We start from the raw sequence: 57,671 nt of genomic DNA, 5'->3' as shown, positions 1-57,671 counted from the left end.
CGTGGGTGACAAGGTCGAGCTGGACCAGTCCATCATCGCGGTAGAAGGCGACAAGGCCTCCATGGAAGTTCCGGCCCCGTCCGCCGGTATCGTTAAAGAGATCCTGATCAAGGTGGGCGACAAGGTTGCCACCGGTTCCCAGATCATGATCTTCGAAGCCGAAGGCGCTGCCGCCCCTGCTGAAGTGGCTGCACCGGTTGCTGCTGCTCCGGCCGCCGTACCTGCCGCTGCCGTGCGCAAAGATGTGCACGTACCGGACATCGGTGACGACGAAGTGGACGTGACTGAAATCATGGTTGCCGTGGGCGACATGGTAGAAGCTGACCAGTCCATCATTGCCGTGGAAGGTGACAAGGCCTCCATGGAAGTACCGGCACCGTTCGCAGGCCGCGTAGTCGAGATCAAGGTGGCCGCTGGTGCCAAGGTCTCTACCGGCTCTCTGGTGATGGTATTTGAAGTGGCTGGCGCTGCGCCTGCTGCCGTTGCTGCTCCGGCCCAAGCTGCCGCGCCCGTGGCTGCTGCCCCGGTTGCCGCTGCTGCCAAAGAGGTCAACGTACCGGATATCGGTGGCGACGAAGTGGAAGTCACCGAGATCATGGTTGCTGTGGGTGACAAGGTTGAAGCCGACCAGTCCCTGATCGCCGTTGAAGGTGACAAGGCCTCCATGGAAGTGCCTGCGCCGTTCGCCGGTGTGGTCAAAGAGATCAAGGTGAAGGCGGGTGACAAGGTCTCCACCGGTTCCCTGATCATGGTCTTCGAAGTGGCTGGCGCTGCTCCTGCCGCCGCGCCGGTTGCTCAAGCTGCCGCCCCGGTCGCTGCAGCCCCTGTTGCCGCTGCTCCGGCTCCGGTTGCCCAGGCTGCTGCCGCTGCGACCGATTTTGTTGCCAACGACGCCTACGTGCACGCCTCTCCGGCGGTACGCCGTCTGGCACGCGAGTTCGGTGTCAACCTGGCCAAGGTGAAAGCCTCCGGTCGCAAGGGCCGCATCGTCAAAGAAGACGTGCAAGCCTACGTGAAGGATGCCATCAAGCGTGCCGAGTCCGCTCCTGCCTCTGCCGGCGTAGCCGGTGGCAACGGTCTGGGCGTACTGCCGTGGCCGAAAGTAGACTTCAGCAAGTTTGGTGATGTGGAAGAGGTCGAGCTGACCCGCATCCAGAAGATCTCCGGTCCGAACCTGCACCGCAACTGGGTCATGATCCCTCATGTCACCCAGTTCGACGAAGCCGATACCACCGAGCTGGAAGCGTTCCGCAAAGAGCAGAATGCGATGCTCGAGAAGCAGAAGGCTGACGTGAAGATCACCCCGCTGGTGTTCATCCTGAAAGCCGCCGCCAAGGCGCTGGAAGCTCACCCGCGCTTCTGCAGCTCCCTGTCCGAAGATGGCAGCAAGCTGATCATGAAGAAGTACATCCACATCGGTGTGGCGGTAGATACCCCCAACGGTCTGGTTGTGCCCGTGGTGCGCGATGTTAACAAGAAGGGCATCATGGAGCTGTCTCGCGATCTGGCCGAGATCTCCAAGAAGGCCCGTGCCGGCAAGCTGACTGCTGCCGACATGCAGGGCGGTTGCTTCACCATCTCCAGCCTGGGTGGCATCGGCGGTACCAGCTTTACCCCGATCGTCAACGCGCCGGAAGTGGCCATCCTCGGTGTTTCCAAGTCCGAGATGAAGCCGAAGTGGAACGGCAAAGAGTTCGCGCCGCGCCTGATGCTGCCGCTGGCTCTGAGCTACGACCACCGCGTGATCGATGGTGCCGATGGGGCTCGCTTCATCACCACCATGAACGGCGTGCTGTCCGACATTCGTCGACTGGTCCTGTAAGTGAGAGGGTGGGCCCAGAGCCTGCCCTTTTTACTTCTCATTTCATTAACATGATCGTAAACTTGCCCCGTTTTTTTCACGGCTGCAGCCACCCGTTTCGGTATAAGACTGCGCTGTCCGGGGATATAAGAACGACAAAGAGGTCATGATGAGTAAAGAAATCAAAACCCAGGTCGTAGTACTGGGTGCTGGCCCTGCCGGTTATTCCGCTGCTTTCCGTGCAGCCGATCTGGGTCTGGATACTATTATCGTCGAGCGTTACTCCACCCTGGGTGGCGTCTGCCTGAACGTGGGCTGCATCCCCTCCAAGGCGCTGCTGCACGTTGCCAAAGTGATTGAAGAAGCCAAGGCGCTGGCCGAGCACGGCATCGTCTTCGGTGCCCCGCAGACCGACATCGACAAGATCCGTCTGTGGAAAGAGAAGGTTATCAACCAGCTGACCGGCGGTCTGGCTGGCATGGCCAAGATGCGTAAAGTTCAGGTTGTGAACGGCTTCGGCAAGTTCACCGGCCCGAATACCATCGAAGTTGAAGGCGCTGATGGCAAGACCACCGTGACCTTCGACAACGCCATCATCGCGGCCGGTTCCCGTCCGGTGAAACTGCCGTTTATCCCGCACGATGATCCCCGCGTATGGGACTCTACCGATGCGCTGGAGCTGAAAACCGTTCCCGGCAAACTGCTGGTTATCGGTGGCGGCATCATCGGTCTGGAGATGGGTACTGTTTACTCTTCTCTGGGTTCCGAGATCGACGTGGTGGAATTTGCCGACCAGCTGGTTCCGGCTGCCGACAAAGACATCGTCAAGATCTACACCAAGCGCGTCGCCAAGAAATTCAACATCATGCTGGAGACCAAGGTCACCGCAGTTGAAGCGCGCGAAGACGGCCTGTACGTCTCCTATGAAGGCAAGCACGCTCCGGCCGAGCCGGTTCGCTACGACAACGTGCTGGTTGCCGTAGGTCGTGTGCCGAACGGCAAGATGCTGGATGCCGAGAAAGCTGGCGTTGCCGTGACCGAGCGTGGTTTCATCGAGGTGGACAAGCAGCTGCGTACCAACGTGGCGCACATCCACGCCATCGGTGACATCGTGGGTCAGCCGATGCTGGCGCACAAAGGTGTTCACGAAGGTCACGTTGCCGCCGAAGTGATCGCAGGCAAGAAGCACTACTTCGACCCGAAAGTGATCCCGTCCATCGCCTACACCGAGCCAGAGATGGCATGGGTTGGTCTGACCGAGAAGGAAGCCAAGCAACAGGGCCTGAACTTCGAAGTCGCCACCTTCCCGTGGGCTGCTTCCGGCCGCGCCATTGCGTCCGACTGCTCCGACGGTATGACCAAGCTGATCTTCGACAAGGAGAGCGGCCGAGTCATCGGTGGTGCCATCGTCGGTACCAACGGTGGTGAACTGCTGGGTGAAATCGGTCTGGCCATCGAGATGGGTGCGGACGCCGAAGATATCGCGCTGACCATCCACGCTCACCCGACTCTGCACGAGTCCGTGGGTCTGGCTGCCGAAGTGTTCGAAGGCTCCATCACCGACCTGCCGAACGCCAAGGCCAAGAAGAAAAAGTAATTTTCTTCCCCGCTTGTCTAAAAAGCCGCTCGAATGAGCGGCTTTTTGTTTTCTCCGTGCAGTCCCGACTTCGACAAAGCCCAATATGCTAAAGATAGGTTTTGGCACTGACGAGAGAGGCACGATGCTAGAAGCACCCATTCCACCCGATGAGGTATTGCGGCTGGAGACCCTGCGGCGGCTCTCTTTGCTGGATTCCGAGGCTGAGGAGCGGTTTGATCGGCTGACCCGCATGGCCCGACGGGTGTTCAATGTCCCCATCGCGCTGGTGAGTCTGGTGGATGAAGATCGCCAGTGGTTCAAATCCTGCATCGGTCTGGAGGTCCGTGAGACTGCCCGGGACATTTCGTTCTGTGGCCACGCCATCATGGGTAATGAGACCTTCATCGTGCCAGATGCTTCGCAGGATCCCCGCTTTGCCGACAATCCGCTGGTGGTGGGTGGGCCCGGCATCCGCTTCTATGCCGGACAGCCACTGCGGATCGCCAACGGCTGCAAACTGGGGACGCTCTGCATCATCGATACGGTACCGCGGGAATTGAGCGACGAGGATGTGGGGTTGCTCAAGGATCTGGCGGCGATGGTGGTGCGGGAGCTCGAAGCAGTGCAGCTGGCCACCATTGATGAGTTGACCTTGATCTCCAATCGGCGCGGGTTCGTGATGCTGGCGGAGAAGAGCCTCTCGCTGGCCAGTCGCTTGCAGATGCCACTGGCACTGCTCTATCTGGATCTCAATGGCTTCAAGGGGATCAATGATCGGTGGGGGCATGCAGAAGGGGATCGGGCCCTGATCGCCTTTGCCACTCTGCTAAAGCAGGCTTTTCGTGGCGCAGACGTGTTTGCCCGCATGGGCGGCGATGAGTTTGCCGTCCTGTTGCCCAATGTGATGGAGGCGCAAGCGCAACTGGCCTATGAGCGTTTCAATGCCATGTTGGCCGAGCACAATCAGCACAGTGGTTGCGGTTATGCGCTGACCTGCAGCACCGGGATTGTCTGCTATGACGGGCACGGCTGTGTCTCCCTGGCCGAGCTGCTCACCCGCGCGGATGAGCTGATGTATCAGCGCAAACGGGATGGCAAGGGCTGACTGCTATGCCGGATTAGCCGCCACCAAAACAACAGAGAGCGCCACGGCGCTCTCTGTTGTTGATGGCTTAGGTCAAGGCCAAGGTCGGGGTCAGAGTCGGAAGTTGCCGACCAGCTTGTCCAGCTGACCGGAGAGCTGCTGCAGGCTGCGGCTCGATTCGGTCAGCTGGTGGGCGATGTCGGCGGTCTCCATGGTGAGCTGGTTGATGTCTTCCACGTTGCGGTTGATCTCGCCGACCACGCTGGACTGCTCCTCGGTGGCGGTGGCGACCTGGATGTTCATGTCGTTGATCTGGGTGATGTGGGCGGTGATCTGGCCGAGGGCGGCGTTGGCCTCATCGGCCTGGCTCACCACCTCCAGACTCTGGTTGCGCCCCTGTGCCATGGCGCTGACCGCGCGGGCACTCTGCTCCTGCAAGCGGTTGATCATCCCCTGGATCTCGGCAGTCGAGGCGGCGGAGCGGTTGGCCAGATTGCGCACTTCATCTGCCACCACGGCGAAACCGCGACCCTGTTCACCGGCACGAGCGGCCTCGATGGCGGCGTTAAGTGCCAGCAGGTTGGTCTGCTCCGAGATGCTGCGGATGGTTTCGAGGATGCTACCGATGGAGTCGGTCTGGCTGGCCAGCGACTCGATAACCCCTGCCACCTGCTCAATCTCGCCGGAGAGGTCGACGATGCCGTGGCGCGCCTGCACCACCACTACCGCACCCGCATCGGCCTGATCGTTGGCCTGTCTGGCTACTTCGGCTGCCAGAGAGGCGTTACCGGCGATCTCGCTCACCGTGGCCCCCATTTGGTGGATGGCGGTGGCCACCTGCACGGTGCGGTCACGCTGGGCAGTGCAGTTATGCTGGGTCAGCTGCGCCTTGTTGGCCACCTCGTTGGCGGTGGCCGCGAGCTGGCGGGAGTTCTCCGCTACCTGCTCGATGGATCCGTGAATCTTGGCGACGAAGTTGTTGAAACCGGTGGCGACCTGACTCAGTTCGTCACGTCCTTCCACCTTGAGGCGCTTGGTGAGATCCCCATCGCCGCTGCCCAGCTCCTTGAACAGGCGGGCCAACTCGTTGAGCGGGCGGCTGACCGAGCCTGCCAGCAGCATCCCCATCAGCCCCATGGCCAGCGCAATCACCAGCGAGATCATCAGGATCTCGTTGCGGGTCTGATCCAGCTCGGCATAGATCTCGGCTTCTGGCACCTGGGCCACCAGATACCAGTCGAGCAGCGGGATATAGCTGCTGGCCAGTACCATGGGCTCGCCATTGACTTCGGCGTTGATGACGGCAAAGGGACGTTTGGCCAGCAGGCTGCCGGTATCTCCGCTGGCAATGTTGCCAAGCGTGTCACGCTCGATGCGGTTGGCCTCGGGGTGCAGCTTCACCTTGCCGCTGCCATCGACCATAAAGACGATGCCGCTCTCTTCCAGCCGGAAGTTGGAGACCATGGTCACCATGGTGTCGAGGGATTTGGCAAAGCCGGCCAACCCGCGCCCGTTGAGCTGCTGGAAGTTGACGAACAGCTTCACCTCGCCGTTGCTCTCGCGGAAGATGCTGAGGGTCATCTCCTTCTGGCTCTTGGTGTAGTCATAGAACCAGGCATCTTGCGTGGGGGTCAGGTTGCGCAGAAAGCCATCCTGGTTGTAGTAGGCGGCACTCTGACGATCGGCGAAGGAGGCGGTCACCAGACCATACTGGTTGGCCACATCCTTGAGCTGGTTGATGAGGATTGGCTCCTGCTCTTTGGGCATGCCCCGATCCACCCAGTCGAGGATGAAGCGGTCGGTGGCCAGTTGGCGGGCGGCCTGGGCGATGCCGTGGAGATCCTGTTCAATCTCCTTGCTGATCCGCTGGGTCAGGTTGGGGAGCTCCTGCTCGAACATCCGGTTTTCGATCAGTTGCTGGGCCGAGCGTTGACTGAAGTAGCCTACCAGCAGGCAGGAGACGACCACGGCCAGGGTGACCGTGGCCAGTATTTTCTGTTTAAGAGTGAGGGTTGCCAGCATAAAGGTGCTCAAAAGGTTGAGATTGACGACGCTCATATTAGCGGCAGCGCGGCGCTACCCATGAGGCTTGCAGCCCTTTATTTGCGGATTACGTTTGCGCTCACAGGGGCGGCGGCGTGCCCCTTCGCCATGCAGCACAGGCGGGATGCGGATTGACGGTTGCGCTAACTGCCGGGCCCCTTATAGTAGAGGCCATCCTTGGTGACTGACCCTCTGAATAATATGGAAAATATGATGCGCAGCTTAGGTGCGGGATGGACCCGTCTGCTTTTGGTGATGCTGGCGGCCTGCCCGCTGCTGGCTGTGGCGGCACAGGGGGATCGCCCAAAAATTGCGGTGGTGCTCAGCGGCGGCGGCGCCAAGGGGTCGGCCCATATCGGCATCCTCAAGGTGCTGGAGCAGAAACGGATTCCGGTCGACATCATAGTCGGCACCAGCATGGGCTCTTATGTGGCGGGGATGTATGCCATGGGGCTCAGTGCCGAGGAGGTGGAGCGCACCACCTTGGCCATCGACTGGAACAAGGGCTATCAGGACAAGGTGGGCCGCGACGAGCTGTCGTTGCGCAAGAAGCAGCAGAACGAGCAGTACCAACTGCGCACCGACATAGGGGTGAATGGCGACACCACCCAGCTGCCGGACGGTTTCTTCCAGGGCCAATCCATGGCCAGCCTGCTGCGGGGGGCCACCTCCAACCTGCCGGTGCAGGAGAGCTTCGATGATCTCCCCATTCCCTACCGCGCCATGGCGACCGACATGGAGACGGTCACCCCCTTCGTGCTCGATCACGGCAGCCTGGCCAAGGCGATGCAGGCCTCCATGTCCATTCCCGGCGCCCTCAAGCCGATGGAGTGGGAGGGGCACATCCTGGCGGACGGCGGCAGCGTCAATAACATGCCGGTGGATGTCGCCAAGGCGATGGGGGCCGACGTGGTGATCGCGGTGGATATCAGTGCCAAGCTGCGTACCCGGGAGTCCCTCAAGTCAGGGTTGGCCATGATTGACCAGCTCACCACCTACATGACCCAGGTGGGCACCGACAAGCAGAAGGCGCTGATGGGACCGAAGGATATTCTGATCGCCCCCGAGTTTGGCGATATGGGGATCGCCGACTTTGCCCGCATGCCGGAGGGGATCAAGATCGGTGAGGCGGCGGCTGACAAGGTGTCGCTGCAACTCGATAAGCTGTCGCTCACCAAGGCGCAGTACAACGCCTATCGCAACCAGAAGCTGAGCCGTCGTGCCGAGCGTAGCGGTCAGCCCGCCTACTTCATCGACAAGGTGGAGATCATCAACAAGTCGCGCCTCTCGGATGAGACGGTGCGCGCCATGCTGAAAGTGCGGCCGGACAAGGTACAGACCAACGAGAGTCTGGAAGCGGGCATTCGCCGCCTCTATGCCCTTGAGTCGTTCGATCGCATCACCTATGAGGTGGAGGAGCGTGACGGGGAAAACGTGCTGCTGGTGGATGCCAGCGAGAAGAACTGGGGGCCGGGCTACCTCAACTTCCAGTTCGGTTTCACCGATGACTTCGAGAACACCTCCAACTACAACGTCGGCATGTCCTATACCCTCACCAACGTCAACGAGTGGGGAGCCGAGTGGCTGACCGAAGCGTCGCTGGGCACGGCCAAACATATCAAGACCGACTTCTATACCCCGCTCGAACCCTCCCAGACCTTCTATGGTGAGGCGAGTCTGGCCTATGACCAGACCCTGCGCCGCCTGTTTTTCCCCAATCCGGATCCCGAGGCGGTTTCGATAAGCTATCTCGACTCCGAATACTCCTTCTTCAGCGGTGATCTGGCGGTGGGCTGGAACCGCCAGCCCTGGAGCCGGTTGTCGATGGGGCTGGAGGGACAACTGGGCACGATTGATGTGAAAAACTTCAAGGGGCTGGAGATGGATGCCACGGCGTGGGGCCCCTATGTCCGCTTTGAACACGACAATCTGGATAGCCGCTATTTCCCCTATCAGGGGATGAAATGGGACATGAAACTGGGCCACTCACACGTCAGTGTGGATGGACTCGAGTCGGCAGATGGCCGCAGTGAAGGCTGGAATTATCAGCTCTCGATGATCAAGCCCTGGTCATGGGACAGGCATAGCCTCAACCTGATCCTCGAAGGGGGTGGCTCGGGCAGTGAAGAGGTGGTGCCGCTGCATATTCAGGATCTGGGCGGGTTGTTCCGCCTCTCCGGCTTCCAGCGCTACCAGCTGAGCGGTCGCTACAGCCTGTTTGGTGGCCTGCGTTACATCTATCGGGTGGCAGACAATGACTTCGGTGCCCTCAAGATGCCGCTCTATCTGGGTGGATCTCTGGAGCAGGGCGGGGTCTGGAACAAGGGTGAGGATATCAGTCTGGAGAGCTCGTTTACCGCCGGGTCGGTTTATGTCGGGGTGGAGAGCTTCCTTGGCCCTGTGTTCCTCGGCTACGGCATGGCGGAGGGGGGCAATGACGTCTTCTATCTGCAATTGGGCAGTACGTTCGAATAATGCCGGAATGATGCCAATTTGTTAACTCTGGTTGAGGGCGTTCAATTAATTTTCAAAAAATACCAGTCTGTTTAATTGGTTACGATTTTGTGGTGAATAAGTAAACAGGGTTTGGATTTTAATTAGTCGTTAAAACTTATATAGTGGGGAGCACCCTACGGGGTGTCCCGCAAGGACGATCGCCGCGAGCGTGGGCGAACCCCAAAAAAAGACCAAAGAGGAATTAGTCGTGCTTGAAACATACCGTAAACACGTCGCAGAACGTGCCGCCGAGGGCGTGGTTGCCAAACCTCTGGATGCAGAGCAGGTCGCCGCCCTGGTTGAGCTGCTCAAGAACCCGCCCGCTGGCGAAGAAGACTTTCTGAAAGAGCTGTTGTCCTCCCGTATTCCCCCCGGTGTTGATGAAGCGGCCTATGTCAAAGCCGGTTTCCTCACCGCCGTCGCCAAGGGCGAAGCCCACTCTCCCATCCTGACTGCCGCCGAAGCCGTTGAGCTGCTGGGCACCATGCAGGGTGGTTACAACATTCAGCCGCTGATCGACCTGTTGGAACACGCCACTCTGGCGCCGCTTGCCGCCAAGGGGCTCTCCCACACCCTGCTGATGTTTGACTCCTTCCACGACGTGGAAGAGAAGGCCAAGGCGGGCAATGTCCACGCCAAACAGGTGATGCAATCCTGGGCTGATGCCGAGTGGTTCCTCTCCCGCCCGGAGCTGGCCGAGAAGATCACTGTCACCGTGTTCAAGGTGACCGGCGAAACCAACACCGACGACCTCTCGCCGGCACCGGACGCCTGGTCCCGCCCGGACATTCCGCTGCACGCCCTGGCGATGCTGAAAAACGCCCGTCCCGGCATTACTCCGGACAAGGATGGCGCCGTCGGCCCCATCAAGACCATCGATGCCCTGAAAGAGAAAGGCTTCCCGCTGGCCTATGTGGGTGACGTGGTCGGTACCGGTTCTTCCCGTAAATCCGCCACCAACTCGGTGCTCTGGTTTATGGGCGACGACATTCCGTTCGTGCCGAACAAGCGCGCTGGCGGTGTCTGTCTGGGTGGCAAGATTGCCCCGATCTTCTTCAACACCATGGAAGATGCCGGCGCTCTGCCCATCGAAGTGGACGTCTCCAAGCTGGAGATGGGCGATGTGATCGACATCTACCCCTATGCTGGCAAGATCTGCAAACACGGCACCGAACAGGTGCTGGCGCAGTTTGAACTGAAAACCGACGTGCTGATCGACGAAGTGCGCGCCGGTGGCCGTATCCCGCTGATCATCGGCCGCGGCTTGACTGACAAGGCCCGCGAAGCGCTGGGTCTGCCGTTCTCCACCGTGTTCCGTCGCCCGCAGCCGGTGGCCGATACCGGTAAAGGCTTCACCCTGGCCCAGAAGATGGTGGGCAAGGCGTGCGGCGTGAAGGGCATTCGCCCCGGCACTTACTGCGAGCCCAAGATGACCACGGTCGGCTCCCAGGACACCACTGGCCCGATGACCCGCGACGAGCTCAAAGATCTGGCCTGCCTCGGCTTCTCCGCCGACCTGACCATGCAGTCCTTCTGCCACACCGCGGCCTATCCCAAGCCCATCGACGTACAGACCCACCACACCCTGCCGGACTTCATCATGAACCGCGGCGGCGTGAGCTTGCGTCCGGGTGACGGGGTCATCCACTCCTGGCTGAACCGCATGCTGCTGCCGGATACCGTGGGTACCGGTGGTGACTCCCACACCCGTTTCCCCATCGGTATCTCCTTCCCTGCGGGCTCCGGTCTGGTGGCTTTCGCCGCTGCTACCGGCGTGATGCCGCTGGATATGCCGGAGTCCGTACTGGTGCGCTTCAAGGGCGAGCTGCAACCGGGCATCACCCTGCGTGATCTGGTTCATGCCATCCCTTACGCAGCCATCCAGAAAGGGCTGCTGACCGTCGAGAAAGCGGGCAAGAAGAACATCTTCTCCGGCCGCATCCTCGAGATCGAAGGTCTGCCGACCCTGAAAGTGGAACAAGCATTCGAGCTGGCCGATGCCAGCGCCGAGCGCTCCGCTGCCGGTTGCACCATCAAGCTGGATAAAGAGCCGATCATCGAGTATCTGAAGTCCAACATCGTGATGCTGAAATGGATGCTCTCCGAAGGCTACGGCGACGTACGCACCATCACCCGCCGCATCAAGGGGATGGAAGAGTGGCTGGCCAACCCGACCCTGATGGAAGCGGACAAGGATGCCGAGTACGCCGAAATCATCGAGATCGATCTGGCCACCATCAAGGAGCCGATCCTGTGTGCGCCGAACGATCCGGACGATGCCCGTCTGCTGAGCGACGTGGCTGGCGACAAGATCGACGAGGTGTTCATCGGTTCCTGCATGACCAACATCGGCCACTTCCGTGCCGCCGGCAAACTGCTCGAGAAGTATCAGGGCGAGCTGCCGACCCGCATGTGGATCGCACCACCCACCAAGATGGACAAGGATCAGCTGACCGAAGAGGGCTACTACGGCATCTTTGGTCGCGTTGGTGCCCGCATCGAGATCCCGGGCTGCTCCCTCTGCATGGGCAACCAGGCGCGGGTAGCGGAAGGAGCCTCTGTGGTTTCCACCTCCACCCGTAACTTCCCGAACCGTCTGGGTAAAGGTGCCAACGTCTACCTGACCTCTGCGGAGCTGGCCGCCGTTGCCGCCATCCTCGGCAAGATCCCGACCGTGGCGGAATACCTGCAGTACGCCAAGGCGCTGGATGCCACTGCGGCAGATACTTACCGCTACCTCAACTTCAACGAGATCGCCTCCTACACCAAGAAGGCCGATGCGGTGATCCTGCAGCAAGCCGTTTAACTGAGTTCTTGCGCGATTTGCGCGATAAGAAGCCAATAATGCCGCGTATTTACGCGGCATTATTTATTTTTGTGTTATTCACCGTCTTTTTTGAAGATTGTTTGCACGATCCTTGCTAGAGAGATCCAACCACCTGTTTGGTGGTTCGTTTTATAAACGCTTTGGGTTATGTTGTTCGGTTATGTGCGGTAATGATGAGGCATCGTTATCGAGGGAAAGTGGATATCTGTTCACTGGGTGCTTGCGTTGGCAGGCCTGACGAATTGCGGCGTGGTTCTTTATGTTTCTGTTCAGGATCGATCTCTCCCGAACCGGGTTACGCTTCGGCGGTGCCTTGCTGGTCTTTACCCTGCCGCTGCTGGTGGGAGCTTGGCTCATCCACAGCAATTATGTGCAGGAGCTGAAAGCGGAATCCAGCGCCTCGGCCCACAAGGCCAGAACCCTGATGGAGTCGATGCTGGATCATGCGGAGCAGGCCAATCGCTCCGTGCTGCCCTTGGTGAATGCACCCTGTCGCGACAACCTGCTGGTGCTGCGCAAGAAGGTCGCCATCGAGCCCTTCCTGCGTTCGGTCAATCTGGTGCGAAACGGCATCATCAATTGCACTTCGCTGTTTGGTGAGGCCAATGATGCCGATGACGGCTCCATCTACACCGGCCGCAAGCTGTTGCTGATGAGTGGCAACCGGGTGCGGCAAAATCACCCGCTGCTGGTGGTGCGCACCGAGCAGGGCAAGGATGCCGCCTTGAGTGCCATCGACAGTACCCAGCTCAGCTTCATGCTCTCCATGAGCGGAAAATCCAGTGCGCTCTATCTGCAGGTGGGATCGGCCTGGCTCAATGAGTCTGGCCGCTATCTGAGCGAGGCGCCCACCCTCCATCGCGGGATCAGCCAGGCCCTCACCTCATCCCATTATCCTTTCACCATCCATGCCGGTTATGCCATGCCGGTCTACTGGAAGTCGCTGTGGGCCGCGCGGCATGTGGCGCTGTCGTGGCTGGCGGTTTCCTCGCTTTTGCTGGCCTGGCTGGTGTGGTGGGTGCTGGGGCGTCCCGGCTCGCCAACAGATGAATTGCGACGCGCCCTGCGGGCCAGGGAGTTTGTTCCCTATCTGCAGCCGCTGATTGCCAGCCACGATGGCAAGATGATGGGCGCCGAGGTGCTGATGCGCTGGGAGCATGTCAATGAAGGGGTGATCCGGCCCGATCTCTTTATTCCGCAAGCGGAGGAGTCGGGACTGATCGTCCCCATGACCACCCATATCATGAAGCAGGTGGCGACACGGTTGAACCGCTCTCAGGAGCAGTTGCCAGATGGGTTTCATATCAGCTTCAACATCAGCGCCGCCCATTGCCACGATTTTGCCCTGCTGGCCGAGTGCCGCGCCTTCCTCGGGCATTTCCTCCCCGGCAAGGTGGTACTGGTGCTGGAGCTGACCGAGCGGGAGCTGTTGATGTCAGATCCCCAGACCCTCTCCCTGTTCCGCCAGCTGGACGAGATGGGGGTCAAACTCGCCATCGACGACTTTGGTACCGGCCACTCCAGCCTGGCTTACCTGCAGCAGTTTCATGTGGATTACCTCAAGATCGACAAATCCTTTATCGCCCGCATCGGTACCGAGTCGCTCTCGGAACATATCGTGGACAACGTGATCGATCTGGCGACACGGCTCGGTCTGGCGCTGGTGGCGGAAGGGGTGGAGAGCGAGCGTCAGGCTGACTACCTCAGGGCCAAAGGGGTCGATTATCTGCAGGGATACCTGTTTGCCCGCCCCATGCCGCTGCGCCAGTTCTGCGAGGAGCTGCTGCCGGAAGAGGCACAAACCCGCCAGCCAGATGGGGTGCGAGGCATCCCGAATGCGACCTGATTTATCGGTGACAGACGGGCGGACAAGCTCCCGTCTGGCAGGGTAGGGGAGTGCTCTCTCCCTATCCCCCCTCGAGTGCAGGGGCTTGTTTTTCATGCCTTGCTGCTCGCTTTTCGGTAGAATCAGCGCTCATTTTGACGTCAGTAAAAGATGAGGCGCGGTATGACGGTTCAGTTCCAGGCATTTCACAGCATCAAGGCGATCGGTAATCGGGAGGTGCTGTTCAACTGGTCGAGAACCAATCCCCTCGGTGCGCTGGATCAGGTGTGGCGTCCGAAAACCCGCGACGAGTTGCAAATGCTGCTGCGGGAACACCCCGAGCGCAAGCTGCGCCTTATCGGCTCCGGCCTCTCCTTCGAACCCATCCACAGCGTCTATGCCGAGGGCAGTCAGGCGCTGCTGGTGGACTTGCACCACCTGCGCGGCCAGCTGGCCAAAACCGCCGATACCGTGACCTATCAGGCGGGTACGCCCCTCGATACCGTTTATGCCGAGCTGATCGCCATGGAGCGGATGCTGCCCGCATCCCCGGGCGTTATCGGCATCCAGACCCTGGGCGGCGCCCTCAGCACCGGTACCCACGGTCAGGGGCTGCACCAGTCTGCCCTGTGCGATGCGGTGGAGGCGATGACGGTGATGCTGGCCAATGGCGACATCATCCGGGTGGATCGCACCGATCCGCGCTTCGGCGCCTTCGTGATGGGGATGGGGATGCTCGGCATCATGCTCGACGTCACCCTGCGCACCGTGCCAAATCGCATTATGCGCTGCACCAAGTTCACCACCGACTATCCCTTCCTGCTGGAGCACAACGAGCGGCTCAACCGCGAGCACGGCTTTGTGAAGAGCTGGTGGTTTGCCTGGACCGGCGAGAGCCACATCTGGCTGGTGGATCCCGCCTCCGATGAGGAGGTTGCCCGCTACCGCGCAGGTGGCAGCGAGCCGCTGCTGCTGGATGGCGATATCGACGCCCGCATGAATGCCACCATTGATGCCACTTTGCAGAAGATGGCGAAAGACACCAAGGATGAGGCGCTGGCGGGGGAGCACTTCGAGACGGTGCGCCGCTTCAAGGATGCCTCCGATCTGGTGGGCAACGTCTACCAAATTCTCTGCAAGGGGATCCCGGCTCCCCAGATCAACTGCGAGGTGGCGGTGCCGCTTCATCGCATGAACGAGGCGCTGGAGACCCTGCAAGCGTGGCAGCAGGCCAACCCGGGCGTGCTGCACTACCCCTTTATTCTGCGTTGCACCGGCCCTTCCGAGGCCTGGCTAAGTGCCGCTTACGGCCAGCCGGTCTGCTGGATCGGTTTTCTGGTCTATCTGGCGGCGGACGGCACCTTCGTCAACGGCTCCATGGAGCAGATGCGCGAGCTGCAACAACTGCTGGTGCCGCTCGGCGGCATTCCCCATTTCGGCAAGCATCTGGCGATGGATCTGTATGACTTCCCGGCCCTGCTGCCGCGCTGGAACGACTTCGTGGCGTTGAAAGCCGAGCTCGACCCCCACGGCCGCTTTGAAAACCGCTGGCTCAGCGACCTGTTTGCCAACCGGTAAGGAGCTGACATGACCGATATGCAAGATACCCGTATCCCTGTGACCCTGCTGACCGGCTTTCTCGGCAGCGGCAAGACAACTCTGCTCAACCACTGGGTCAAGCAGCCGGAGCTCGGTGAGTGCGCCGTGCTGATCAACGAGTTCGGCTCGGTGGGGCTGGATCACCATCTGGTGCAACAGGTGGATGAGCAGGTGATGCTGCTCGACTCCGGCTGCATCTGCTGCTCGGTGCAGGGCTCTCTGGTGGAGGCGCTGCAGGGGCTCTTTATGAAGGCCATCCAGCGCAAGATCAAACCGTTCAAGCGGCTGATTATCGAGACCACCGGTCTGGCTGACCCAGCCCCCGTTCTGTTCACGTTGAGGGAAGAGGGCTTTATCGCCCAGCGCTACCGCTTCGATGGCACTGTCACCGTGGTGGATGCTGGCCATATCGAGCAGCAGTTGGCGGCTCAATATGAAGCGGTGAAGCAGGTAGCGCTGGCGGATCTGCTGGTGGTGAGCAAGGGGGATCTGGTGGATGGCGAGCAGTTGGCACGGGTCGAAGCCCAGTTGGCGGCACTCAACCCGGCGGCCCCCATCCAGCAGGTGACCAATGGCGAACTGTCGCCAGCGGTGCTGGAGAAGCTCGGCGCCTACAACGAAGCGGCAGGGCGCGATGTGCGCCAGCTGCTGGCCTGGCTGCGCACCGAATCCCCCAAGCAGGGGCTGGCGTCACCGATGCAGCCGAAGATGCAACCGTTCGCCGCCAAGGTGGGCACAGCTGCGCCCACCCACTTCGAGCACGGCAACATCGAGAGTTTCTCCCTGCGTATCGGTGAGCCGCTCAAGCCCTCTCGCCTGCTGGCCGCCATCGATGCGGTGCAGGCGCAGTATGGCGATGCCCTGCTGCGCCTCAAGGGGATCTTGCAGCTGGAAGGGGAGAGCCAGCCGGTGGTGATCCACGGCGTCCACGGCCAGCTCTATCCGCTGCAGGCGCTGGGCGACTGGCCGGAGGGCAAGGCCCAGTCCCGACTGGTGTTTATCGTGAAAAGTCAGGACAAGGCCGGTATCGAGCAGCTCTTTATGGCGACCCTCAAGGCCCCCGAGCCCACTCTGGAAGAGCGGCTCAAAGCCATGCTGGGTCAGCCCGACAACTGATCTTGCGCGTTGCAGCTCTCCTGCACCGGGTCAGGACGGCGACGGTTGAACAGCACAAACGCCACCGGCACAAAGTAGAACGAGAGCAGGGTCGCCAGCGCTGTGCCACCGGCGATGGCGATGGCAAAGGGGGGCCAGAAGCCGCCGCCCCCCAGCAATAGCGGGATGAAGCCGCCCACCGTGGTGATGGTGGTCGAGACGATGTGGCGGCTGCAACCGGCCACCAGATCGCGGATCTGCGGCAGATTGCCCTGTTGTGCCAGCGGGTCTGCCCTCAGCTCGGCCAGAATGACGATGGCGGCGTTGATGGCCAGCCCCATCAGTCCCAGCAGGGCGATGATCACCGTAAACCCGAAAGGGTAACCCAGCAACCAGACCCACAGCAGCCCGAGCCCCGCCGACTGGATCGCCACCAGGGTGACGATGCCTGCCAGCCGGAACGAGTTGAAGCTGAGCACCAGCACGGCCACCAGCAGCACGGCGACCAGGCTGACATGGGCCATCAGATTACCCACCGATTCATCCCGTTTGGCGGCTTCTCCGCCAAACTCCAGTCGATAGCCCGGCGGCAACGCCAGCGCCTTGGCGGCCAGCCTCTCTTTGACCTGCTCCAGCACAGTTTGCGGCAGTACGCCGACCGCCAGATAGGCCTCCAGCACATTGACCCGCTCACCATCCCGACGGCTGATCTCCCCCCAGCTTGGCAGCAGCTCGGGAGTGGCAAGTGCCCGCAAGGTGAGATTGGCAGCCCCTTGCTGGCCGGTGCCGGTGCCGGTGAGCGACAGCGGCACATTGAGCAGCGCATCCGGATCCTGACGCAAGGGCTCGGCCAGTCGCACCCGAACCGGGATTGACTCGGTGCCTTCCAGCACAGTGCCGCCCAACCTGCCATCCAGTGCGCCCGCCAGCCGGGAGGCAACATCGGTCAGGCTCATGCCTGCCAGTCGGGCGGCCTCCTCATCGACCTGCAACCAGAGTTTGGGGGCCCCGGCCTGCAAGGTGGCGCGGGTCTGCACCACTGCCGGGGTATTGGCGAGCAGACTGCGCAGCTCCTCTCCCAGACGGTGTAGTTGTTCAAGGTCGGGGCCAAACAGCCGCAGCTCGACGGGGGCATTGAAAGGCGGCCCCTGTTCCAGCTTGCGCACCAGGATCTGCGCTTCGGGAAATTTTGCATCGAGCCGCTGCTGCAGTTGTGGAATGAGCCACTCGGCAGCATCGGCATCCTGCAGAGTGATCATCCCCTGGGCGTAATCGGCCCGCCCCTGTTTTCTGGGCACCAGGTTGTAGTAGAAGCTGGGGGCGTTGTCGCCCACCACCCAATCCTGACGAACCAGCTCGGGGAGGCTGGCCAGCTCGGCGGAGATCCCCAGTGCCAACTCGCGGGTGCGCGCCAGGCTCGCCTGTGGGGAGAGGCTGGCCTCGATGTGGATCATGTCCCGGTCGGCAGGGGGAAAGAACTGTTCGGTGAGGCGGCCCGCCACCCAGAAACCGAGCAGGGGCAGCAGACTGACCAGCAGCAGGGTGCGCCAGGGGTGAGCCAGCGCCATGGCGATGCTCTGCTGGAAACGGGCGCTCACCCGGGGCAGGTGCAAGCCATCCTGATACCAGCGTCCCCCCTGGTCACTGCCAATCCAGCGGGCTGCGAGGCCTGCCACCAGGGTGTGGGCGATGAGGTAGGAGCCCAGCAGCGAACAGATCACCGCCCAGGCGATGCCGCCGACAAACTCGCCCGCCGGGCCCGGCATCAGAATGATCGGCATAAAGGCGAGCATGGTGGTGAGGGTGGAGCCCAGCAGTGGCAGCCAGAGGTGGCCGATGGCTTCCAGTGCGGCGGCACTCATGGCCATGCCGTGGCGGCGCTGATACTGCACCCGATCCGCCATGACGATGGCGTTGTCCACCATGATCCCGAGCGCCACCACCAGACCGGTGACCGACATCTGGTGAATGGGCAGATTGATCAGGTTCATGCAGGCGAATGAGAACGCCACGGTAAGCGGCAGCGACAGGGCCACGATAATGGCGGCCTTGACTCCCAAGGTCATCAGCAGCACTGCCACTATGATGAGGAAGCCCTGCACAATGTTGATGAGCAGGGTGTCGAGCCGCTGATCGGTATAACGCTGCTGATCGAAGCTGGTGACGAGGCCTATATTATCCGGCAAGTCCTGTTGCAGCTGGGCCAGCATGGTATCGACCCGTGCCGACCAGAGGTCGATGCGGTGATCCTGTGCCATGCGCAGGCCGACCACCACGGCCCGTTCACCATTGGCAAAGGCCAGCTGGCTCTCCGGCTGGTGCAGGGTACGCCGTACCTCGGCCAGATCGCCAAGGCGCAGGGTCTGGCCCTGCTCGCCGGTGCGCAGCGGGATCTGGCGGATCCGCTCCAGGGTATCGAGGGCACCGCGGATCTCCACCTGAAAGCGATTGTGGCTGCCCTGCAACTCCCCGGCGGCCACTTTGGCATCGGCACCGCTCAGCGCCTGGGCAAGCTGTTCGCCACTCATGCCGCTGGCACTGAGGGCGAGGGGATCGAACCGCACCTCGATCTCCTCTTGCGGTGCCCCGACCCGCTCGACGTATTCGGTGCCCGGCAGCTGGCGAGCCCGGCGTTCCAGCTCGGCACTGTAGCGGGCGAGGCGATCCAGCTGCGGCTGGCCCGGCCCGCGCCAGACCACATTGACCAGCCGGGTGAAGGGGTAGCCTTTCTCATCATCCAGCTTGGGGGCACTGGCGCCGGCTGGTAGCACGGCGGCCAGATCTGCCAGCCGATCACGGACTCTGGACCAGACCGGCTCGACATCGCTGACCTCATCCTTGAGCTCCAGATTGATGATGGAGAGACCGGGGCGAGAGCTCGACTCGATCAGCTTGATCTCGCTCTGGGCCCGCAGCCGGTTCTCGATGGGCTCGCTCACCAGCGCCTCCACCCGCTCGGCACTGGCCCCGGGGAAGTGGGTAACTACGCTGGCAAAACGGCTGGTGAGCTGGGGATCTTCGGTTCTGGGCAGAGTCTGCAATGCCGCAAGGGCGGCCGTCAGCAGCAGTGCGACCGTCAACAGCAGCAGTCGGCCATTCTCGATAAACGGGCGGATCATGACTGTGGCTCCGGATGGCCAGCCTGATGATCCACGCTGGTTGTCAGGGTGACCTGCTGGCCCGGCACCAGTTTATGCAGGCCATCGGTCACCAGCTGTTCCTGCCCATTCAGGGCGCCACTGATCCAGGCCCGCTCGCCATCTTGCTGCAGCAGGGTGACGTCCCGACTGACCACCCGGGGTGGCGTTTCGTCGTTGAGCAGATAGAGGGTCCAGCTGCCGCGCAATCCCTGGGTCAGCGCGGTGAGCGGTACCTCGTAGGCGCGGGTAGGCTCGCGGGTCTGATGCAACAGGGTGATCAGTTGCCCCTCTGCCAGTTGTTCGCCACCCCGGGTCAGCTGGAAGCGGGCGGTGCGGGTGTGGGTCTGCCCGTCCACTTGTACCCCCAGATTAAGCAGGCGCCCCTCCAGTGATTGCGCCCCGCTTTGCAGGGGGTAGTGTTGGCCGACGATCAGGGACTCGGCCTGTTTCACCGGCACGCCGATATCGGCCTCCCACTGGCCGCTGCGGGTCAGGGAGAAGAGAGGCTGGCCTGCAGCCACCACGGCCCCCAATGCCTGCTCGCGGCTGACTACGATCCCGTTGAAGGGGGCGCGCAGCTGTGATTTCTCCTGTTTGACCCGGTTGGCTTCGAGGGCGGCGGCCAGCTGGTTGGCGCTTGCCTCCAGCATGCGGACTTTGCCTTGCTGTTCATCCAGCGCCTGACGGGAGCTGAACTGCTGCTGGCGCAGGGCGGTGAGTCGTTCGAGCGTCTGTCGGGCAAGGGTCAGCTCGGCCTCGTTCTGGGCGGCCCGGGCGGCCAGCTCTTTGGCTTCCACTGCCAGCAGCCGGGTATCCAGTGTGGCGAGCAGTTCGCCAGCCGCGACCGGCTCTCCCCGTCCCTTGTGCAGGGTGGCGATCCGCCCTGCCAGCTCGAAGCCTATCTGGCTGTGCTCGGGGGCGATCACCCTGCCATTGAAGCGGTGTAGCACCGGGTAGTGATCGCTGGCTTGCTGTGGCTGGGCGATCACCCGGGTCAGGGCGGGTGTTTCTTCTGACTCTGTGACCGGGCTGCAGCCACTCAGTAACAGCGCCAGCAGGATTAAGCAAAGTGTCATGACATCATCCTCTGGTTGACATAACATCAAATCACACCGGTGAGTCTAGTTTTTCGAAACTAGACTGTCCAGTTTGATTGTGGAGGAAAAATGAACATTTCACCCCGTAGTCAGCAGAAGCGGGCTGCGATCCTCGATGCTGCCGGGCGGCTCTTCTGTCAGCACGGTCTGCATCTGGTCAGCATGGACATGGTGGCCAGTGAAGCGGGCGTCTCCAAGCAGACGGTCTACAGCCATTTTGCCAACAAGGAGTCGCTGTTTGCCGAAGCGGTGGGCAGCAAGTGCGTCAGCAGCGAGCTGATGCCGGAGGTATTGTTGCGTGGCAACAATGTGCGGGAGAGCCTGATTGCCTTTGGTCGCAGCTTTCGCAAGTTGATCCTGAGCGATGATGCCATCAATATCTTTCGCACCTGCATCAGCTGCAACGATGCCCAGCTGGCCACCCTTTTTTTCGAGGCGGGCCCGCTCTACGTGACCGAGATGCTGTCCAACTGGCTGGAGCAGCAGAAGCAGCAAGGCCTGCTGTGCCATCAAGACAGCGAACAGGCCGCCTTGCAGCTGTTGCTGATGTGGCAGGGCAAGGAGCGGATGCTCCGTGAGCTGGGTCTGCCGTTGACCCAAAGCGCTGCCGAGCAGGATGCCTGGACCCTGAGTTGTGTCGATCTCTTCCTGACCGCCGCCGCTCCCCCGCAAAAATAATGGAGGTGGCAATGAGCCACACAGTGACAGATGCCCAGCGCAAGTGGCTGCCCCTGCTGGCGGCGGTCGGTTTCTTTATGCAGGCGCTGGATGGCACCATTCTCAACACCGCCCTGCCCAGCATGGCCGAGACCTTGGGAGAGAGCCCGCTGCAGATGCAGTCGGTGATCATCGCCTACATGTTGACGGTGGCGTTGCTGATCCCGGCCTCCGGCTGGCTGGCTGACAGATTCGGCACCCGCCGCATCTATTTGGCTGCCATCTCGCTCTTTACCCTCGGCTCGCTCGCCTGCGCCGCCTCCAATTCGCTCTCCATGCTGGTTGCCGCCCGTGTGCTTCAGGGGATTGGCGGTGCGCTGCTGATGCCGGTAGGACGGTTGGCAGTGCTGCGGGTTTATGACAAGCACGAGCTGCTGCGGGTGATGTCGTTTGTCACCATCCCGGGGTTGCTTGGCCCGCTGATGGGGCCGGCGCTCGGTGGCTGGCTGGTGGAAGTGGCGAGCTGGCACTGGGTGTTTCTCATCAACCTGCCGGTGGGGCTGCTCGGCTTTATCGCCAGCTGGCACTTTATGCCGGAGCTGCGGCAGCAGACCGCCCGGTTCGACTGGCAGGGCTTTGTGATGTTCAGCGTCGGCATGGTGCTGGTGTCGGTCGGCTTGCAGGGACTGGGGGAGCACAGCATCTCCACCGGTTGGGCGCTGTTTGCACTGATCTTCGGCTTGGCGGCGATGGCGAGCTACTGGCTCTATGCCGCCAATGCACCGCAGCCGCTCTTTAGCCTGAACCTGTTCAAGACCGCCACCTTTGCCATCGGCATCTGGGGCAACCTGTTTGCCCGCCTCGGCAGCGGCGCCATGCCCTTCCTCACCCCGCTGTTTCTGCAGCTGGGGCTCGGCTTCTCCCCGAGCAAGGCGGGGATGACCATGATCCCCACCGTGATTGGCGCCATGCTGACCAAGACGCTGGTGAACAAGCTGATTCCGAAGGTGGGCTATCGCCGCATTCTGATCGGCAACACCCTGTTGCTGGGGGCGATGATCGCCAGCTTCTACTTTATCGACAACCAGCTCCCCTACGGGGTCTTGCTGGGCTGGCTGGCGATCTTCGGCGCCATCAACTCGCTGCAGTTCTCCGCCATGAACACTCTCACGCTGCAAGATCTCAGCCCGACCCTGGCCAGCAGTGGCAACGGTCTGCTCTCGGTGGTGATGCAGCTCTCCATGAGCTTGGGGGTGGCGATTGCCGCCAGCCTGCTCGGGCTCTTCTCGGCGGGTACCTCAGCGGCCAACGGCCAGTGGCTGGCCGGGTTCCACCTTACCTACCTCTGTGTCGGGCTGCTCTCCATGCTGGCGGCGCTGATCTTCGCCCAGCTGGCGCGCGATGGGGCTACGCCGTCGGCGCGGGCAGATAGCTGACCTCGCAGGGGAGCTGCGCCAGTACCTCGGCCAGATGCTCGGTCGCCAGCAGAAAGGTCTGCTCCGGGTGGCCCGGAGTCCAGGTGAAGGCGGTGTGGTTGAGCAGTTGCGGATCCACCAGTAGCGGAATATCGGCACGGGGCAGGAAGGGGCAGACAGCCCCCGGCAGGCAGCCAATCTCCGCCTGCATCTCTTCGGCGGTGCAGATGGAGGGCTTGGCACCGAGTGCGGCCTTGACCGCCTTGTTGTCGAGCCGTCCCTCCCTGTGGGTCAGCAGCAGGGCGAAGCGGCCATCCTTGAACTTGAGAAACAGGGTCTTGCTGAACTCCGCCTGCCAGCCGAGGCGGGCCTTGACCTTTTCATCGGTGGCGTAGTCGAGGATGGGCTCGTGCTCATAGCGCTGGTGGGGCAGTTCGGCCAGCAACTGGCAGTTGAAATGGTGAATGGTATCGAGTGGCATGGGGTTCTCCTGTAGTGGGCGCTATCCTGCCAGCCTCGCAGGGTCAGGCCCAATGACACTTTCTTATCCGTGATAAGCAACCCTGTCCGTGAAAACAACAAGGGCGCCGTGAGGCGCCCTTGCGGATCAGTGATGTTGCAATTCGCACGCTTCCCAGTGAAAGGGAATGGGGCACAGCTGCTGGGAGGCCTTGTCATAGGCTTGCCACAGCTCGCCCATGGTGCGGCCATCGACGGGGTGGCGCAGTTTGGGGGCCAGCTCGGCCAGCGGCCAGAGCACGAAGGCGTTGGTGAGCACTTCACCGCGCGGCAGCACCAGCGGGGTGTCGCAGACCATATCGCCATAGAGCAGCAGATCGAGATCCAGGGTGCGCGGGGCGAACTTCTTGGCATCCGGCTCGCGGCCGTGGGCGAACTCCATGGCCCGCAGTCGCTGGCAGACGGTGGTCAGCGGCAGATCGGTCTCGGCAGCCGCCACCAGGTTGTAGAAGGGGCGGCCGTTGAAGCCGACCGCTTCGCTCTCGAATACCCGGGAGACCCGCAGCTCGCCAAATTCGGCGTGCAGGGCATCGAGTCCGGCACGGATATGGCGATCCCGCTCGATGTTGGAGCCCAGGCTGATATAGATGGTGGTCATCAGTTGCTGCTCGCGGCCGGGGTGCGATGGCGCAGGATCTCGACGCCGACCCCGGCGGCATTGGGCACGGCGCCCGGCTTGGTGAGCGTCACCTTGACCCACTGTACCCGCTCGTCGGTGAGCACCAGCATGGCAACCTGCTCGGCCATGGTCTCGACCAGTTCGACGACTTTGCCGGTGACATGCTCGCAAATCTTGTTGGAGAGGTCGGCATAATCCAGTGCCAGATTGATGTCGTCGGTTGCTGCCGCGGGGCGGTTGTCGAACCCCATCTCGAGGTCAAAACGGAGCTTTTGGCGAATGCCCTTCTCCCACTCATATACACCGATGGTGGTCAAAACTTCGAGTCCGCGAATAAACACCTTGTCCATGACTGTACTTCTTCTTTACTCTTGATGGGCTGTGATGACAGCGCAGGGATGCTGGCCGGGCAACAGGCTTGCCGAGGCGCTCTGGGTGGGCATGGGCCCATGCCAGCGTATGTGGCCCGCATCATACCCCATTCATATCGTGGTAAAAACGACCAAGATGACGGCCCTGACGATTTTGATGATTATTCTGGCCTACCTGGGTGGTTCACTATCCAGTGCTGTGCTGGTCTCCCGCTGCACCGGTCTACCCGACCCGCGGGATCATGGCTCCCACAATCCGGGGGCAACCAATGTGCTGCGCCTCGGTGGCCGGATGGCGGCGCTGGTGGTGCTGCTGCTCGATGTGCTCAAGGGCACTGTGCCCGTCTATCTCGCCTGGTATCTGCAGATCAAACCCGTCTACCTCGGCTTTATCGGGGTCGCCGCCTGTCTCGGCCATATGTACCCCATCTTCTTTCATTTTCGTGGTGGCAAAGGGGTTGCCACGGCACTCGGCACCATGATGCCCATCGGTTTCACCATGGGGGGCGCCGTGATTGGCACCTGGCTGCTGGTGTTGCTGGTGAGCGGCTACTCCTCGCTGGCCTCCATCATTACCGTGCTGCTGACGCCGCTCTTTACCTACCTGCTCAAACCCGAATACACCCTCCCTGTCTCGCTGCTCTCCTGCCTTATCCTGATCCGCCATCACGAGAACATCTCCCGCCTGCTCAAGGGGGAGGAACCCAGAGTCTGGGAGCGAAAAGGCGCGGCCTGTGCCGAAGAAGTGGCAGAAATGGACGATGTTGCGCAAAAAAGAGACGAACGAGACAAAAAGTGAAATTTCCCGTTGACCATCTGCCTTAAAATCCGTTTAATAGCGCCCACGCCCAGATAGCTCAGTCGGTAGAGCAGGGGATTGAAAATCCCCGTGTCGGCGGTTCGATTCCGTCTCTGGGCACCAATTTTGGTGCCATGAAATAAAAAATTTGTTCATGCGCAATGGTTTAAAGTGTGCCGGCTTAGCTCAGTAGGTAGAGCAACTGACTTGTAATCAGTAGGTCACCAGTTCGATTCCGGTAGCCGGCACCATTTGCCCAGATAGCTCAGTCGGTAGAGCAGGGGATTGAAAATCCCCGTGTCGGCGGTTCGATTCCGTCTCTGGGCACCAATTACAATTCCTCCTTAGTTCAGTCGGTAGAACGGCGGACTGTTAATCCGTATGTCACTGGTTCAAGTCCAGTAGGAGGAGCCAATTCAAAAAGCCCTTGTCGCAAGACAAGGGCTTTTTTCTATTTGGCGCAGCCATTTTTTAACCATAAAAACAACCACACACGCACAGATGAACCGCAGGATAGATATGGAAAATCATGTAGTTATAGAGTCAAAGGGGCGACTTGCCGCCATTAGGAACTGGATGGAACCCGTGCTGGTACTGCTTATTCTTGGCAGCCTGTTCGGTTACCTCGGCAGCCAGATGGGCCTCTCTGCCATGGTCAACACCCTGTTCAATACCGCCCACCAGCTGCTGCTCAATACCGTGCTCTTTATCATGGGGATCACGGTGCTCTCCGGTGCCCTGAGCCAACTCTTGAGCGAGTTCGGGGTGATCCGCCTGCTGGAGGTGCTGCTGGCGCCGCTGATGAAGCCGGTGTTTCGTCTGCCCGGTCGCACCGCGCTGGCGGCCCTGATGACCTTCTTCTCCGACAACCCGGCGGTGATCAGCCTCGCCAAGGACAGCCGCTTTCGCAAAGGTTTCACCCCCTGGCAGCTGGTGTCGCTCACCAACTTCGGCACCGCCTTTGGCATGGGACTGATCGTGGTGACCTTTATGGCCACCTTGCAGCTGCCGAGCGGTGAATCCACTGCCAGCGCGGCGCTGATTGGGTTGCTGGGTGCTCTGGTGGGCTCGGTGGTCTCTACCCGACTGATGCAGCGGATGATCCGTCCCTTGGTGGGGGAAGTGCTGAACGAAGACGCTGTATCGTCCGACGGCCGCAAGGTAGGGGTGACCAAAGAGGCGGCTCCCGGCTGGCTGCGGATCCTCAACTCTCTGCTCGATGGCGGCAAATCTGGCGTGGAGCTGGGGATGGCGGTGATCCCCGGGGTGCTGATCATCAGTACCTTCGTGATGCTGCTCACCTTCGGCCCCGGCGACAAGGGGTATACCGGCGAAGCGTTTCAGGGGGTTGCCCTGCTGCCGGTGCTGGCTGCCAAGGTGAGCTGGCTGTTTGACCTGCTGTTCGGCTTCCAGCAGCCGGAGCTGGTTGCCTTCCCGGCTACCTCGCTTGGTGCGGTTGGTGCCGCCATGTCGCTGGTGCCCCCTTTTATCGCCAAGGGGTGGATCACTGGTAACGAGGTCGCGGTGTTTACCGCCATGGGGATGTGCTGGAGCGGCTTTTTGAGCACCCATACAGCCATGCTCGATGCCCTCGGCTATCGCCACCTCACCTCCCGCGCCATCGTTGCCCACACCATCGGCGGCCTGTGCGCCGGTGTGGCCGCTCACCAGCTCTATCTGCTGCTGGGTTGAGTCGGGTTCAGACACGGAAACAAAAAGAGGCTCTTCGGAGCCTCTTTTCATTTCTATTGGTCACGCCTTGTGGGCGGATCACCGCTCGATTAGTAAGCCCGCAGGTCGTTATTCGGTGCCTGATCGCTGCGGTGCTTTTGTCAGGTTTTACTCTGTTGGTGCCATCAGCAGCGCAAGTGGCTCAAAGAGTTGGCGATCAGGGTGTGAAAGGAAGGCGTCGCGGCTCGGGTGGGCGGCAAAACGCTTTGCCACCATATTGCCACTACCGCCCGTGGCGGCAGCTACTGTCCGCCGGACTTCCCTTTGCGCTCGGCTATCTCCTGCGTGCTGGTTGAATAAATAGATCAGCCATTCAAGGGATTAGCCGGTGCAGTGCGTTTTATCGCCGTGCTGGCCCCGCTTATGCACTCCTCCTGGCAACACCATCAAGGGTCGTTGTCGCGGAGAGTTATCATGATCAGCAGCCTGCTTCCCCTTGCCTCGCTCGCCCTCAAGCTGGGCAACCAGCTGCTTGGCAACAGTAGCAAACCCCAGCCCGTGCAGCCTGCCGTACAGGAGGAGCGCCTACCGCCGACCGTCCAGAGCTTGTTCAAGCGGTTAGGAATCAAGGAGGCCAATAGCGAGCAGAACCGCGCAGCCATGAACCACTTTATGGGGGAGCTGATGCAGACTCTGGGGCAGGAGAATGGCGGCCAATCCCTCCCGGCTGCCATCGATAGCGCCCGCAACCAGCTGGCGAGCGGCACCCAGAGCACCCGCCTCGACGCGCTGCAAAGCGAGCTCGATACCCTCAAGGATTCCCTCGGTGCCAGCCATCTCAACCTCGACCAGCTGCTCGATGCCTTTAAACAGACCCTGCCCAATGGCAAGGGGGAGGGGGTTGGCAAACTGCTCAATGCCAGTGCCTGAACCGCGGTGAGCAATAAAAAACGGCAACCTGAGGTTGCCGTTTTGCTTTCTAGTTCGAATGACAAGCAGGTTGGTTTAACCCGTCCGTTTTGCCAGCCAGGTTTCGGCTGCGGTCAGGGCTGCCTCAACCTGTTCGCGGGCAACGCCGCCTTTGGCAACCCGCTTGGCCAGGGTCGCTTCCAGCTCCAGATTGGGATAGACATCCTCGCCAATGACGGGGCTGAAGCGCTGGAACTCAGGCAAAGAGAGATCTTCCAGCGGCTTCTTCACCTCAAGCGCATAGACCACAACCTCGCCAACGATATGGTGCGCTTCACGGAACGGAATCCCCTTGGCTACCAGATAGTCCGCCAGCTCGGTGGCGTTGGCGTAGCCGCCTTGCGCCGCCGCCATGGTGCGCTCGCCATTCACTTTCAGATCGATCAGCACCAGCGCGGCCATATCGAGGCAGTCGTGCCAGGTGTCGAGGGCATCGAACAGCCCCTCCTTGTCTTCCTGCATATCCTTGTTGTAGGCCAGCGGCAGCGCCTTGAGGCTCATCAGCATGCCCATCTGGGCGCCGACTACCCGGCCGGTCTTGCCGCGAATAAGCTCCAGCGCATCGGGGTTCTTCTTCTGCGGCATCAGCGACGATCCGGAGGTCACCGCATCGGAGAGCTCGACAAAGCCCGCCTCACCGGTGTTGTAGAAGATAAGGTCTTCGGCAAAGCGCGACAGGTGGGTCATGGAGAGGGACGCCACGTGCATCAGCTCCACCACGTGATCCCGATCGGAGACCGAATCCAGACTGTTGCGGGTGGCGCCACTAAAGCCCATATCGAGCGCCAGCGCTTCACGGTCGATGGCGTAGGCGGTGCCCGCCAGGGCGCCGCAGCCGAGCGGGCTGGTGTCGAGCCGCTTGAGGGCATCCTGCAGCCGGGAGTAATCCCGCTCCAGCATCTCCACATAGGCCAGCGCCCAGTGGGCGAAGGTGACCGGTTGGGCCCGCTGCAGGTGGGTGTAACCGGGCAGCACGGCAGCCTGATTGGCGCGAGCGGAGGCGACCAGCCCCTGCTGCAGGGCGGTGATGGAGCCGAGCAGCAGCTCGCCCTGCGCCTTGCACCAGAGTTTGAGGTCGGTGGCGACCTGATCGTTGCGCGAGCGGCCGGTGTGCAGTTTCTTGCCAAGATCGCCGACGGCGGCAATCAGTTGGCTCTCGACCCAGGAGTGGATATCTTCGGCGTCCGAACTCAGGATCTGCTGGGGATCCTGCTGCACCGAGGCGAGCAGCACCTCCATCGCCTGTTGCAGTTTGCCCTGCTCATCGGCGGTCAATACACCCACTTTCACCAGCGCTTTGGCCCAGGCCATGGAGCCCTGAATATCCTGCTCCGCCAAGCGGTAATCGAACCGCAGCGAATCGTTGAACTGCTTGAACCGGCTATCGGCTCCCTGACTGAAGCGTCCACCCCAAAGTGCCATACTGCTCTCCTTGAATGCGTTGTCGGTAGGCGTTTACGCCTGCCGTACTCGCGCGGCCTCTTGGCCTGCGCGCAGAAATCTTGCCCTGTATTTTCCTGAATAACAGTGCGGTGGTGATGAGTGCTGTTGCCGTTGAACACGTCAAATCCAGCAACTGCGAATCGGTTCCCTCTCCCTCTGGGAGAGGGCTAGGGTGAGGGTAATTCCCCCCTCATCCCCGCCCCTTCTCCCGCAAGGGGAGAAGGGAGAAAATACGTCAGCATCATATTCACACAGCCCCTGTTATCTCACAGAAGCGGCCGGGGCGCTGCCGCTCTTGTCACACCCGCTGTTGATGGGTCAGGGGTTATGCCCTCTGCCTGTAGAAGAGGGGGCCATGCCCCCTCAACGGAATCAACGGGTTATCACGCTTGCTTAGCCGTGGGTGTGATCCCCACCGATAGCCTGATGCTGTTCCTTCATGGCGCGGATCCGGCTGGCCAGGGTGTAGAGACGGATAAAGCCTTCGGCATGGCTCTGGTCATACACTTCGTCGGCGCCGAAGGTGGCGAAATCTTCGGAGTAGAGGCTGTTCGGCGACTTCTTCTGCACCGCAGTGACCTGACCCTTGTACATCTTCAGCACCACTTCACCGTCCAGATCTTCGGCGATGGCGTTGGCAGAGGCGAGGATCGCCTTGCACAGCGGGGTGAACCAGCGGCCGTCATAGACCAGATGGGAGAACTCGGCACCCAGCTTCTCCCGCCAGGCGCGGGTCGGGCGATCCAGTACCAGCTCTTCCACGGCGCGCAGCGCGGCGACCATCACGGTACCGCCCGGGGTCTCGTAGCAGCCGCGGGACTTCATCCCCACCATCCGGTTTTCGGTGATGTCGATGCGGCCCACGCCGTGCTTGCCGGCACGCTCGTTCAGGGTCATCAGGATCTGGTGCGGGCTGAGCGGCTGGTCGTCAACGGCCACCACTTCACCCTGCGCCACGGTCAGCTTGACGTACTCCGGCTGATCCGGTGCCTGTTCGGCCGGTACGGTCCACTGCCAGACCGCTTCGGACGGCTCGTTCCAGGTGCTCTCCAGCTCGCCACCCTCGGTGGAGATGTGCCAGGCGTTGGCATCGCGGCTGTAGATCTTCTTCAGGGTCGCCTTGCAGGGGATGTTGCGGGTCTCCAGATAGGAGAGCAGATCTTCCCGGGAGCGCATGTCCCAGATCCGCCACGGGGCGATCACTTTCAGCTGGGGCGCCAGCGCGGCAACCGCACCTTCGAAACGCACCTGATCGTTACCCTTGCCGGTGCAGCCGTGGGAGATGGCATCAGCCCCTTCCGCCAGTGCCGCTTCCACCATCGCCTTGGCGATCACCGGACGGGCCATGGAGGTACCCAGCAGATAGGTGCCTTCATAGACGGCGCCGGTCTTCAGGGTCGGGTAGACGTACTCTTTGACGAACTCTTCCCGCAGATCCTTGATGATGCACTTGGTGGCGCCGGAGGCGATCGCCTTCTGCTCGATCCCTTCCAGATCGTCGCGCTCCTGACCCACATCGGCCACGAAGGCAATGATTTCGGCGTCATAGTGCTCTTTCAGCCAGGGAATGATGGCCGAGGTATCCAGTCCACCCGAGTAAGCCAGTACGATCTTGTTGATTCCGCTCATGTTACTTCTCTCCGTGATGATTCGATGATGATTCAATAAAAGTGTCGTGATTCAGGTTGAGTGCCACGTTACTTGCCGCCGAGAAGGGTCAGCAACACGGCGTTCTGGATATGCATCCGGTTTTCGGCCTCGTCCATGATGAGGGTGGCGGGGCCATCCATCACCTGCGAGGTGATCTCCAGCTCCCGGTGGGCCGGTTGGCAGTGCAGCACATGCTGGATGCCGGTGCGGTCGAGCAGGGCCTGGTTGATCTGGTAAGGCATAAAGAGGTCTTTGACCTGCTCCATCGGGGTGTTGTCGCCCATGGAGACCCAGGTATCGGTGTAGGCCACGTCGAACCCTTCGATATCTGCCACGTCATCGCTGATGTGGATGGTTGCCCCCGACTTGGCCGCCAGAGCCTGCGCTTGCAGGAAGATCTGGGTATCCGGGCCGTGGCCTTTCGGGCAGATGAGGGTGACGTCGGTGCCGAGGGTCGCCCCCAGCAGCAGCAGAGAGTGGCTGACGTTGTTGCCATCACCGAGATAGGCAAGCTTCACCTTCGACAGATCGTCGTAGTGCTCGGCAATGGTCATAAAGTCGGCCAGCCCCTGACAGGGGTGGTAGAGGTTGCACAGGCTGTTCACCACCGGCACAGAGCCGTGTTCAGCAAGCTCAACAAGCGTCTGGTGATCGAACACCCGGGCGACGATGGCATCACACCAGCGCGACAGGTTGGCGGCGAAATCCTTCACCGACTCCCGCTTGCCCAGCGCCCCGTTTTGCTGATCCAGATAGACGCTGTGGCCGCCCAGCTTGGCGATGCCGATGTCGAAGGTGACCCGGGTGCGCAGGGAGGGTTTCTCGAACAGGGTGACCACGCTCTTGCCCGCCAGCGCCTGGCTGTACTTCTTCGGGTCGGCCTTGACCGCTTTGCCCAGCGAAATCAGCGCTTCAATCTGGGCTTTGTTCAGATCACTGTCTTTCAGAAGATGTTGCATCGGATGTTCCTTGTTCCGGTGGAGATCAAATGGCCACTTGAGTGCCGACGGCGCCGCCAGCCAGCAGCTTGAGCAGCTGGTCCGGGTAACGCCAGCTGGCGACACAGACCGGCTTGCCGAGGGTCTGGGCGGCGTGCAGGGCGGCTTCTACCTTGACCGCCATGCCATCGCGGATCACCCCTTTCTCCATCAGATCCTGCGCGGTCAGCTTGTCGAGCTGGGGCACCAGCTTGCCCTTGCCATCAAGGATGCCGCTCACGTCGGAGAGCATCACCAGATCGGCACCGAGCGCCTCGGCAATGGCGGTGGCCGCCTGATCCGCGTTGACGTTCATCAGCTGCCCCTCGGCTGTGATGCCGATGGAGCTCACCACCGGCAGGAAGCCCTGACCGAGGATCCCCGCCACCAGTGCCGGGTTGCCCGGCTTGCACTCGCCGACTGCACCGAGATCCGGGTCGAGCTGGGTCACCTGACAGAGGCCGCCATCTGCCAGACAGAGCCCCACAGCCGGAATGCCGGTGGCGATCGCCTTGGCCATCATCTGCTTGTTGGCCGTCCCCGCCAGCGCCCCGGCAATGAAAGGGATCTGCTCGAACGGGGTCACCCGCAGGCCGTTCTTCTTGGTAGAGGTGAGACCCAGCCCCTTGAGCAGGTCATCCACCAGACAGCCACCGCCGTGCACCAGCACCAGCGGACGGTGCTGATCGTCGAGAAAGGTTTTGAGGGTGGCGAACAGGGCGGTCAGCGCCTCGTCGTTCTCGATAAGGGCGCCGCCCAGCTTGATTACCAACGTCTGTTTGTCCATGTTCGAGATCCTTCCTAAGTCCTTAAATCAGGCCGGTGGCCGGTTCAAATCCGAATTTGATATTTATGCACTGAATGGCTTGCGAGGCAGCGCCCTTGAGCAGGTTGTCGATGGCAGAGACCACCACCAGCATGTTGCCCTGCTGTTGCCAGGCGATATCGCAGTAAGGGGTGTTTGCCACACCGCGAATAGAGGGCATCTGGCCGGTGAGGCGCACCAGCGGCTTGCCTTCATAAGCCTTGAGGAAGGCCTGATCCACCTGGGTGGGGGTGACGCCGTCCGCCAGCTGCACATAGATGGTGGCCAGAATGCCGCGCACATAGTTGCCAAGGTGGGGCTGGAACAGCACCTCCTTGCCGAGGTGGTGGCTGATCTCCGGCTGGTGTCTGTGATTGAAGGTGCCGTAAGGGTTGAGGCTCACTTCGCAGAAGCTGGTGTTGATGGCGGCCTTGCGCCCGGCGCCGGAGACCCCGGAGACGGCGTTGATGATGGGCTGCCAACCCTTGGCAATCAGGCCATCCTGCTGCAGCGGTTTGAGGGCGCACAGCGATGCGGTCGGGTAGCAACCGGGCACGGCTACCAGCTGGGCGCTGGCGATGGCATCGGCATTCCACTCGGCCAGGCCATAGGCGGCCTGATCCAGCCACTGTTCGCTCTGGTGGGTGAAGCCGTAGAAGCTGTCGTAAAAGCCCTGATCCTTGACCCGGAAGGCGCCGGAGAGATCGAACACCGGCAGCCCCTTGGCGAGAAACTTGGGTGCCAGCTCGGCGCTCACCTCGTGGGCGGTGGCCAGCAGCACCAGATCGGCCTGGGTCAGGATCCGGGTCATGCCGTCGTCGTCCAGCGGCAGCAGCGGCTGATCGAGGGCGCCGACCCATTGGGGATGCAGGGAAGAGAAGCGCTTGTGGGCATCCTGACTGCCGGCGGAGACATAGAGACCGAACAGCTTGAGTTGTGGATGGTTCTGTACCAGTGCGGCCAGTTCGGCTCCCGCGTAGCCACTGGCACCGACGATAACGGTGTTAAGCATGTTGAATATTCCAAGTCAGAGTTCGAGATTCACAGCATGACGCTGCAGTGCACAAGGGTGTTCGATCGCCCCTTTGCACAAGTGCGGAGGGGCAATTCAGGCGGGTGTGTGTCGTCGGTTATAGATCAGGTGACAGAACATTAACTTTCCCTTACAACTAGAAGCCTTTGTTGATGAGCCAGATATTCAGGTAAAATTACAGAATATTCATGCACTCACTTTGCATTTGTATTTTCTAACAGAAACATTCCGGGGACGCAAGGAGGAGCTGATGGCCAATCTGGATTTTTTTTCACTTTATAAGAATATTATTGCGATTCCCTCTATCAGCAGCACGGATCCCAAGTGGGATCAGAGCAACGAGGCGGTGATCCGGCTGCTGGCTGACTGGTTCGGTCAGCTCGGTTTTCAGTGCGAGGTGACGGCGCTCCCCGACCTGCCGGGCAAGTTCAATCTGGTGGCGACGCTCGGTCAGGGGGAGGGCGGACTGCTGCTGGCGGGTCACACCGATACGGTGCCGTTCGATGAGGGGGGCTGGAGCAAGGATCCCTTCAAGGTGACCGAAGAGGGCGATCGCCTCTATGGCCTCGGCACCATCGATATGAAGGGCTTCTTCGCCTTTATCGTCGAGGCGCTCAAAGAGATCGACCTCACCAAGCTGACCAAGCCGCTGCGCATTCTCGCCACTGCCGACGAAGAGACCACCATGGCGGGGGCCCGCGCCATCGCCGCGGCGGCCGAATTGAAACCCGACTACGCCGTGATTGGCGAGCCGACCGGACTGGTGCCCGTGGTGGCCCACAAGGGGCATATGTCGGAGGCGATCCGCATTACCGGCAAGAGCGGTCACAGCTCGGATCCCGCCAACGGCGTCAACGCCATGGAGATCATGCACAAGGCGATGGGGCAGGTGCTGCGCTTGCAGCAGGATCTGAAAGATCGCTACGCCGACCACCGCTTTGCCGTTCCGCAGCCAACCCTGAACCTCGGTTACATTCAGGGCGGTGACAGCCCGAACCGCATCTGCGGTTGCTGCGAGCTGCATATCGACCTGCGACCCACTCCGCAGGTGGGGCCGGACGAGTTGATGGGGATGCTCAAAGAGGCGCTGTCGCCCATCGAGATCCACCAGCCGGGCTGCCTGCATCTGCAACATCTGCACGAACCTATTCCCGCCTATGCCTGCGCCGATGACTCTGTGCTGGTACGCGAAGCTGAGAAGGCGAGCGGCCGCGCCGCCGAGTCGGTCAACTACTGCACCGAAGCGCCGTTTATCCAGCAGCTTGGCTGCGAGACCATAGTGATGGGTCCCGGTCATATCACCCAGGCGCACCAGCCGGATGAGTATCTCGACCTCTCCTTCGTCAAGCCGACCACCTCGGTTTTGCAGCACCTGATCAGACGTTTTTGCCTGTAGCGGCGGCGGTGAAAGGGGCGTAAGAACTGTAAGTAAGTTACATAACAAGCCGGTTGTGGAGTGGTGATGGAAATACATGTTCTGAATCGGCCTGTTATTTGACCTTGCGCAGACAATCTGGGTAGATTGTCACCCTAAGATGACGGAGCATATGTTGTAATCGCACAACAATAAGTGAGGTCGTCTAGCACCCCGGATGGGTGTCAGGCACCAACAAGATAAGGATGTGGAATGAACGAAAAGTACGCCGCACTACGCGCCAACGTAGGTATGCTGGGTCAGCTGCTGGGTAAATCCATCAAGGATCATCAGGGTCAGGCCTTTCTCGACAAGATCGAAACCATTCGCCAATTGGCCAAGTCCTCCCGCAAGGGCAATGAATCAGACCGGGAACGTCTGCTCGATACCCTGCGCACCCTGAGCGATGATGAACTGCTGCCGGTGGCCCGCGCCTTCAGCCAGTTCCTCAATCTGGCCAACGTGGCGGAACAGTTCCACACCATCTCCCGTCGCTGCGAAGAGCAGGTCTGCACCCCGGATCCGCTGGAGCAGATGTTCGACAAGCTGAAAGCCTCCAACCTGTCGCAAGAGGCCATCATTCAGGCCGTGCGCGAGCTGGATATCGATCTGGTGCTGACCGCTCACCCCACCGAGGTGACCCGCCGCACCCTGATCCACAAGCACGTACAGCTCAACGACTGCCTCGAGGCGCTGGAGCTCTCCGACCTGCTGCCCCGCGAGCGGGACAAGATCCTCAATCGCATCGAACAGCTCATCAATCAGGCGTGGCACACCAACGAGATCCGCGAACAGCGCCCGACTCCAGTCGACGAGGCCAAGTGGGGCTTCGCTGTGGTGGAGAACAGCCTGTGGCCTGCCATCCCAGAATTCATGCGCAATCTGGACGAGCGTTTGCAACACCATCTGGGTGTGCGGCTGCCGCTGGATGCCGCGCCGGTCAAGTTCACCTCCTGGATGGGCGGTGACCGTGACGGCAACCCCTTCGTCACCGCCAAGGTGACTGCCGAAGTGCTGGAGCTGGGCCGCTGGATGGCGGTGAGCCTGTTCTACAAAGACATCAAGGAGCTCACCTCCGAGCTCTCCATGTCCGACTGTACCGACGCTGTGCGCGCTCGCGTTGGCGATCACCCAGAGCCCTACCGTGCGCTGGTGCGCGAGCTGCGTGAAGCGCTGCGCGAAACCAAGGAGCACCTCACTGCCAAGGTGCAGGGGCAGGTGAGCGAGAGCCAGGATCTGGTCAAGACTACCGCCCAGCTGCGCGAGCCGCTGGAGCTCTGCTACCACTCATTGCACGCCTGCGGCATGGGCAATATCGCCGATGGCATGTTGCTGGACGTGCTGCGCAAGGTCGCCTGTTTCGGCATCCATCTGGTCAAGCTGGATATCCGTCAGGATGGCGAGCGTCACGGGCTGGTCTTCTCCGAGCTGACCCGCTATCTGGGTCTGGGTGACTACGCCGAGTGGAGCGAAGATGACAAGCAGGCCTTCCTGCTTAACGAACTGAACTCCCGTCGCCCGCTCATTCCCCACGACTGGGAACCGAGCGCCGAGGTGCGCGAGACGCTCGATACCTGTCAGGTCATCGCCGAGCACGACCCCGATGCGTTCGGCATCTACATCATCTCCATGGCCGGTGCGCCGTCCGATGTGCTGTCGGTGCAACTGCTGCTCAAAGAGGCGGGCTGCAAGTTCCGCATGCCGGTCGCCCCGCTGTTTGAGACCCAGGATGACCTGATGGCAGGCACCGCCGTGATGGAGCGTCTGCTCTCGGTGGACTGGTATCGCGGCTACATTCAGGGCCGTCAGTACGTGATGATCGGTTACTCCGACTCTGCCAAGGATGCGGGCATGATGGCCGCAGGCTGGGCCCAGTACGCTGCCATGGAATCCCTGGTGGGTCTGGCCGAAGCCAACAATATCCGCCTCACCCTGTTCCATGGCCGTGGCGGTACCGTCGGTCGTGGTGGTGCCCCTGCCCATCAGGCCATCCTCTCCCAGCCGCCGGGATCCCTGCGCGGCGGTCTGCGTACCACCGAACAGGGGGAGATGATCCGCTTCAAGTTCGGTCTGCCGAAAGTGGCGATCAAGAGTCTGGAGCTCTACACCAGCGCCGTGCTGGAAGGGAACCTGCTGCCGCCGCCCAAGCCGAAAGAGTGCTGGCGCGAGGTGATGGAACAGCTGGCCGCCGACTCCTGCGATCACTACCGCAGCATTGTGCGCGGTCATCCGGACTTCGTCCCTTACTTCCGTGCCGCCACCCCGGAGATGGAGCTCGGCAAGCTGCCGCTCGGCTCCCGTCCCTCCAAGCGCAAGCCAAACGGCGGCGTCGAGAGCCTGCGCGCCATTCCGTGGATCTTCGCCTGGACCCAGAACCGCCTGATGCTGCCGGCCTGGCTCGGTGCCCACAAGGCGCTGCAACAGGCTATCGACGGCGGCAAGCTGGCGGTGCTGGAAGAGATGAGCGCCCAGTGGCCCTTCTTCCGCACTCGCCTCGAAATGCTGGAGATGGTATTCCTCAAGGCGGACGTCTGGCTCGCCGAGTACTACGACACCCGTCTGGTGCCGCAGGAGCTGTGGGGCCTTGGCAAACAGCTGCGTCAGGAGCTCGCCGAATCCATCGAGGTGGTGCTGAAGCTGAGCCCGCGCGGGGATCTGCTGGAGGATCAGCCCTGGATCAAGGAGTCCATCAAGCTCCGCAACCCCTACACAGACCCGCTCAACGTGCTGCAGGCCGAGCTGCTCAACCGCTCCCGCAACCACCCGGAGACCCTGCACCCCGAGCTGGACAAGGCGCTGATGGTCACCATCGCCGGTATTGCCGCAGGTATGCGCAACACCGGTTGATAGCCAGCTCAATCCAGCAGGCTTCAGCGATATCCATCAAGCCAAAGGGCGCCGACAAGGCGCCCTTTGTTGTTTCTACGATCTCGCTTGGTTTACAGGTTGTCTCTATGGGATTGCCGCTTCCAGCGCGGCTATCTCGCCGCCGCTGATGAGCGGCAGGTTGCGGCTGATCTGCTCTACCGGCCAGTCCCACCAGGCGATGGCGTTGAGACGGGCGATGGTGTCGTCGTCGAAGCGGTAGCGGATCACCTTGGCGGGGTTGCCGCCGACCACGGCGTAGGCGGGCACGTCGCCGGTAACCACGGAGCGGGCGGCGATGATGGCTCCGTTGCCTACCTTGACCCCCGGCATGATCAGAGCGTCATAGCCAATCCAGACATCGTTGCCGATCACGGTATCGCCCTTGTAGGGGAGGCTGCCCGGGGCGGGTGCGGCATGCTCCCAGCCGTTGCCGAAGATAAAGAAGGGGTAGGTGGAGAAGCCGGAGGTCTGGTGGTTGGCGCCGTTCATGATGAACTTCACCCCGCGGGCGATGGCGCAGAACTTGCCGATGATCAGCTTGTCGCCGATGAAGGGGAAGTGGTAGAGGACGTTGCGCTCGAAGCCCGCCGAATCCTCCGGGTCGTCGTAATAGGTGTAGTCACCCACCTCGATATTGGGCCCCTTGATGGTGTTCTTGATAAAGCACACCTGGGGAAAGCCGTTCATGGGGTGGGGATTGGCGGGATCGGGTCCGTGCATCTGGTCTCCTTGGATGGGCCGGGCTAGAGCGCCGGGAAGTAGCAGGCGCTCATGTCGATGGGGTGATCTGGGCAATTGGGCAGATAGAATTGCCAGCCCGCATCGGAGAAGGCGCGCAGCTCGGTTTCGACAAACTTGATGGCGAGGCTCAGGGCCTGCAGGCTGTCGATGCCGTAGATAAAGGTCTTTTCGCTCAGCCCCGCCAGCTTCACCTTGCAGCGCCAGTCACCGCTGGCGGACTTGGGATCCGGCTCGGGGGCCTTGATGGTGATCTTGAGGGTGAGCTGTTCCCCTTCGGTGCTGATGGCGTCGAAGTGGGCGGTGACGATGGCGTTTTTCATCTGGCGATTCCTTTTCCGTGGTACAGCCCCTGCGGTTGCGGGTGGCTAGTGTTCCTGATGGCTGATGAGGTGAAAACTGGACTCAGGACGGCCAGCGTAAATGAACTTGTGAGTTGAAACAATGGGATATGCGTGACCGGGGGAGGGGGCTTTCGCTACTGTGAGCGAGCGCAGTGGCGGGAGTAGCAACGCGTTGGCCACCTGTGGTGGCCGAGAGGCTGACGGGCTGCTAGATGTAAAGGATTGTTGGCTGTGGCCGCAGATTTTTCTGCGCTGACGATGAGGGCGAGTGAGTCCTCTTGAGGCAGAATATCTCCCCCCTGTTTGACGTTGAAGTACAGGAGTCTTCGTGGCGCTTTCGGTAACCCAGCTTTATGAAGTGATGGCCCAGCTGCCAGATCCCGTCTTTATCCTCAGTGAAGATGGCTATTACGTGGAATATATCGGCGGCATGGAGCAGCAATCCTATCACGACGGCAATCCGCTGGCGGGAAAGCAGCTGGCCGATGTGCTGCCACCCGAGATGGCCATGTGGGTCAAGGCGCAGGTGGCCGAGTCGCTGGCGAGCGGTCAGGTGCGGGTGGTGGAGTATGAGCTCTCAGCAGCCGAGGTGGGGGGGATCAATGCTGCCGCCGGGCCGCAAGGGATACAGCGTTTTGAGGGCAAGATTGCGCCGCTGCCCTCCCTCTATGACGGCAAGCGGGCGGTGGCCTGGGTGACCCGCAATATCACCCGCCAGTACGAGTTGCAGCAGCGACTGCTGCGCCAGAGTGAAACCGACCAGCTGACCGGCCTCTACAACCGCCGTTTCTTCTTCGAGCACTGCCAGCCGTTGCGGGCAGGGGAGGCCCCCTGCGGCCTCATCATGCTCGACATCGATCACTTCAAGCAGCTCAACGATCGTTACGGCCACCAGCAGGGAGATCGGGCCTTGCAGCGCTTCAGTAGTTGTATCGATGCCCTGTTGCGGGCGGACGACCTCTTTGTGCGCAGCGGTGGCGAGGAGTTTCTGATCCTGCTACCGCGGATCGATGAGGCCGGTTTGCAGCAGATGGCGGAGCAGATCCGTGCCGCCGTCGAAGCGCTGCCTGCCGATCCGGTCGCCATCACGGTCAGTCTGGGCACAACCCTGGTGCAGCCGGAGGAGGAGATAAATCAGGCGCTAGCCCGGGCCGACGAGTGGCTCTATCGGGCCAAGCGGGCAGGCCGCAACCGGGTGGCGCACTGCCCAGCAGGTTGAGAGTGCTGCCCCGGTCGCTGTCGGAAATAGCCTGCGCTTTTACTCTGAATAAATTGGCTGACATCACTGTCAATTAGTAGAAAAGTTGGCCGTATTATTTAACTCATATTCCACAGCTTAAGGTGTTAATATTATCTGCCTGATCGCTGGTCTTATTTGTGTTGTTGGGCAACAGCATGAGGTTTTATCGGTATGTTATCAAACAGGCGTGAATCTGGTTTTGGGTGACGAATGTGATACATCCTGTTGTCTTTTGAAACATTCCGATTCAAACAGTCATGAATTATTAACCTTGACCCGGATAGCGATTTCAACGATGGTAGCGTGGCAGCTCCGTTTCTCTCCGGTGGCCCTGTTGGCCGCTGGCGGCGTTGTTTTTTCATGTGCATGGTGATATGCAACGACATATCTCCAGCCTGTTATTCGGGCCAATAAAAATAATGATGACAGATTAATAAGGTATATATTGCAATGAGTGTTTCTATTGCTGAAAAGAGTAACCCTGTTTCAAAATTGAAATGGGAGAAAAGCGATTCGGTATGGACCATGGGCCTATATGCCACTGCTGTCGGTGCCGGTACGTTATTTCTCCCTATTACGGTTGGCAGTAATTCTCCGGTTATTTTACTGTTTATTTTATTGCTGGCTTTTCCGCTCTCTTATTATTCCCACCGGGCATTGAGCCGCTTTGTGCTCTCCAGCTCCCACAAGGAGGGGGATATCACCCATGTGGTGGAGGAGCACTTCGGTGCCAAGGCGGGCAAACTGCTGATGCTGGTCTATCTGATGGCCTTCTACCCCATCATTCTGGTCTACAGCATCTCCATCACCAACGCGATCCAGAGCTTCGTGGTTCACCAGCTGGGGGATGCCAAGCTGCCGCGCGGCTTGCTGGTGCTGGGGGTGATGCTGGGCCTGCATCTGGTGCTGCTGGCCGGCAAACAGATCGTGGTGTCGGCCATCAGCGTGCTGGCACTGCCGATGGTTGCCTTTCTGATTGGCCTCTCCATCTATCTGCTGCCCCAGTGGAGCCTCTCCTATTTCAGCGAGAGTCAGGCGGTGGACTGGCGTGATCCGGCGTTCTGGAAATCCCTCTGGCTGATCGTGCCGGTGATGGTCTTCTCCTTCAGCCATGCGCCCATTATTTCTTCTTTCAGCGCGGCGCAGAAGAAGCGTTGCCAAGAGAGCGCCGACCTGCGTGCCAAGCGGATCATCAAGTGCAGCAGCATGCTGATTTGCGGCAGCGTGCTCTTTTTCGTGGTGAGCTGCGTGATGAGCCTGAGTCAGGCCGAGATGGCGCTGGCCCGCACCGACAATATCTCGGTGCTGTCGGCGCTGGCGAACAAGTTCTCCAATCCGCTGATCGCCTATGTGGGGCCGCTCATCGCCATTCTGGCCATGTCCAAATCTTTCCTCGGCACCTCCATGGGGGTGAGCGAGGGGACGGTGAGCATGGTGAGCGGTGCCTGTCAGGGGCTGGGGCTCTCCCTCAAGGAGTCGACCATCGCCCGGGTGTCATCGGTGATCCTGTTTATGGTGACCGCCGTTATCACCTATCTGAACCCCAACGTGCTCGACATCATCGAGCGCGTCAGTGGCCCGCTGATCGCGGTGATCCTGTTTCTGCTGCCGGCCTGCTCCATCTATCGCTTGCCCGCACTCAAGCGTTATCGCGGGCCGAGTACCCTTTTTGTGTTGGTGATGGGGCTGCTTGCCATCTCGGCCCTTATCTACGATCTGCTTTGACCGGGCGGTATCCCGCACAAATCAAAAAGGGCGACCATCTGGTCGCCCTTTTTCTGTGCATCGGGGTTAGCCGAGCAGGCCGCTGGCGCTCTGGCCCGCCATCAGTAAGCCGATGGCCAGCACGCTGAACCAGACCAGGGTTGCGCTTACCAGCAGATAGCCGCTGGCGACGAACAGACCGTCCCGCTGCAACATGCCGGTGGCCAGCAGCAGGATGGCCCAGGCAGGCATGGCGTTGGTGAATGGGATGGCGCCCAGGGGCAGCATCAGCAGCAGGGCGGCCAGCATGATCAGCAGGCCGTTGCAGCGGTTGACCGTGTTGCTGCCGGTCAGCACCAGCAGGCGCGGGCGGATAACGCGATCGACCCGGGCCAGCAGATCCGCCCCCTTGTGCAGGGTCGGCTTGAGCTGGTCGGCGGCGAAGCGGCGCTCCATCAGCATGGCGGGCAGCCAGGGCACCCGATTGAGGGTGATGCCGATCCCGATAAAGAGGATCAGCAGGCCAAACGGGGTGCTGACCCCGGGAATGGAGACCGGCAGCAGGAAGGGGACGGTGAGCAGCACGCAAAACAGCAGCATCCCCTGTTCACCCACCAGCGCGAGCATCTGGCGCAGGCTGATGTGGTTCTCGTCGATGGCATGCGCGGTGGCCCGCAGGGTATCCGCAAGGGTAGTTTTGGGGTCGTGAAGTTGCGCGGCAACCATTCCCTGATGTCCTTCTGAGTGGTGATAACGGGCCCCGATGACCCGATTTGGCGCCAGCATACGTGGCAGAGGTTAACCGTCGATGAATGGTGGCGGGGGCGCATAGCGGCGCCAGTGGGGCGGCTCGGCAGAGGTTCCGGTGAGAGGGAAATCCCGCGATGAAAGTGACCCGGTACAGCCGCCGTTTAGGATGGGCCTAGGATGCCTCTGGTATGCTTTCTGCACAATCACACAGGGAGCAGGGGATGATGATGAAGAGAGCCGGGATAGTGATGATGGGGCTGTTGCTGCCACTGGGGCAGGCCTGGAGTAGCGAGGCCGCGACCACATCCGGTTGGCAGGTGACGCCATTTTTCGGCTACAGCTCAGCCATCGATTTTGAGAAGAGTGATGAGGTGCAGCCGGTCTCTCGCTCGGCCTCGCTCGATTCACTGCAAGGACAGAGCTCCGGCAGCTGGGGCTTCTTTATCAGCAAGGAGGTGGATGATCCGGGCATGATCGAGCTGCTCTACAGCCATCAGTCCACCCCCCTCTCTCCCGACCAGCCTGACCGCCTGACGGTGGACATCCTGCACTTTGCTGGTGCGCTGACTCTCTCTGACAACCTGATGGCGCCCTATATCGGCGCCGGGATCGGGGTGACCCGCTTTGCCGCCTACGACAGCGAGGTGACCCCTTCCATGTCGCTGGCGCTCGGGGTGCAACCGCGCCTCGCCGAGCATCTGGCCCTGCGGGCCGAGGTGCGCGGTTATGGTTCGCTGGTCAACGATAACAACCAGTTTCTCTGCAACCCGGAGCAGTGCGTGTTCAAGGTGCGCGGGGAGCTGGTAACCCAGTGGCAGGCCAATATCGGTCTTACCTTCCGCTTTTAGACGGGGGATTTTCCCCATGAAACAGGGGCCCTTGGGCCCCTGTTTCAGCAGCAATGTTCCGCCGTGATCGGTAATCAATCGGCAGCTCTTCACGCCTCCTTGTTAGTCGGCGTCGCCCATACCGCGCAGTTTCTGCCCGCCTCCTTGGCGCCATAAAGCGCCTGATCCACCCGCTTGAACAGCGAGACTGCCGGTTCCTTGGGCTCGCGGACTCCCACTCCCAGACTGACCGTCATGGTATGGGTCGGGTCGGGGGCTATGGTGCGGGTCGCAGTGAGCAGGGTGTTGGCCAGTTGCTGTAGCTCGGCTTCGTGGGCTACGGGCAGCAGCAGGGCAAACTCTTCACCCCCGACACGGGCCGCCAGCGCACCGGGCGGGCAGTGCTGTTGCAACAGCTCGCCAAACTGCTGCAACACCCGATCCCCGATATCGTGGCCGTAGTTGTCATTGATCAGCTTGAAGTGATCCAGATCCAGCAGGATGAGGGCGTGGCAAATCCCCTGTTCCAGAAACAGCTGCTGATGAAAGTAGCGCCGGTTTGGCAGCCTAGTCAGATCGTCAAACAGCGCCTGCTGTCTGAGCTGGGTATTGATGTGGAAGAGGTGGTGCATGGTGCTCAGGATGCCGATGCTGCTGAGCAGGATGCCGCTGGAGCGCAGCAGATCCTCGGCATAGATGGCGAGCCAGAGTGGCTGCGCCACCAGCTCATCCATGATGTCGGCGGTGGCCCCCATGATCCACAACATCAGACCGCAGGAGAGCATGCGGTAGGTGTGGGTGGGCAGGTGGGCGCACTGCACCACCCAGAACAGGAACAGCATGGTGAGCCAGTTGATCACCTCGAAGCCAAAGCTGACGGCGTAAAAGCGCTCGTAAGGGAAGTGGGGCAGCAGCAACAGATGAAGGGCCATGATGGCCAGCATCACTATCCCCAGCAGCGCGATGTGGGCGCGATGCTCCCGGTCGAGATGACGGTAGTGGGAGAGGCTGATGTCGAGACGATCGAACTGCATGGTGTTCCTCGGATTGGGACTGCCATCAGGTTGCAAACAAGAGGCTGCGTAATGGCATGCCGTGGTCGGATAACAGGAAACGGCTGGTCTGTCAGTGTAAACGAGCGGGCCCGCAGCGCGCGATATCGATGACGTCAGCTTGTGGGCTGGCTCCGGGTTTGCGCACTTCTGGTGCGCGACGTATCGCCTGCCCTGTGACAGGGCGACCCTGGGCAGGTTAGCGCAGCTCATGCGCCAAATTGGTGCATTGATGATGCGCATTCTTACTAATACCATGATTTAAAAGGATTTAAATTTGTGGCCCGCTTTATGCTTTTTACATGTCAGACGGTCTCTTGCGGTCATCGGCGGCAGATGCAGTGATGAGGAAGTGGCAAGAGGCATCCCCGTGCCGGGCGCGGGTGTGATTCTGGCGGGTTGCAGCAACACCTTGCGGTTCGCCACAGATTCAATCAGGGAAACGGAGCCGGTCTTGTACCGGTACGACAGGGAAGGAGAGTGCTCTATGGTCAAAAAATGGATGATGGCGGGTCTGACGATGTTGCCTGCCTTGCTGGTTACCCCAAGTTGGGCCGAAGAGGTCGCTCAGGTACAGGCGGCGGTGGCGCCGGTTGCCGCCATGACAATCAACAAGGGTGACAACACCTGGATGCTGCTCTCGGCTGCGCTGGTGATCCTGATGTCGATCCCCGGTCTGGCCCTCTTCTACGGTGGTCTGGTGCGGGCCAAAAACATGCTGAGCGTGCTGATGCAGGTCTTTACCCTGTTCTGCCTCATCTGCGTGCTCTGGGTGATCTACGGCTATTCGCTGGCCTTTACCGAGGGGGGCAATTTCTATGGCTCCTTCAGCAAGGTGCTGCTCAAGGGGGTGACCCCTGACTCCATCGCCGCCACCTTCAGCAAGGGTGTCGGGATCAGCGAGCTGATCTATGTGGTGTTCCAGGGGGCCTTTGCCGCCATCACCTGCGGCCTTATCGTGGGGGCGTTTGCCGAGCGCATTAAGTTTGCTGCCGTGCTGCTCTTCTCGGTGATCTGGTTCACCTTCGCCTATATCCCGCTGGCTCATATGGTGTGGTACTGGGCGGGTCCGGATGCCTATACCAGCGCCGAGGCTGCGTCCACAGCGACCGCCACTGCCGGCTATCTGTTCCAGCATGGTGCGCTGGACTTTGCAGGCGGCACAGTGGTGCACATCAACGCCGCCGTGGCGGGTCTGGTGGGTGCCTATCTGGTGGGCAAGCGTCTGGGCTACGGTCGTGATCCCATGACCCCCCACAGCCTGACCATGACCATGATCGGTGCCTCCCTGCTCTGGTTCGGCTGGTTTGGTTTCAACGCCGGCTCCGCGCTGGAAGCCAACGGTATCGCCGCACTCGCCTTTATCAACACCTGGGTGGCGCCGGCTGCGGCAGCTCTCTCATGGACCTTGGCCGAGTGGGTGATGAAGGGACGTCCCTCCCTGCTGGGGGCGGCATCCGGTGCGGTGTCCGGTCTGGTGGTGATCACCCCGGCAGCCGGTTTCGTCGGTGTGGGCGGTGGTCTGGTGATGGGCCTTATCAGTGGCGTGGCAGGTCTGTGGGGTGTCCACGGTCTCAAGCGCCTGCTGGGTGCCGATGACAGTCTGGACGTGTTTGGCGTACACGGGGTGTGCGGCATTCTCGGTGCTCTGCTGACCGGCGTTTTTGCCAGCCCGGATCTGGGCGGCACCGGGGTGTGGGACTATGTCACCAATCAGGTGGCCGAGGGTTACTCCATTCTGACTCAGGTGAAGATCCAGGCTATCGGGGTCGGTGTCACTCTGCTCTGGTCCGGTGCCGTGGCGGCGATTGCCTTCAAGGCGGTCGACATGCTGGTGGGTCTGCGGGTGAATGGCGATGCCGAGCGGGAAGGGCTGGATGTCACCTCCCACGGCGAGAAGGCTTACAGCATGTAATCCCGAATGCCAGACAACAAAAAACCGCCGGAACCGGCGGTTTTTTTATGACTCTATAGCTGCAAAGCCTGAGTTCACACTCTTAGTTCACGACGGCCACGTTGATGCTGCCATTGCCCTGGGTCATGCGCACGCGAGCACCCGGGGTGAAGGTGGGGCTGGCTTTCTGCACGACCACGATGGCTTCGCCATTCTCTTTCTTGATCTCCAGCTCGACGCCGTCGACCTGATTCATCTTGTTGCCGATGGCGTTACCTGCTGCTGCACCGGCGATGGCGCCGCCTGCGGCTGCGATGTCGCGTCCGGTGCCGCCACCGACTGTGCTGCCCAGCAGGCCACCGACCACGGCGCCGCCAATGGTGCCAATCAGGGAGTTCTCATCGGCCTGGATCTTCACCGGGCGGGTGGAGATGATGGTGCCGTAGCTGACGGTCTGCACCTGTTTGGCGCGGTCTTTGGTGTAAACATCGCCAGAGTAAACGTCACTGTTGGCGCATCCGGTGATGGTGGTCGCTGCCAGCAGGGCAATAAGGGTCATACGCTTCAACATGGTGGGCCTCCTGGGCTGCACGTAATTTGAACAATCCGGTTGATGAGTGAACTTTACTCCAACCCCGTCACACATGAAATCGGCAAAATGTAACCAATTATGCGTTCTGTAACCGGTTTTGTCCTTGAATCGCAGCTGTACCGGAGAGGGTTTTAACCAGCAGCAGACGGTCTTCTCCGGGGCCGAAATAGTCGGCTACTTCCGCCTGCAATGTGTAACCGAGCCGGTAGTAGAGGCGCTGGGCTGGATTGGCCGGATCGACCGTGAGCCGCAGTTCGCTGATCTGCAGCGCCTGCTGGTTGGCCTCCATCTGGCGCATCATTCGCTCGGCCAGACCAAAACCGCGTGCCTCGGGCAGCACCGCCAGCGAGAGTACCCAGCCTTGCGACCGCTCCTGACCGACCCCCCCCAGCACATAACCCACCAGTTGCCCCTCGTATTCGGCCACCAGCAACAACTCGGGCCACAAATCCATCGCCTGACGGAAGAAGAAGGCGGGATAGACATCTTCGCCAAACACCTTGGCATCGATCTGCCAGATGGCGTGCATGTCATTGTGGGTGGCGGGGCGTAGCAGGGGCGGGTTGTGGTGCATCAGGACTCCATTGGCAGCAAACGGATCGGCAACGCCGCTGACCTTGGGGTCAACGGCAAAAAAGGAGTCATAGGGTAGTGGTTATCCCCTGCCGGATGCAAGGGATTGGCGGTTATGGCGGCAGGGGGCGGCTCTGGGGCAGTTTGGGCGCTTTGCGCAAGCCGTCGAGCAGATGGCGAAGGGTGAGCCAGGGGTGGCGCAGCAACATGCGCGGGCCGCTCCACTTCATCACCTGCTGGATCTGTTTGCGCATCGCCGGTGCGTAACAGTGGATATTGCAGTTGGCGCAGGTGGGTTTGTGGCCATGGTCATAACGGCAGCGACGAAGGCGCTGATGGGCGAAATCCCGCAACTGGCGACAGTGGCGGCAATGGGGATCCTGATGATGGTGCTGGCAGTAGAGGCGGATCATGGCGCTGACCGTCTGCTGCTCGCGCATGAGTCTGGGGTGGTCACTCGCCTTTTTGCTGGCTGCGGCGTGTGAGCCCCGGGCTGGGCTGGCATGATGACTTTTCATGGCCGCCATTCTCCTGACCTGCTCGCTTTGGAGTGTTGATACAGGTCAAAAGGGGGGATAAAAAACAGGGCCCGCAGGCCCTGTGTCATCAGATGAGGCTGGTTGCCTGCTCCAGCCAGGCGAGATCCTCGCCCTCGAGCAGCGGGCTCAGGCGGCGGAACACCTCGACATGGTATTCGTTGATCCAGCGGAATTCGGCCGGGCTCAGCAGGCTGCGGTCGATCAGGCGGGTATCGAACGGCACGTAGGTCAGGCGCTCGAAGCCCAGCATCGGCAGCTCGCCAACCTGTTCCAGCTCGGTCACGACTACCAGGTTCTCGCAGCGGATACCGAAGCCATCTTCGCGGTAGTAGCCCGGCTCGTTGGAGAGCACCATGCCCGGTTGCAGGGCAACCATGCTCCCTTTCGGCGCGATGCGCTGGGGCCCTTCGTGGACACTCAGGAAGTGGCCGACGCCGTGACCGGTGCCGTGGTCATAGTTGTAACCGGCTTGCCACAGCGGCATGCGGGCCAGCACGTCGAGCTGGATACCGGCGGTACCACGGGGGAAGCGGGCCTGATCCAGCGCGATATGGCCCTGCAGTACCCGGGTAAACATCGCTTTCTGCTCGTCGCTCACCTCACCCACCTTGATGGTGCGGGTGATGTCGGTGGTGCCATCCATATACTGGGCGCCGGAGTCCAGCAGATAGAGGCTGTCCTGACCAAACGCACGGGGGGTGCCGTTGGTGTGGTGGTAGTGGCACATGGCGGCGTTGGGGCCGAGCGCAGAGATGGTATCGAAGCTCGGCTCGACGTAGTGCTCCTGCTCGCGGCGGAACGCTTCCACCTGATCGGCCAGGGTGCCTTCATCCACCCCCTCGAACTCGCCGGAGGCGACCAGCCGATCCAGCCAGGCGAGGAAGCGGGTCATGGCCACGCCATCACGCAGGTGAGCGGCACGCATGCCGGTCAGCTCGATCTCGTTCTTGCACGCTTTCGGCAGCATGGTGGGGTCCTGCCCTGCCACCAGAATGGCGCCCGCCTCTTCCATGACGAGCTGGGTCCAGGCGTTGGCGCTGTCCGGATCGGCCAGCACCTTCTGCTGATCTTCACCGATGCGCTGCAACACGTCGCCCAGCTTGTCGATGGGGTAGACGGAGACATCCTGCCCCACGTGCTGGGTAAAGGCGAAGCAGTCAATTTTGTCGGTATCGACGAAGAAATCCATGCTGGTGTTGGCGTAGAGCACCGCAAAGCCCAGCACCACCGGCAGCCGGTCGATATCGCGACCACGCAGGTTTAGCAGCCAGTTGATGGGCTCGGCCTGGGTCAGCAGCACCGCATCCAGCCCGCGCTTGCGCAGGTCGGCCGCCAGCTGTTCACGTTTGGACTGGCTGGACTGGCCCGCCAACTCCTCGCTGTAGAGGATGACCGGGCTCTTGGTCGGCTCCGGGCGATCGCTCCAGTTCAGGTCGATGGGGTTCTGCTCGACGCGGATCAGCTCGATACCGCGATCGGCCAGCACGGCCTTGGCGTTCTTGTACCAGGTCAGGCTGTGCAGGCGGGCATCGAAGCCAACCCGGGAGCCTGACGGCAGCTGCTCGGCCAGCCACTGGACATGAGGATTTTCAATGAGGTGGAGGAATTCGAACAGTTCGGCGGGAGTTTGCATCCGCGCCTGCACCGTATAGCGACCATCGACAAAGAGGGCTGCTCGCTGGGCCATGATGATGGCGACGCCGGCAGAGCCGTTGAAACCGGTGATCCAGTCAAGCCGCTCGGCATAGGCGGGGATGTACTCGCCGAGGTGCTCATCATCGTGGGGGACGATAAATGCGTCCAACTCCTGCATGGCCAGCTCGGCCCTGACTTGGGCGACGCGGGTTTCAATTATCTCGAAATTATTCATGTCGTTAGTGCCAGATGGTTGCTATATGAGTGTTCAGTTTTTATGGCCGCTGGCCAGGATCCGCTTGATCGACTGACCCGCTGCTTCGATATGCTGCCTGAGCAGCACCACCGCCTCGTGCTTGCGCCGGGCGCGGCACAGTTCCAGCAATTGGGCGTGTTCACGCTCCGCCTTGTCCACCCCGTCGCTGGCAAACAGCAGCTCGAAGCGGACATAGCGGTCACAGCTCAGATTGATCTGGGCGATCAGTTCAAGTGCCTGGGGGCGACCGGCTGCCTGATAGAGGGTGGCGTGAAAGCTGTGGTTCAACTCGGCCCAATGTTCGATCTGGGTGCCTGACTCCAGGGCGTGATCAAACTGGGCGAGGATCGCCTCCGCTTGTGCGAAGGTGGCTTCCGTCATCTTGTCGACGGCGTGAAACAGGGTATCGGCTTCCAGCAGCGCTCGCAAATAAAAGAGCTCTTCAATGGCCGAGGCGTCCAGCATGGTGACCACGGCGCCGCGATGGGCTTCGAACTTCACCAGCCCCTGCGCTTCCAGTTGCATCAGGGCTTCGCGCACCGGAATGCGGCTCACGGCCAGCTCTTTGGCAATCGCATCCTGACGCAAGGGGGCGCCAGCGGGGAACTCCCCACGGAGGATCCGGCCACGGAGGTTTTCCATCACCATCTGGGTTCGGGTCTTGTAGGGTGGGGTCATGGTCGGGTCACGATTGGGCGTTACAGAATTGTATATTGTATAAAGTTTGGCTGAATCTAACCTGTCACAATGGGCAAAGGCAAGGTTTTGGCCCCTTTAACGGGGCCGATGGCGGCGTTCGGGGCTCCACAAAAACAAAAATGCCGGTCAGCGTGGCTGACCGGCATGATGTCACTGATACGAAGCGAGCCAGTTACAGCTGCGGGCCTGCCGCAACCAGACGTTTGCCTTCGTCGTTATCGGTGAAGCGCTCGAAGTTTTTGATGAAGCGCCCTGCCAGATCGACGGCCTTGGCATCCCACTCGGCCTTGTCGGCGTAAGTGTCGCGCGGGTCGAGGATCGCCGGGTTCACATCGTGCAGTGCGGTCGGGATCTCCAGATTGAAGATCGGCAGCACCTTGGTCTCGGCCTTCTCGATGGAGCCATCCAGGATGGCGTCGATGATGGCGCGGGTATCCTTGATGGAGATGCGCTTGCCGGTGCCGTTCCAGCCGGTGTTGACCAGATAGGCCTCTGCCCCTGCCGCTTCCATCCGTTTCACCAGCTCCTGACCGTACTTGGTCGGGTGCAGGGAGAGGAAGGCTGCGCCGAAGCAGGAGGAGAAGGTCGGAGTCGGCTCAGTGATGCCGCGCTCGGTACCGGCCAGTTTGGCGGTGAAGCCAGACAGGAAGTGGTACTTGGTCTGCTCCTTGGTCAGTTTGGAGACCGGGGGCAGCACGCCGAAGGCGTCGGCAGTCAGGAAGATCACCTTGGTGGCGTGACCTGCCTTGGAGACCGGCTTGACGATGTTGTCGATGTGATAGATGGGGTAGGAGACGCGGGTGTTCTCGGTCTTGGAGCCATCATCGAAGTCGATGGTGCCATCGGCAGCAACGGTTACGTTCTCCAGCAGCGCATCGCGACGGATGGCGTGGTAGATGTCCGGCTCAGCCTCTTCGGAGAGCTTGATGGTCTTGGCGTAGCAGCCCCCTTCGAAGTTGAACACGCCGTGGTCATCCCAGCCGTGCTCGTCATCGCCGATCAGCTGACGCTTGGGATCGGTGGAGAGGGTGGTCTTGCCTGTGCCGGAGAGGCCGAAGAAGATGGCCACGTCGCCGTCCTGACCCACGTTGGCGGAGCAGTGCATGGAGGCAATGCCGCGCAGGGGCAGGAAGTAGTTCATCATGGAGAACATGCCCTTCTTCATCTCGCCACCGTACCAGGTGCCACCGATGAGCTGCATCTTCTCGGTCATGTTGAAGGCAACAAAGTTCTCGGAGTTGAGACCCTGCTCCTTCCAGTTCGGGTTGGTGCACTTGGCACCGTTCATCACCACGAAGTCAGGCTTGAAGGTTTTCAGCTCTTCATCGCTCGGGCGGATGAACATGTTTTTCACGAAGTGTGCCTGCCAGGCCACCTCGGTGATGATGCGCACGGCCAGGCGGGTATCCGGGTTGGCACCGCAGAAACCATCGACCACAAACAGGCGCTTGCCGGAGAGCTGTTTGGTGACCAGCCCTTTCAGATGTGACCACACTTCCGGGGTAATCGCTTTGTTATCGTTTTTACCCTGGTCAGACCACCATACAGTATCCTGGGTAGTGGCATCTTTGACGATATATTTATCTTTCGGGGAGCGACCGGTGAAGATACCGGTATTTACGTTGACGGCGCCCAGCTCGGTCACCACACCGCGCTCGAACCCTTCCAGGTCAGGGCGTGTCTCTTCCGCGAAAAGCTGCTCGTAAGAGGGGTTGCGAACGATTTCTTGGCTGTTTTTGATGCCGTACTGGTCCAGTCCTAATTGTTGGGCCAGGGTGGGTTCTGCCACGATTGTCATTGTATTCTCCTGGGTTCAGAGGTTGGTAGGGTTCTATCTGACGGTCATCCTATCACTTAGGTGGTAGAGTTTAGCGATCGCCATCAAACTTTATAAAATAGGGTATTTTTTTGTTATTAAAGTTAAAGGCGGGTTTTGCCCGCCTTTAATTAGTGTAACTGGTTTGCATCATTGCCGGGAGCCCTGCTGAACAGGGTTTCGACATCGATCCCATTAAATTGGTACTGGGCGCCGCAATAATCACAGTGCATGTCGATCTTGCCGAGCTCCTGCACCATCTCCATGACCTCTTCCTTTTCTATCTGCAGCAGGGCCCCTTCGCAGCGCTCGCGGGAGCAGGTGCAACGGAACTCGACCGCCTGCGGATCGAACACCCGCACCTTGTCCTGATGGTAGAGACGGTAGAGGATCTCCTCTGCCTGCAGGCCGAACAGCTCTTCATCCTTGATGGTGCTGGTGAGCTGGGTCAGGTGATCGAAATCGTTGCTGTGATCCTCGCTCTGGGCGGGCAGCTCCTGCAGCATGATGCCGGCAGCGCGCGGCGCACCTTCGTGATAGCCGGTGCGGATCCACAGCTTGGTGGCCAGCTGTTCGGAGCGGGCGAAGTAGTGCTCCAGGCAGCCCGCCAGGGTGTCGGCATCCAGCGCGATGATGCCCTGATAGCGCTCGCCCTGCTCCGGGGTGATGGTGATGATCAGCTGGCCGTTGCCAATCAGGCTCTGCAGCTTGCCATCGCTCGGCAGCTCGCCTTCATAGCGGGCCACGCCGCGCAGCTGCTGGTTGTTGTCACCGTTGATCACGGCCAGACGCACCGGGCCATCGCCCTGCAGCTGTACGGTAATGGAGCCTTCAAACTTGAGGGTGGCGGTCAGCAGGCTGGTGGCGACCAGCAGCTCGCCCAGCAGTTTTTGCACCTGCACCGGGTAGTTCTGGGCTTCCACCACGTGGCGGTAGGTGTGATCCAGCTGGACCAGCTCGCCACGCACTTCGTACTCTTCAAACAGATAGCGATACAGCAGATCTTGGTTGCTCATCATGTATTCCTGGCTTTTCGGTGAGGTAAATCGGGCGGGCTGGGGTTGATGCCAGCCCGGTATCAAATCGGGGTCGGTCAGTACTGTTTGACCTTGAGCAACTGGCGTCGCTCCTGCTTGTCGGGGCGGCGCTCGGGGCTGGGGGCAAACTGGCTGTTGAAGCGGCGCGCCTCGCTGTTCTCGGCCCGTTTTTTCTGGCTCTCGGCGGTCTCTTCATAGAGCTGCTGGGCCAGCGGTGCCGATTTGCGCTGCTCGCTCAAGGCCAGCACCCGCACTTCGCGTTCGTCCTGCCCCTGCCAGAAGCGGATCAGTGCCCCCACTTCCACCTGTTTGCCCGGTTTGCTGCGCTGACCATTGTAGTGCACCTTGCCCCCGTCTATCTGATCCCGCGCAATGGAGCGGGTCTTGTAGAAACGGGCTGCCCACAACCACTTGTCGAGACGAACCTCGAGGGCACTTTCTGCATGATTGGGCATGAACAGGCTCCATAACGGGGAAAAGAGGTGGTCGATTATACCAGAGCACGGGGTCGGGATAGAAACCGGGCAGCCGCCGCGCGGGGCGCAAACCATGTCAAGGTGATGCAACATATGGGCAGTTTGCTGATTCACAAGGGAAAGCCGCTGCTTTATCGGGTATTCATGGGGGCTGGGAGGGGCCTTCATACCGCGCATATAAAGCTGCCGCCCCGGTTGGGGGCGGCAGCGTTCACATCCATCAACCATGTCAGAGTCAGAAGTGATCGTGCTGATCCGGCTTCTTCTGGTCGTGCGGCCCTTCGCTGTGGGCGATGGCGGTGCGGATCAGATCAACCCCGGCGCGGATAATCAGCACCCCCATGTTGACCAGCTTGACGCAGACCCACATGAAGGTGATGAGCAGGATCAGCTTGAGCACGGTCTGGAAGGCTTCCAGGAAATTCTGCTCCAGCTGGGCGGTCAGGCCGTTGGCGCTGGTCATCAGCCAGGTGTAGACCTCGCGCACGAACGGGATGCGGCTTGGCATCTCCAGTACATCCAGTGCGGCAGGGAGCGCCTGGAAGATGACGATGCTGCCGAACAGGATCAAAATGACACCGATGGCGATGCCGAGGAAAAAGCCGAACTGTCTCATGGAGGGCTCCAGCGTTTGCTGCATGAAATTGAAGATAGCCGCCAATAGTAGGGAGTGCCCTGCTTCATCGCAATCTTCCGTGCACCGCCTGCGTGGCGGGAACCGCGGCAATCCGGCCGCTACCGTTGCCCAACTATCTGATTTCTGGGAGGCTTGTCGCCATTGTGCATAGGGAAAGCAAATTGATGTCTAGAACCCTCTTTTTACTCTTGCTGGCGCTGTTTGCCGCTCTGCCAGCCCTGAGTGCCGAACCGGCTGGCCCCACGGCAGCGGCCTGCGCCATCCGTCATCAGGATCAACTGCTGCTGGTGCAGGATCGCATCTCCTCCCGCTACAGCCTGAGCGGTGGCTATATCGATGGCGGCGAGCGCCCCGAGCAGGCGGCGCTGCGCGAACTCTATGAAGAGACCGGCTTGCGGGGGGAGGTGGTGCAGGAGTTGGGCCGCTGGCAGCGGGCGGTTATCTTCGCCTGCCGCACGCTGGAACCGATTGTCGCGCAGCAAGATTCCGATTTTGTCTCGCTGCTGAAGGCCCCCAATCTGGGGGGAGAGATCCTTAACGCCCGGCTGATCGCCATTGACCAGCTCCCCCGCGAGCAGCGCCGCTTCCCGGATCAGCTCGACTGGCTGCAATCCCGACTGGATAAGGTGCCCGAGAGCGAGGTGCACTGGCAGGCCGATTTCGTGGCGCAGGGCAATGCGCTGCATCAGGCCGAGATCCCGCTGATGCAGCGGCTGCAGCAGTGGCTGGGGCCCGATGTGTGGTGGCTGTCAGTCAGCAATCTGTCTGGTTCAGGCGGCTTTCAGCTTGCCCTGATACCTTTGCTGCTCCCGCTGCTGGGGTGGCCACGGTTGCGCCAGCTGCTGTTCGCCATGCTGTGGCTTGGCTTGCTGGTGCAGGCGAGCAAGGAGGGAATTGGCTGGCCGCGCCCCTTCCATCTGCAACCGCTGCTGGCAACCCAGAGCGCGCAAGGCTTTGGCATGCCGAGCGGCCATACCGCCTCGGCCCTGCTGTTCTGGGGGGCGCTGCTTGGCTGGTTCTGGCCTGCCCGGCGCGGGCTGGCCTATTCGCTGGCCTTGCTGCTGGCGCTGACTACAGGTCTGGCGCGGGTTTGGCTCGGGGTGCACTTTATCTCCGACGTGGCGGTGGGCCTGCTGATAGGCGCCTTGCTGCTGGCCGCGCGTCCCTGCTGGCGTGCCGACAGGCATTCGGCGGTTTGGCTGCTGCTGATCGCATCTGCACTGGCGTTTGGTGGGCTGACCCAATCGGCCCATCTGGCCGGGATCGGGCTGGCGGCTCTCGGGCTCTGGGTTGGCGGTTTGCGCTCCCTGACTCGCGGCGGTTATTCCCCCATCCTGACCGGCGCGGTCACCCTGGCGGGAGGCGCGGTGATTGGGGCGGGACTCTGGGCGCTGCCGCTGCTGACCAGCAGTTCGCTGGCTATCCTGCTTGGTCAGTTTGTGCTCTTTTTCGGGCTGGGGCTCTGGTTGAGCGCTGGCCTCTGGTGGATACTCTCTTTCTTGAAATGCGACACACGACCCAAGGGCAACGGCTCTGACAAGGGAACTCTATGAATGTGAAAAAAGTGGATTTGGCCAAGATAACCCTGGGGGTGCTGTTTCTCAGCATCCTGATTATCTCCTGTTTCCTGGTGTTGCAGCCCTTCCTGCCTGCGCTGGTGTGGGCCACCATGATCACCATCGCCACCTGGCCGCTGATGTTGATGGTGCAGCGCCTGTTGTGGGGCAAGCGCACCCTGGCGGCCCTCTTTATGACGCTGGTGCTGCTGCTGATGTTTGTCATCCCGCTTTTTATGACGCTGGCCAATGTGGCGGAGAAGGCGCCCATGCTGATCGAGCTGGGTACCCATATCAGCCAGTCACCGCCACCGGAGCTGCTCTGGCTGCAACAGATCCCGCTGGTGGGCGACAAGCTCTATGACTTCTGGCAGCAAATTCTGGCGAGCGGTGGTCAGGTGCTGTTTGCCAAGCTGGCCCCCTATTTTGGCCAGACCGCCCGCTGGTTGGCCTCTCAGGCGGGTAATCTTGGGCTGCTGTTTGTCCACTTCCTGCTGACGGTCGGTATCTGCGGTGTGCTCTATCACTCAGGTGAAGTGGTGGCGACCGGCATTCGCCGCTTCGCCCACCGGCTGGCGGGTCAGCGTGGCGACAACGCCACTGTGCTCGCTTCACAGGCGATCCGTGCCGTGGCGATGGGGGTGGTGGTGACCGCGCTGGTGCAATCCTCGGTGGCCGGTGTCGGCCTGCTGATTGCCGGTATCCCCTACGCCATGGTGCTGGTGGTGGTGATGTTCCTGCTGATCGTCGCCCAGATCGGCCCCTTCCCGGTGCTGCTGGCCTGTATCGGCTACCTCTACTGGAGCGGTGATACCACCTGGGGCACCTTCCTGCTGGTGTGGTCACTGATTGCGGGCACCATGGACAACTTCCTGCGCCCCTTCCTGATCAAGCGGGGCGCCGACCTGCCGCTCATCCTCATTCTGGTGGGGGTAATCGGTGGCTTGCTGACCATGGGGATCATCGGTTTGTTTATCGGCCCCGTGGTGCTGGCGGTGGGCTACACCCTGCTGGATGCCTGGATCAAGGAAGATGACCAACCGGCGACTGCTGCGGTGGAACCGCCCAAGGCCCAATAACGATTCAGTAAAAAGACGATTCGGTAACAAGATGAATCAGTCACCATCGCTGATACCAAGAGCCGCCCATAAGGGCGGCTCTTTGGTTTCTGACGACCGTGATTTATGGCGATCGTGTCAGGCTGGCTGATCTGCGCCAACCGGCATATCCCACATATTACCGTCCCATGCAGGTTCGATTAGCGAAGCGTAATCGGACGATCGAGATACCGCTGTCCAGGTGTTTCCGTGAATCAGCGGCATCTGGCAGAGGAGAAATATGGATGGCCGTTATCGCGGGGGAATTAATTTACGCGAACGTCCGATTACCCCTGACGGCTAATCTAACCTACGGGCCTAACACCCGTAGTACACCTCAGAGATCCCCTCATTTTTAGAGACTCAAATAATTCCAAGTGTGCGGGTATATAAGCGGTGTTGCTTCAGGTAGT

45 protein-coding genes and 4 tRNA genes (1 of these 49 running past the window's edge) are annotated in these 57,671 nt (G+C 60.9%); 25 read left to right on the top strand and 24 right to left on the bottom strand.

Features of this window, described 5'->3' with window-relative positions:
* From aceF to OKC42_RS07765, 3 genes are all read left to right on the top strand, one after another.
* A protein-coding gene (gene aceF, locus OKC42_RS07775) for a pyruvate dehydrogenase complex dihydrolipoyllysine-residue acetyltransferase (protein ID WP_270819409.1) crosses the window boundary here: on the top strand, window positions 1-1,822 show its 3' portion. 68 nt of this gene lie to the left of the window's left edge; the window shows 1,822 of its 1,890 coding nt (coding positions 69-1,890); its start codon lies beyond the left edge, outside the window; the stop codon is at window positions 1,820-1,822.
* A gap of 148 nt (window positions 1,823-1,970) precedes the next feature.
* Complete coding sequence (gene lpdA / locus OKC42_RS07770; RefSeq protein WP_042058717.1) at window positions 1,971-3,398, top strand: dihydrolipoyl dehydrogenase; 1,428 nt, start codon at window positions 1,971-1,973, stop codon at window positions 3,396-3,398.
* Window positions 3,399-3,522: 124 nt separating this feature from the next.
* Window positions 3,523-4,485 (top strand): sensor domain-containing diguanylate cyclase, encoded by a 963-nt coding sequence (locus OKC42_RS07765; protein ID WP_139494782.1) that lies wholly within the window; start codon window positions 3,523-3,525, stop codon window positions 4,483-4,485.
* Between the two features lie 90 nt (window positions 4,486-4,575).
* Here the strand turns inward: OKC42_RS07765 and OKC42_RS07760 are convergent, their stop codons facing one another.
* Window positions 4,576-6,486, bottom strand: a complete 1,911-nt coding sequence (locus OKC42_RS07760; RefSeq protein WP_270819408.1) for a methyl-accepting chemotaxis protein — start codon at window positions 6,484-6,486, stop codon at window positions 4,576-4,578.
* A gap of 234 nt (window positions 6,487-6,720) precedes the next feature.
* On the opposite strand from OKC42_RS07760, the gene OKC42_RS07755 reads away from it, so the two are divergent.
* The 5 genes from OKC42_RS07755 to OKC42_RS07735 all read left to right on the top strand — a co-directional run bounded on the left by OKC42_RS07755 (window position 6,721) and on the right by OKC42_RS07735 (window position 16,370).
* Window positions 6,721-8,982, top strand: a complete 2,262-nt coding sequence (locus OKC42_RS07755) for a patatin-like phospholipase family protein (protein WP_270819489.1) — start codon at window positions 6,721-6,723, stop codon at window positions 8,980-8,982.
* A gap of 229 nt (window positions 8,983-9,211) precedes the next feature.
* On the top strand, window positions 9,212-11,809 hold the full coding sequence (gene acnB / locus OKC42_RS07750) for a bifunctional aconitate hydratase 2/2-methylisocitrate dehydratase (protein WP_270819407.1): 2,598 nt from the start codon (window positions 9,212-9,214) through the stop codon (window positions 11,807-11,809).
* A 280-nt stretch (window positions 11,810-12,089) separates the two neighbouring features.
* Window positions 12,090-13,676, top strand: a complete 1,587-nt coding sequence (locus tag OKC42_RS07745; RefSeq protein ID WP_005355079.1) for an EAL domain-containing protein — start codon at window positions 12,090-12,092, stop codon at window positions 13,674-13,676.
* A 162-nt stretch (window positions 13,677-13,838) separates the two neighbouring features.
* On the top strand, window positions 13,839-15,233 hold the full coding sequence (locus OKC42_RS07740) for a D-arabinono-1,4-lactone oxidase (RefSeq protein ID WP_270819405.1): 1,395 nt from the start codon (window positions 13,839-13,841) through the stop codon (window positions 15,231-15,233).
* A gap of 9 nt (window positions 15,234-15,242) precedes the next feature.
* Window positions 15,243-16,370 carry a CobW family GTP-binding protein gene (locus OKC42_RS07735; protein WP_005355076.1) on the top strand — a complete coding sequence of 376 codons (1,128 nt, stop codon included), beginning with the start codon at window positions 15,243-15,245 and terminating at the stop codon, window positions 16,368-16,370.
* Here OKC42_RS07735 and OKC42_RS07730 read toward each other — a convergent pair.
* The gene (locus OKC42_RS07730; RefSeq protein ID WP_270819404.1) at window positions 16,355-19,468 is read right to left on the bottom strand and encodes an efflux RND transporter permease subunit; all 3,114 of its coding nucleotides are present in this window, start codon (window positions 19,466-19,468) and stop codon (window positions 16,355-16,357) included. The two genes, OKC42_RS07735 and OKC42_RS07730, sit on opposite strands and share 16 nt — an antisense overlap.
* Complete coding sequence (locus OKC42_RS07725) at window positions 19,465-20,565, bottom strand: efflux RND transporter periplasmic adaptor subunit (protein ID WP_270819402.1); 1,101 nt, start codon at window positions 20,563-20,565, stop codon at window positions 19,465-19,467. The genes OKC42_RS07730 and OKC42_RS07725 overlap by 4 nt, the downstream gene beginning before the upstream one ends.
* A gap of 90 nt (window positions 20,566-20,655) precedes the next feature.
* Here OKC42_RS07725 and OKC42_RS07720 point away from each other — a divergent pair, with 90 nt between their 5' ends.
* The gene (locus OKC42_RS07720) at window positions 20,656-21,264 is read left to right on the top strand and encodes a TetR/AcrR family transcriptional regulator (protein ID WP_005355070.1); all 609 of its coding nucleotides are present in this window, start codon (window positions 20,656-20,658) and stop codon (window positions 21,262-21,264) included.
* An 11-nt stretch (window positions 21,265-21,275) separates the two neighbouring features.
* Window positions 21,276-22,679 carry a multidrug transporter subunit MdtD gene (gene mdtD / locus OKC42_RS07715; RefSeq protein ID WP_201995343.1) on the top strand — a complete coding sequence of 468 codons (1,404 nt, stop codon included), beginning with the start codon at window positions 21,276-21,278 and terminating at the stop codon, window positions 22,677-22,679.
* On the opposite strand, the gene OKC42_RS07710 is transcribed toward mdtD, so the two are convergent.
* From OKC42_RS07710 to folB, 3 genes are all read right to left on the bottom strand, one after another.
* On the bottom strand, window positions 22,651-23,139 hold the full coding sequence (locus OKC42_RS07710) for a YbaK/EbsC family protein (protein WP_181222968.1): 489 nt from the start codon (window positions 23,137-23,139) through the stop codon (window positions 22,651-22,653). The genes mdtD and OKC42_RS07710 overlap by 29 nt on opposite strands.
* Window positions 23,140-23,265: 126 nt before the next feature.
* A complete protein-coding gene (folK, locus tag OKC42_RS07705) occupies window positions 23,266-23,775 on the bottom strand; it encodes a 2-amino-4-hydroxy-6-hydroxymethyldihydropteridine diphosphokinase (protein ID WP_270819399.1) in 510 nt (169 codons plus the stop codon).
* A complete protein-coding gene (gene folB, locus OKC42_RS07700; RefSeq protein WP_075112913.1) occupies window positions 23,775-24,146 on the bottom strand; it encodes a dihydroneopterin aldolase in 372 nt (123 codons plus the stop codon). The genes folK and folB overlap by 1 nt, the downstream gene beginning before the upstream one ends.
* A gap of 157 nt (window positions 24,147-24,303) precedes the next feature.
* Here folB and plsY point away from each other — a divergent pair, with 157 nt between their 5' ends.
* From plsY to OKC42_RS07665, 7 genes are all read left to right on the top strand, one after another.
* On the top strand, window positions 24,304-24,966 hold the full coding sequence (gene plsY / locus OKC42_RS07695; RefSeq protein ID WP_040069041.1) for a glycerol-3-phosphate 1-O-acyltransferase PlsY: 663 nt from the start codon (window positions 24,304-24,306) through the stop codon (window positions 24,964-24,966).
* 47 nt (window positions 24,967-25,013) lie between these two features.
* Window positions 25,014-25,089: transfer RNA gene (locus OKC42_RS07690), tRNA-Phe, on the top strand.
* 52 nt (window positions 25,090-25,141) lie between these two features.
* A tRNA-Thr gene (locus OKC42_RS07685) sits at window positions 25,142-25,217 on the top strand.
* A 3-nt stretch (window positions 25,218-25,220) separates the two neighbouring features.
* Window positions 25,221-25,296, top strand: a tRNA-Phe gene (locus OKC42_RS07680).
* Window positions 25,297-25,304: 8 nt separating this feature from the next.
* A tRNA-Asn gene (locus tag OKC42_RS07675) sits at window positions 25,305-25,380 on the top strand.
* Between the two features lie 105 nt (window positions 25,381-25,485).
* Window positions 25,486-26,658, top strand: a complete 1,173-nt coding sequence (locus tag OKC42_RS07670) for a CD0519/CD1768 family membrane protein (protein WP_270819397.1) — start codon at window positions 25,486-25,488, stop codon at window positions 26,656-26,658.
* Between the two features lie 453 nt (window positions 26,659-27,111).
* Window positions 27,112-27,567, top strand: coding sequence for a hypothetical protein (locus OKC42_RS07665; protein WP_167573363.1), 456 nt, complete (start codon window positions 27,112-27,114; stop codon window positions 27,565-27,567).
* A 75-nt stretch (window positions 27,568-27,642) separates the two neighbouring features.
* Here OKC42_RS07665 and argH read toward each other — a convergent pair whose 3' ends face one another.
* From argH to argC, 5 genes are all read right to left on the bottom strand, one after another.
* Complete coding sequence (argH, locus tag OKC42_RS07660) at window positions 27,643-29,028, bottom strand: argininosuccinate lyase (RefSeq protein ID WP_167573364.1); 1,386 nt, start codon at window positions 29,026-29,028, stop codon at window positions 27,643-27,645.
* 414 nt (window positions 29,029-29,442) lie between these two features.
* Entirely contained in the window at window positions 29,443-30,678 is a 1,236-nt protein-coding gene (locus OKC42_RS07655) for an argininosuccinate synthase (protein ID WP_033115910.1), read from the bottom strand.
* 68 nt (window positions 30,679-30,746) lie between these two features.
* Window positions 30,747-31,658 carry an ornithine carbamoyltransferase gene (locus OKC42_RS07650; protein ID WP_270819396.1) on the bottom strand — a complete coding sequence of 304 codons (912 nt, stop codon included), beginning with the start codon at window positions 31,656-31,658 and terminating at the stop codon, window positions 30,747-30,749.
* A gap of 25 nt (window positions 31,659-31,683) precedes the next feature.
* Window positions 31,684-32,463: an acetylglutamate kinase gene (argB, locus tag OKC42_RS07645; RefSeq protein ID WP_270819395.1), complete on the bottom strand. Its 780-nt coding sequence runs from the start codon at window positions 32,461-32,463 to the stop codon at window positions 31,684-31,686.
* 22 nt (window positions 32,464-32,485) lie between these two features.
* Window positions 32,486-33,493 carry an N-acetyl-gamma-glutamyl-phosphate reductase gene (gene argC, locus OKC42_RS07640; protein WP_270819394.1) on the bottom strand — a complete coding sequence of 336 codons (1,008 nt, stop codon included), beginning with the start codon at window positions 33,491-33,493 and terminating at the stop codon, window positions 32,486-32,488.
* Between the two features lie 271 nt (window positions 33,494-33,764).
* Between argC and argE the strand changes: the two genes are divergently transcribed.
* Complete coding sequence (gene argE, locus OKC42_RS07635) at window positions 33,765-34,910, top strand: acetylornithine deacetylase (protein ID WP_270819392.1); 1,146 nt, start codon at window positions 33,765-33,767, stop codon at window positions 34,908-34,910.
* A 231-nt stretch (window positions 34,911-35,141) separates the two neighbouring features.
* The gene (ppc, locus tag OKC42_RS07630; RefSeq protein ID WP_076494012.1) at window positions 35,142-37,775 is read left to right on the top strand and encodes a phosphoenolpyruvate carboxylase; all 2,634 of its coding nucleotides are present in this window, start codon (window positions 35,142-35,144) and stop codon (window positions 37,773-37,775) included.
* Between the two features lie 105 nt (window positions 37,776-37,880).
* Here the strand turns inward: ppc and OKC42_RS07625 are convergent, their stop codons facing one another.
* Window positions 37,881-38,516 carry a Vat family streptogramin A O-acetyltransferase gene (locus OKC42_RS07625; protein WP_216947871.1) on the bottom strand — a complete coding sequence of 212 codons (636 nt, stop codon included), beginning with the start codon at window positions 38,514-38,516 and terminating at the stop codon, window positions 37,881-37,883.
* 23 nt (window positions 38,517-38,539) lie between these two features.
* Complete coding sequence (locus OKC42_RS07620; protein WP_270819390.1) at window positions 38,540-38,857, bottom strand: DUF6968 family protein; 318 nt, start codon at window positions 38,855-38,857, stop codon at window positions 38,540-38,542.
* A 349-nt stretch (window positions 38,858-39,206) separates the two neighbouring features.
* On the opposite strand from OKC42_RS07620, the gene OKC42_RS07615 reads away from it, so the two are divergent.
* Window positions 39,207-40,097, top strand: coding sequence for a sensor domain-containing diguanylate cyclase (locus OKC42_RS07615; RefSeq protein WP_139438568.1), 891 nt, complete (start codon window positions 39,207-39,209; stop codon window positions 40,095-40,097).
* 471 nt (window positions 40,098-40,568) lie between these two features.
* On the top strand, window positions 40,569-41,843 hold the full coding sequence (locus tag OKC42_RS07610) for an amino acid permease (protein ID WP_333563371.1): 1,275 nt from the start codon (window positions 40,569-40,571) through the stop codon (window positions 41,841-41,843).
* 66 nt (window positions 41,844-41,909) lie between these two features.
* Here the strand turns inward: OKC42_RS07610 and OKC42_RS07605 are convergent, their stop codons facing one another.
* Complete coding sequence (locus OKC42_RS07605; protein WP_270819388.1) at window positions 41,910-42,548, bottom strand: exopolysaccharide biosynthesis protein; 639 nt, start codon at window positions 42,546-42,548, stop codon at window positions 41,910-41,912.
* A gap of 251 nt (window positions 42,549-42,799) precedes the next feature.
* Here OKC42_RS07605 and OKC42_RS07600 point away from each other — a divergent pair, with 251 nt between their 5' ends.
* Window positions 42,800-43,420, top strand: a complete 621-nt coding sequence (locus OKC42_RS07600; RefSeq protein ID WP_270819488.1) for an outer membrane beta-barrel protein — start codon at window positions 42,800-42,802, stop codon at window positions 43,418-43,420.
* A gap of 89 nt (window positions 43,421-43,509) precedes the next feature.
* Here the strand turns inward: OKC42_RS07600 and OKC42_RS07595 are convergent, their stop codons facing one another.
* Complete coding sequence (locus OKC42_RS07595) at window positions 43,510-44,433, bottom strand: GGDEF domain-containing protein (RefSeq protein WP_270819387.1); 924 nt, start codon at window positions 44,431-44,433, stop codon at window positions 43,510-43,512.
* Between the two features lie 505 nt (window positions 44,434-44,938).
* Here OKC42_RS07595 and amt point away from each other — a divergent pair.
* On the top strand, window positions 44,939-46,366 hold the full coding sequence (gene amt, locus OKC42_RS07590) for an ammonium transporter (RefSeq protein ID WP_129503183.1): 1,428 nt from the start codon (window positions 44,939-44,941) through the stop codon (window positions 46,364-46,366).
* Between the two features lie 82 nt (window positions 46,367-46,448).
* On the opposite strand, the gene OKC42_RS07585 is transcribed toward amt, so the two are convergent.
* The 9 genes from OKC42_RS07585 to OKC42_RS07545 all read right to left on the bottom strand — a co-directional run bounded on the left by OKC42_RS07585 (window position 46,449) and on the right by OKC42_RS07545 (window position 54,584).
* The gene (locus tag OKC42_RS07585) at window positions 46,449-46,916 is read right to left on the bottom strand and encodes a glycine zipper 2TM domain-containing protein (RefSeq protein WP_005340126.1); all 468 of its coding nucleotides are present in this window, start codon (window positions 46,914-46,916) and stop codon (window positions 46,449-46,451) included.
* Window positions 46,917-47,013: 97 nt separating this feature from the next.
* Complete coding sequence (locus OKC42_RS07580) at window positions 47,014-47,511, bottom strand: GNAT family N-acetyltransferase (protein WP_270819385.1); 498 nt, start codon at window positions 47,509-47,511, stop codon at window positions 47,014-47,016.
* A gap of 112 nt (window positions 47,512-47,623) precedes the next feature.
* Entirely contained in the window at window positions 47,624-48,028 is a 405-nt protein-coding gene (locus tag OKC42_RS07575) for a nitrous oxide-stimulated promoter family protein (RefSeq protein ID WP_160881190.1), read from the bottom strand.
* 88 nt (window positions 48,029-48,116) lie between these two features.
* Entirely contained in the window at window positions 48,117-49,919 is a 1,803-nt protein-coding gene (locus OKC42_RS07570; protein ID WP_005355029.1) for an aminopeptidase P family protein, read from the bottom strand.
* Window positions 49,920-49,952: 33 nt separating this feature from the next.
* Window positions 49,953-50,618 (bottom strand): GntR family transcriptional regulator, encoded by a 666-nt coding sequence (locus tag OKC42_RS07565; protein WP_005340138.1) that lies wholly within the window; start codon window positions 50,616-50,618, stop codon window positions 49,953-49,955.
* 193 nt (window positions 50,619-50,811) lie between these two features.
* The gene (pckA, locus tag OKC42_RS07560) at window positions 50,812-52,437 is read right to left on the bottom strand and encodes a phosphoenolpyruvate carboxykinase (ATP) (protein WP_005340139.1); all 1,626 of its coding nucleotides are present in this window, start codon (window positions 52,435-52,437) and stop codon (window positions 50,812-50,814) included.
* Between the two features lie 149 nt (window positions 52,438-52,586).
* Window positions 52,587-53,471: an Hsp33 family molecular chaperone HslO gene (gene hslO, locus OKC42_RS07555; protein ID WP_005340140.1), complete on the bottom strand. Its 885-nt coding sequence runs from the start codon at window positions 53,469-53,471 to the stop codon at window positions 52,587-52,589.
* A gap of 77 nt (window positions 53,472-53,548) precedes the next feature.
* Window positions 53,549-53,947 (bottom strand): ribosome-associated heat shock protein Hsp15, encoded by a 399-nt coding sequence (gene hslR / locus OKC42_RS07550; RefSeq protein WP_270819384.1) that lies wholly within the window; start codon window positions 53,945-53,947, stop codon window positions 53,549-53,551.
* 256 nt (window positions 53,948-54,203) lie between these two features.
* Window positions 54,204-54,584, bottom strand: a complete 381-nt coding sequence (locus tag OKC42_RS07545; RefSeq protein ID WP_005340143.1) for a hypothetical protein — start codon at window positions 54,582-54,584, stop codon at window positions 54,204-54,206.
* A 185-nt stretch (window positions 54,585-54,769) separates the two neighbouring features.
* Between OKC42_RS07545 and OKC42_RS07540 the strand changes: the two genes are divergently transcribed.
* On the top strand, window positions 54,770-56,158 hold the full coding sequence (locus OKC42_RS07540) for a bifunctional NUDIX hydrolase/phosphatase PAP2 family protein (protein WP_270819383.1): 1,389 nt from the start codon (window positions 54,770-54,772) through the stop codon (window positions 56,156-56,158).
* Window positions 56,155-57,240, top strand: a complete 1,086-nt coding sequence (gene ydiK, locus OKC42_RS07535; protein WP_162632505.1) for an AI-2E family transporter YdiK — start codon at window positions 56,155-56,157, stop codon at window positions 57,238-57,240. Before OKC42_RS07540 ends, ydiK begins: the two co-directional genes overlap by 4 nt.
* The last annotated feature ends 431 nt before the right edge of the window (window positions 57,241-57,671 follow it).

Origin of the sequence: Aeromonas sp. Y311-2 (assembly GCF_027706025.1) — a bacterium.
In the GTDB taxonomy this organism is placed as follows: domain Bacteria; phylum Pseudomonadota; class Gammaproteobacteria; order Enterobacterales; family Aeromonadaceae; genus Aeromonas; species Aeromonas veronii.
Note: the sequence above shows the minus strand (reverse complement) of the source record. Positions and strands in the feature narration are given on the sequence as shown.

Bases quoted from the DNA above. Each gene is read 5' to 3' on its own strand.
- lpdA (WP_042058717.1), top strand. From the start codon at position 1,971: ATGAGTAAAGAAATCAAAACCCAGGTCGTAGTACTGGGTGCTGGCCCT.
- OKC42_RS07765 (WP_139494782.1), top strand. From the start codon at position 3,523: ATGCTAGAAGCACCCATTCCACCCGATGAGGTATTGCGGCTGGAGACC.
- OKC42_RS07760 (WP_270819408.1), bottom strand. From the start codon at position 6,486: ATGCTGGCAACCCTCACTCTTAAACAGAAAATACTGGCCACGGTCACC.
- OKC42_RS07755 (WP_270819489.1), top strand. From the start codon at position 6,721: ATGCGCAGCTTAGGTGCGGGATGGACCCGTCTGCTTTTGGTGATGCTG.
- OKC42_RS07745 (WP_005355079.1), top strand. From the start codon at position 12,090: ATGTTTCTGTTCAGGATCGATCTCTCCCGAACCGGGTTACGCTTCGGC.
- OKC42_RS07740 (WP_270819405.1), top strand. From the start codon at position 13,839: ATGACGGTTCAGTTCCAGGCATTTCACAGCATCAAGGCGATCGGTAAT.
- OKC42_RS07735 (WP_005355076.1), top strand. From the start codon at position 15,243: ATGACCGATATGCAAGATACCCGTATCCCTGTGACCCTGCTGACCGGC.
- OKC42_RS07730 (WP_270819404.1), bottom strand. From the start codon at position 19,468: ATGATCCGCCCGTTTATCGAGAATGGCCGACTGCTGCTGTTGACGGTC.
- OKC42_RS07725 (WP_270819402.1), bottom strand. From the start codon at position 20,565: ATGACACTTTGCTTAATCCTGCTGGCGCTGTTACTGAGTGGCTGCAGC.
- OKC42_RS07720 (WP_005355070.1), top strand. From the start codon at position 20,656: ATGAACATTTCACCCCGTAGTCAGCAGAAGCGGGCTGCGATCCTCGAT.
- mdtD (WP_201995343.1), top strand. From the start codon at position 21,276: ATGAGCCACACAGTGACAGATGCCCAGCGCAAGTGGCTGCCCCTGCTG.
- OKC42_RS07710 (WP_181222968.1), bottom strand. From the start codon at position 23,139: ATGCCACTCGATACCATTCACCATTTCAACTGCCAGTTGCTGGCCGAA.
- folK (WP_270819399.1), bottom strand. From the start codon at position 23,775: ATGACCACCATCTATATCAGCCTGGGCTCCAACATCGAGCGGGATCGC.
- folB (WP_075112913.1), bottom strand. From the start codon at position 24,146: ATGGACAAGGTGTTTATTCGCGGACTCGAAGTTTTGACCACCATCGGT.
- plsY (WP_040069041.1), top strand. From the start codon at position 24,304: ATGACGGCCCTGACGATTTTGATGATTATTCTGGCCTACCTGGGTGGT.
- OKC42_RS07670 (WP_270819397.1), top strand. From the start codon at position 25,486: ATGGAAAATCATGTAGTTATAGAGTCAAAGGGGCGACTTGCCGCCATT.
- OKC42_RS07665 (WP_167573363.1), top strand. From the start codon at position 27,112: ATGATCAGCAGCCTGCTTCCCCTTGCCTCGCTCGCCCTCAAGCTGGGC.
- argH (WP_167573364.1), bottom strand. From the start codon at position 29,028: ATGGCACTTTGGGGTGGACGCTTCAGTCAGGGAGCCGATAGCCGGTTC.
- OKC42_RS07655 (WP_033115910.1), bottom strand. From the start codon at position 30,678: ATGAGCGGAATCAACAAGATCGTACTGGCTTACTCGGGTGGACTGGAT.
- OKC42_RS07650 (WP_270819396.1), bottom strand. From the start codon at position 31,658: ATGCAACATCTTCTGAAAGACAGTGATCTGAACAAAGCCCAGATTGAA.
- argB (WP_270819395.1), bottom strand. From the start codon at position 32,463: ATGGACAAACAGACGTTGGTAATCAAGCTGGGCGGCGCCCTTATCGAG.
- argC (WP_270819394.1), bottom strand. From the start codon at position 33,493: ATGCTTAACACCGTTATCGTCGGTGCCAGTGGCTACGCGGGAGCCGAA.
- argE (WP_270819392.1), top strand. From the start codon at position 33,765: ATGGCCAATCTGGATTTTTTTTCACTTTATAAGAATATTATTGCGATT.
- ppc (WP_076494012.1), top strand. From the start codon at position 35,142: ATGAACGAAAAGTACGCCGCACTACGCGCCAACGTAGGTATGCTGGGT.
- OKC42_RS07625 (WP_216947871.1), bottom strand. From the start codon at position 38,516: ATGCACGGACCCGATCCCGCCAATCCCCACCCCATGAACGGCTTTCCC.
- OKC42_RS07620 (WP_270819390.1), bottom strand. From the start codon at position 38,857: ATGAAAAACGCCATCGTCACCGCCCACTTCGACGCCATCAGCACCGAA.
- OKC42_RS07610 (WP_333563371.1), top strand. From the start codon at position 40,569: ATGAGTGTTTCTATTGCTGAAAAGAGTAACCCTGTTTCAAAATTGAAA.
- OKC42_RS07605 (WP_270819388.1), bottom strand. From the start codon at position 42,548: ATGGTTGCCGCGCAACTTCACGACCCCAAAACTACCCTTGCGGATACC.
- OKC42_RS07600 (WP_270819488.1), top strand. From the start codon at position 42,800: ATGAAGAGAGCCGGGATAGTGATGATGGGGCTGTTGCTGCCACTGGGG.
- OKC42_RS07595 (WP_270819387.1), bottom strand. From the start codon at position 44,433: ATGCAGTTCGATCGTCTCGACATCAGCCTCTCCCACTACCGTCATCTC.
- amt (WP_129503183.1), top strand. From the start codon at position 44,939: ATGGTCAAAAAATGGATGATGGCGGGTCTGACGATGTTGCCTGCCTTG.
- OKC42_RS07585 (WP_005340126.1), bottom strand. From the start codon at position 46,916: ATGTTGAAGCGTATGACCCTTATTGCCCTGCTGGCAGCGACCACCATC.
- OKC42_RS07580 (WP_270819385.1), bottom strand. From the start codon at position 47,511: ATGCACCACAACCCGCCCCTGCTACGCCCCGCCACCCACAATGACATG.
- OKC42_RS07575 (WP_160881190.1), bottom strand. From the start codon at position 48,028: ATGAAAAGTCATCATGCCAGCCCAGCCCGGGGCTCACACGCCGCAGCC.
- OKC42_RS07570 (WP_005355029.1), bottom strand. From the start codon at position 49,919: ATGAATAATTTCGAGATAATTGAAACCCGCGTCGCCCAAGTCAGGGCC.
- OKC42_RS07565 (WP_005340138.1), bottom strand. From the start codon at position 50,618: ATGACCCCACCCTACAAGACCCGAACCCAGATGGTGATGGAAAACCTC.
- pckA (WP_005340139.1), bottom strand. From the start codon at position 52,437: ATGACAATCGTGGCAGAACCCACCCTGGCCCAACAATTAGGACTGGAC.
- hslO (WP_005340140.1), bottom strand. From the start codon at position 53,471: ATGAGCAACCAAGATCTGCTGTATCGCTATCTGTTTGAAGAGTACGAA.
- hslR (WP_270819384.1), bottom strand. From the start codon at position 53,947: ATGCCCAATCATGCAGAAAGTGCCCTCGAGGTTCGTCTCGACAAGTGG.
- OKC42_RS07545 (WP_005340143.1), bottom strand. From the start codon at position 54,584: ATGAGACAGTTCGGCTTTTTCCTCGGCATCGCCATCGGTGTCATTTTG.
- OKC42_RS07540 (WP_270819383.1), top strand. From the start codon at position 54,770: ATGTCTAGAACCCTCTTTTTACTCTTGCTGGCGCTGTTTGCCGCTCTG.
- ydiK (WP_162632505.1), top strand. From the start codon at position 56,155: ATGAATGTGAAAAAAGTGGATTTGGCCAAGATAACCCTGGGGGTGCTG.